Genomic DNA, 57,671 nt, shown 5'->3' with positions numbered 1-57,671 from the left:
CCACAGAGGCAGTCATGCCAGCGAGTTTGAAGAAGCGACCACGTCGGGAGGTTACCGGTTTCTTTGCCATAAACAGATGTACGCCTTTGACCGGATTTGGGTTTAGCCGGGCCTGCACGTTAAACCACTTTGGTCTCCACGAACAGCAGGTCTTCCAACTCAAGTGAAAGCGTCTGGCCGGAGCTCAGTGGACCAACACCTTTGGGCGTGCCGGTCAGAACGACATCGCCCGGCAGAAGAGTGAACTGGCTGCTGATGTGAGCGATCAGGGGCACGATCGGGTTTAGCATGTCAGCGGTATCGCCTGTTTGTTGGCGGCTGCCGTCAATGTCCAGCGTGAAGTGGATGGGACCCCCGGAAAACTTATCGACTGAGACGAACGGTGACAGGGGGCAGGCGCCATCGAACCCCTTGGCGCGCTCCCAGGGCTGACCTTTCTCCTTTAGCTCCGTTTGGAGGTCCCTCAAGGTGAGGTCCAGAGCCAGGCCGTAGCCGAGGATGGCGGTTTTGGCCTCACTGGCCGAGGCGTCAGTCAGAGGGCGGCCAATCAGAACAGCCAGTTCGGTCTCGAAGTGAACCGCACCCTGGTTTCTCGGGAAATCCAGGGGGCGGGTGATATGCACGGCCGAGGTTGCGGGCTTGATGAACAACAGGGGTTCATCCGGCACCGGGTTGTTGAGCTCCCGGGCATGCTCGGCGTAATTGCGACCAATACAGACAATCTTTCCCAACGGCAGATGCACGGGAGTGCCGTCTTTCCAGTGGTGTTGGTAATCCGGCATGGTCGCCTCCTGATTGCTGTTGGTTATTCCCCTTCAAACGAGCAGACAGTATAAACCCGGAGGCCCTCGTCCTGCAGCTTGCGGGAGCCGCCGAGATCGGGAAGGTCGATCATCGCCGCCACTTCCACAATCTCTGCGCCGATCCGGCGGATCAGGCGGGTGGCGGCAAGCATGGTGCCACCGGTAGCAATCAGGTCGTCCACCAGAACCACGTTATCGCCCGGCTTGAAGGCATCCTTGTGCAGCTCAACGGAAGCGGTACCGTATTCGAGCTCGTAGTCTTCCACCAGGGTATCGAACGGCAACTTGCCCTTCTTGCGGACCAGCACCAGCGATGCGTTCAGCTCGTAGGCCAGTGCCGAGCCGATAATAAATCCCCGTGCATCAACGGCTGCCACGGCATCAATCTTGTGGCCGTGATACCGGTGTACGAAGGCATCAATCAGCTTCCGGAAGGCGGTCTTGTCCTGCAGTACCGTGGTGATATCACGAAAGGCCACGCCGGGCTTTGGCCAGTCCGGGACCGTGCGAATGGCCTTTTTGATGCTTTCAGAGAAATAGTCCATAAACGTTCCGGTGATTGTTCTGGATGCGGATCAGGCCGCATCCAGGAAAATGAATTTCAGAACAAAGACAACGGCAATGATAACAACGCTGGCGTTCAGATCCGCCCAGCGGCCGCTGAGTGCTTTCAGGATGGCGTAGGTGATGAAGCCGAGCGCGATGCCGTTCGCAATGGAGAAGGTCAAGGGCATCATCAGGGCTGTCACTACAGCAGGAGCAGCATCCGTAACATCGTCCCAATCAACGAGTTTGAGGCCGCTGGCCATCAGAACGGCTACGTAAAGCAGGGCCGGCGCGGTGGCGTAAGCAGGAATGATGCTGGCAATGGGCGATAGCAGCAGGCACGCCAGGAACAACGCGGCAACAACCACAGCAGTCAGGCCGGTACGGCCGCCGGCGGAAATGCCTGCGGTGGATTCAATGTAACTGGTGGTGGTTGACGTACCCAGGGCGGCACCGGACATGGTGGCGACAGAATCTGACATCAGGGCCCGGCCAAGACGCGGCAGCTTGCCGTCCTTGTCCAGCAGACCGCCGCGCTGGGCGGCGCCAATCAGAGTGCCGGACGTATCAAACAGATCGACAAACAGGAAGGCAAAAATCACGCTGATCATGCCAACGTTCAGGGCGCCGGCCAGGTCCAGCTGCATAAAGGTCGGTGCCAGGCTGGGTGGGGCGGAAACAAAGCCCTCGTACTCCACCATGCCAAGCGCCATGGCTGCGCCGGTAACGGCAATGATGCCAATCATCACGGCGCCGGTTACCTGGCGGAAAGACAGTGCGCAGATCAATACAAAGCCGCCGAAGAACAGCAGGCTCTCGGCAACCTTCACTTCGCCCAGGCCGACGAGTGTGGCCGGGTGATCCACCACAATGCCCGCATTCTTGAGCGCGATCAGGGCCAGGAAGAACCCAATGCCGGCTGAAATGCCGAAGCGAAGGGACATGGGGATGCTGTTAATAATCCACTCGCGGACCTTGAAAATGCTCAACAGGAAGAACAGGAAACCGGAAATGAACACTGCTCCCAGCGCCACCTCCCAGCTGTAGCCCATGCTGCCAACGACGGTGAAGGAGAAAAAGGCGTTCAGTCCCATGCCCGGCGCCAGGGCAATCGGGTAGTTTGCCCACAGCCCCATGATCAGGGTGCCGATGACGGCTGCAAGGCAGGTAGCAACGAAAACAGCTCCGAAATCCATGCCGGTGGAAGACAGGATGCTCGGGTTGACCACGATGATGTACGCCATGGTCAGGAAGGTGGTAATGCCCGCAACCACTTCTTTACGAACAGTGGTGCCGTGGGCCTGGAGTTGGAACAGTCGTTCAAGCATGACGGGTGTCTGCCTCACAGGATGCTGAAAGTTGGTGTTTGGGAATCTGGTTTGAGCGGAAATCGTGAATTGCGTGAAAAAACGGCAATATTACCGGCTCATCAGTCTCAGGCCAAGGGATGATTGACAGTTCGTCAAACTGACAGCGACGCTAGTTGCTCTGTGGATCCCGCTGCAGCCGAATATCAAACCGGACTGCCAGCATCCGGACGATCACGATGAACAGTAGGCCAATGGTCAGAGGCAGTGCTTCGTTATCGAGGAACCACTGACACACGAAATACAGCCAGCACCCCGCAAAGGAGATGGATGCATAGATCTGGTCCTTGCGGAAAATGTATGGGACTTCGTTGCACAGGGTATCTCGCAAGGCGCCTCCGAAAGTCCCGGTCATAACCCCGAGCAGGGATGCGATAAACCACGAATGGCCCATGTCCAGGGCCAGTTGGGCGCCGAGAATGGAAAAGACACCCAGGCCAATGGCATCAGGGAACACGATTCTGGACTCCCGGAGCCGCTCTGCCCGCTTCCAGTAGCTGAAAACAATCGCCATGGCCAGAATCAGCATGGGTTGTTCCTGATGCTTGATCCAGTAGAGCGGATGATTGTCCATGATCAGGTCCCGCAGGGTGCCGCCGCCCAGAGCGGTGATAAATCCGATGGTAAACACGCCCACGGGATCCATATTCTTGGACCGGGCCACAATCATGCCGGAAATCGCGAACGCAACGATTCCAATCATTTCAAGTATGTAGATGATGTCGAGCATGATGGACCCCGAGATAGAGGTAACAAGTGATCAAGCGGCGGAATTTAAAGCGCGCAGGATAGCGGAAACCCCACCTTCTTTCATCTTCGAAGCCGGGCCGAGGGGTCCCTGGATGCCGGGAACTGTGATCCATAGCGACAGTTTCAAACGTATTTTGCATTCAACTTTCCTTTGTCCTGTTGCACGGAGTTGCTATGTCCTTAATGCGTCTGGCCTACGCCAGTGAAGCCACGTTCGAAGCCAAGCCGGTGGAGAAAGGTGTGGAACCCCACGTTGCACGAATTTTGATGACCTCCCGGAAGAACAACGCCAAGGACCAGCTGGTCGGTGGCCTGTATTACGGTAACAATCGTTTTTTCCAGTACCTGGAGGGTGATGAGGATGCGGTACGGAGGACCTACGATCGCATTTTGAAAGACGAACGCCATCAGAATATCGTGACTCTTATTGAGGAACCGCTGTCCGGTCGAACCTTCAGCAACTGGTCTATGAAGTATGTGCCGCTGTCCCGGGATGTCCGGAAGTTTCTGGACGAGCAGGGGCTGGAATCCTTTGAGCCTGCCTCTTTCACATCGGATCAGTGTGAGAAAATGATCGAACTCATACGCAACTCCAGCCAGGATCAGAATCTGGGTAGCCGTGACGATCATAAATCCGTCGGCGATGCGCCCCAGGTTTTGTCCTCCGGGATGAAAGTGGGCCTGATTGTGGCCGGCCTGGTTCTGGTAGGGGCTCTGGTGATCGGCGGGACCATGCTTTGATGGAATCGCTGTAAGAAATAAGCCCGGCTTATGCGTTTGGATAAAAGAACTTTATTTGCTTCATGATAAGACTCTGTTTAGCTTGACGGATAACAATCACAGGCGCGAGCCGCCTGGAACCCGGTCAAACAAAAATGGAGAGTTCATGAAAGCCATCCTCTGCAAGGAATATGGTCCGGCCGAGACGCTGGTCATCGAAGATGTTCCCAGTCCTGAGGTGAAAGGCCGCGGCGTAAAAGTGCGCGTAAAAGTCGCCGGCCTGAATTTCCCGGACACCCTCATTATTGAAAACAAATACCAGTTGAAGCCGAGTCTGCCTTTTTCCCCGGGTGGTGAAATGGCGGGTGAGGTTATTGAGGTTGGTGACAAGGTAACCCGTTTTAAAGTAGGCGATCGTGTCGCAGGGCTCACCGGTTATGGCGCCTTTGCAGAAGAAGTGATCGTACCGGAGCAGAACCTGCTGCCAGTTCCTGATGGCATGTCTGATGAGAAGGCCGCTGCCTTCACGATGGTTTACGGCACCTCTTATTACGCGCTCAAACAACGGGGCAACCTTCAGCCTGGCGAAACACTTCTGGTGCTTGGCGCCAGCGGTGGTGTTGGCCTGGCAACGGTTGAGCTCGGCAAGGCCATGGGCGCAAAGGTTATTGCCGCCGCCAGTTCGGCCGAAAAGCTTGCGGTTGCCAAGGAAGCCGGCGCCGATGAGCTGATCAACTACACCGAAGAACCTCTGAAAGACGCCGTCAAGAAGCTCACCCACAGCAAGGGCGTGGATGTGATCTACGATCCCGTTGGCGGTGACTTCACCGAACAGGCTCTTCGCGCCATGGCCTGGAACGGCCGTCACCTGATCATCGGCTTTGCCGCCGGTGACATCCCGAAAATCCCGGCAAATCTGACCCTTCTGAAAGGTTGTTCCGTGGTTGGTGTCTTCTGGGGCAGCTTCACCCAGCGCGAGCCGGAGGCCAGCGCCCAGAACATGATGGAGCTCATGAAGCTTTACGCTGAAGGCAAGATTGATCCGAAGATCAGTGCGGTTTACGACTTCGAGGATTACGCAAAGGCACTGGGAGCTTTGACCGAGCGCAAGGCGACCGGCAAGGTGGTTTTGAAAGTCGGCTCCTGAGTTTGGTTCTGAACAAGGCCTGCTAGCTCGGGGAGGAGGCTCCAACCGCCAACTTCTGGCTTGAGAGAGATATCGATAATATCAAAGCCTGACACCCTTGCATTTTGTAGGTCGGATTAGACGCAGTCGTAATCCGACAATGAATCTAATAGGTCGGTGTGTTTTTGTCGGATTACGGCTGCGCCTAATCCGACCTACCGGACTATATCTCTAGAGCCTGATGGTGAGGGCGGGTAGTTCCTCCCAAAAATGTAGAGGGCCAAGGACGGCCCGAAACAAGCGCACACGGATGTGCTTGTAGCGGTTTTTGGGAGGAACTACCCGCCCTTGCCATACCACTGACCCAGAAGGCTAGGGTCAAAATACCGGTCGAAGATTAAAAACTGACCTTCCCACCATCAATCTCCGAAACCAAATCCGGAGTGAGCTGGGTGTAACCCTCAGTCCGAGGCAACCAGGCGTAAACGTCGTCACTGGAGTCTCCCAGCGAATAACCCGCTTTCTGGATATCCACCTTCCGGTACTTGAAGGTCCCGGTTTTCTCGATGGCGTGGGTTACCCGTACGAATACCGGAACCGCATAGGTCGGCAGATTGTCCCGCAGATAGGCGAATAATCTGTTCACATCGAACTCTCGGCCGTTGCTGTGGGGAACCAGCGTCACCATGCCGGCCTTGCCGTTGGTTCCGGGGATCTCGACGCCGTAGACGATGGCTTCCTCCACCATTCCGGAACCGTCGATAATGTTTTCCACTTCCGTTGTTGAGACATTCTCGCCTTTCCAGCGGAAGGTATCGCCCATGCGGTCGACGAACTGCAGGTGGCCGCAGCCGATTTCCTTCAGAACATCACCGGTGTTGAACCAGGCATCGCCTTTCTTAAAGGCGTTGCGAAGGATGGATTTTTCGGTGGCGTCTTTCTGGGTGTAGCCCTCGAAGGACCACTTCTTGGTGATTTCGCCGATTAACAGCCCCGGCTGGCCTTTGGCGACTTCCCTCATGAAGCCCTTCTCGTCGCGAATCGGATCCCGAGTCCCGTCGTGGAACTTCACCAGTTTGTAAGGGGCGGTGGAGAAGCCCACGGTGTTGTCCATGTTGAAGAAGTTGCTGAAGCCGATGTTGCCCTCGCTGGAGGCGTAGAGTTCTGCCACAGTCTCTATGCCAAAACGATCCTTGAATTCTTTCCAGATGGAGGGGCGCAGGCCGTTGCCGATCATTTTGGTGAGGCTGTGGTTCCGGTCCTGCTCACTCGGTGGTTGATTCAACAGATAGCGGCAGAGTTCGCCAACGTAGCCAAAGGTGGTGGCGTGGTAGCGGCGAACATCGTCCCAGAAGGCGCTGGCGGAGAATTTGCGCCTCAGGGCAATGGCGGAGCCACCGGCCATTACGGAGCCCCAGCAGACCAGCAGGGCGGTGCCATGGTACAGGGGCAGGGTGCAGTAGAGTACGTCCTCCGGCTCCATGGCGAGAGACATCAAACCGAATCCGCCGTAAGCCTTGATAAACTTGCGGTGCGATCCCGGCGCGGCCTTGGGCAGACCGGTGGTGCCGGAGGTGAACAGGTAAATGGCGGTGTCGCCCATTTTGGGGGGGTGGCTCAGCGCCGGATTACCGCTGTTGAAGGTGCTTATCCGCTCGGCCATGTTGGTGTAGCCATCGGGGGTATCGCCAAAGGCATTCAGGGTGTTGGTGTCTGCGAGGAACTGGTACGGATGCGAATGCCGGGGCTTCAGATCGGCTTTTACCCCCTCAAAGGCCTCCACCAGTTCTTCGCCGATAACAACCATCTTCGGTTCAATCAGATTGATGCTGTGCTCGAGAACCTTGCCTTTCTGGGAGGTGTTGAGCATGGCGCAGGCGACGCCGAGTTTTGCGGCCCCGGCCACCACGGCAAGGAGCTCCGGGCGGTTTTCCAGGAATACCGCAATGGCGTCGCCTTTGGTGAGGCCCTGGTCCTGGAGGTAGTGGGCGATACGGTTGGCCCAGCCATTGAGCTCGTGCCAGGTGATGGTCCGGTCTTCGAACAGAATCGCTGGCCGGTTGCCGACGTTCCTGGCGTTGGTTTCGATGAGTGTGCCCAGGGTCAGCTCCCGGTTCTCATTCTTCAGGGAGTAGTAGTATAAACCCCGGGTAATAGCCGGCAGGCGCCGAAAGATGCCGGGCAGGCTGCGGACGATGTCCAGTGCGGATACGTTGTCTTGGCTCATGGTCTTTCCATTGTCCCTTTTATTGTGTGGACTGCGAGCCCGAAACAACGCATGCCCGGGGCTCAGTCCAGAAACAGATCCGGCATCAGGGGCTTGTCGCCCGGTGCGTACCGGTAATGCTCGAACTCTGTCATACCGTCCTGCCTTAGCAGGTCCTCGTCGATCAGGTTTTGGCCGGTCATCGTGTCGGGCGACCGGTTCAGGATGCTGATGGCGGCATCGGCCATGATGTCTGGCTTCCGGCCCTGGGCCATCAGCTGCGGGCCACCTACCTCAAACTCGATGGCCGCGGTGGCGATCAGCGTTTTCGGCCAGAGTGTGTTAACAGCAATGCCGTAACGTCTGAACTCTTCCGCCATGCCCAGGCTCAGCATGGTCATCGCGTATTTCGTGGTGGTATAAGGCCCGTACTGGGCGAACCACCGGGTATTCAGGTTCAGCGGCGGTGACAGGCTCAGGATGTGAGCCTGGTCCGATTGTTTCAGCCAGGGCAGGGCGGCCTGGCTGCAGGCCATGACTGCCCGGGCGTTGACCTGGTGCATCAGGTCGTACCGGCTCACCTTGAGATTTTCCACGCCCGTCAGCCGGATGGCACCGGCGTTGTTCACCAGGGCGTCGATACCGCCAAAATGTTCGCCGGCTTCATCAACGCGCTGGCGAATCTGCTTCTCATCCCGGACATCCAGAACCAGAGGCAGTGCCTGGCCGCCGGCCTCGCGCACTTCCTCTGCCACCGAATGAATGGTGCCGGGCAGCTTCGGATGGGGTGTGTCCGATTTTGCGGCAATCACCACGTTGGCGCCCTGGCGGGCAGAGGCGAGGGCAATAGCCCGGCCGATGCCCCGGCTCGCGCCGGTAATAAAAACGGTGCGGTTACGCAATGTGCTCATGCGTTGCTCTCCTGTTCGGCCGTTTCGTTGGCGGTAATCTCAACCAGCAACTGACTGCGCTTTACCTGGTCGCCCTTGCTGGCATAGACCTCGCCGACAACGCCGTCGCGGTCGGCTTTCACTGGATGCTCCATTTTCATGGCTTCCAGTATCACCAGCGTATCGCCCTGACGAACGCTCTGGCCAGCCTCGACCAACACATCAATGATGGCGCCATCCATGGTTGCCTGGATCCGGCCGCTGCCGGCACCACCGGCGCCCTGCACAGGCTGATGGGTCACATCCCGCACCGACCAGGAATGCCCGAACGCCTGCAAATATAGAGAATCGCCCTGGCGGTGATATTGGCAAGTCTGACGAACGCCGTTGTCGATAATGCATAAAAGGCCATCGCGCTGGCTTTCGAGAATCAGGCTATGCCGGGTTTCACCCATACTGACAGACAACCGGTTATCGCTGCGAGTGACCAGTAACTCAACGGTGGTTTCGCCGGTTTCGAGCTTGATGGGTGTCATGGTGGCCGGCGCATTGCTCCAGGCGCTCTGGCCCGATATGCCATGGTCGAGCACGCAGGCGGCGAGGGCCAGCTGGCGAATGTCCAGAGTCTGCGGCTGCAGGGACGGATCATCGCTGAAGGCCTGCTGCAGGAAGGCGGTGGTGGCCTCACCGGCTCCGAAGGTATCGTTGGCAATGATCCGGCTCAGGAAGTGGCGGTTGGTGGTAACGCCGAACACCGCGGTGTCCTCCAGGGCCCGAATCAGACGACGACGGGCTTCATCGCGGTTCTGTCCCCAGGCGATTACCTTGGCCAGCATGGGGTCGTAGTGGGGCGTGATGCTGTCCCCGGAGCGAACGCCCGTATCGTATCGAAGGCCTTCCCCCTCGGCGGTTTTAAAAGCACAGAGCGGACCAGTCTGTGGAGTGAAACCGTGGGCGGGATCTTCCGCGTAAAGCCGGACTTCGATGGCATGGCCATTCAGGCGGATGTCGTCCTGGGCCAGGGGTAACGGAAGTCCCTCGGCAACAGTGAGCTGCCAGGCCACAAGGTCCTGGCCGGTAATCAGCTCGGTGACCGGGTGTTCCACCTGCAGGCGGGTGTTCATTTCCAGGAAATAGAAATTCCGGTGTTTATCCACCAGAAACTCGACGGTGCCGGCACCTTCGTAATTGCAGGCCAGAGCGGCCTTCACCGCAGCTTCGCCCATGGCCTGGCGCAGTTCAGGCGTAACGAAAGGGGAGGGTGCTTCCTCGACTACTTTCTGGTGTCGGCGCTGAACGGAACAGTCCCGCTCACCCAGGTAAACGGCATTGCCATGGCAGTCCGCGAAGACCTGGATTTCCACATGTCGGGGCTCAATCACGGCTTTCTCGAGGATCAGCTCGTCATCACCGAAGGCCTGTTTCGACTCGGACCGGGCCCGCTTGATGTTGTCGGCCAGTTCGGATTCGCTTTCAACCAGGCGCATACCGCGTCCACCGCCGCCAGCAGAGGCTTTGATCATCAAGGGGTAGCCGATGTGTTTGGCGGCTGCGATGAGTTCGTCATCGCTGGCGTTGTTGCCCTCATAACCCGGTACCACGGGCACGCCGGCTTCCTGCATGGCGATTTTGGATCGACGCTTGCTGCCCATCAGTTCTATGGCGGATGCCGGCGGGCCAACGAAGACCAGGCCGGCGTCTTTGCAGGCATTGGCAAACGCAGCATTCTCGGAGAGGAAGCCGTAGCCCGGGTGAATACAGTCGGCGCCGGTTTGGCGGGCGGCCTCCAGGATGGCGTCACTGTTCAGGTAAGAAGCGGAGACTTGTGCCGGGCCGATGCAGACGGCTTCGTCGGCCAGTTCAACGTGCATGGCTTTGGCGTCAGCTTCGGAGTAGACGGCCACGGTGCGGTAACCCAGAGCTTTCGCGGTGCGGATAACCCGAACTGCGATTTCGCCTCGGTTGGCTATTAACAGTTTTTTTAGCATGGTGCTGGTCTCATTGTTTTGTGCCAGTCCGCGAGCGGGTGTGGGGAGGCTTTCAGGAAACCGCTACGAGCACCCCTTGCGGGGTCCGGCCAGCAATTGCAGATTGCTGTCGTTCGGCTGCGCATGAAGCTTCGCTTCATAAACGCTTGCCTCACCCATGTGCGCTTGACGTCGGCCATCCTTGGCCGCCGACATTTCCTGAAAGCCTCCCCACACCCACTCGCTCCCCCGTAACTTAGTCGTTGGATTCTGCCCAGGCGGGCTGCCGCTTTTGCATGAACGCCATGGTGCCCTCCGTGCCTTCGCTTCCACGAATAGCTTCCGCGAATTTCTCAGCCGCGCTGTCGAGCAACCCGCCCATCGGCTCATGCCCGACTCGATGGAGCAACGCCTTGGTTTCAGCGGTGGCAACCGGTGCGCAAAGGCGAACACGATCCAAGGTATTCGCCAGCATCTCTGCCACTTCATCATCCGAAGCGGCCGCCTGGTGAACGATGCCAAGACGGCATGCCTCGTTTGCATCGATTCTCAAGCCCAGCAGGGCCAGTCGCCGGGCCTGTGTGAGGCCGATTCGTTCAACCACGAACGGTGCAATCTGGGCGGGAATGACGCCGAGAGAGGTTTCCGGCATGCCGAATTTCGCCGTTGGCCCGGCGATGGCAACGTCGGAAACGCAGGCCAGGCCGAATCCACCGCCCATGACGGCGCCCTCGGTGACCGCGACAACGACTTTCGAAGATTCGTTGACCTGTTGGATCATCTGGCCGAAGGCCCGGTTCAGGCGGTAGAACGGATCGGCCTCGCCCTCGGCAGCTTTTTGGCCGCGGGCACCGGCCATGTCCTTGATATCGCCACCGGCACAGAAATGACCACCGGCGCCCCGGATCACGACGGCGCGGATGTGCAGGTCGCTCTCGATCTGCGTAAATACGGCCGAAAGCTCCGCCACCATCTCCAGGCTCATGGCGTTTCGAACGTCCGGGCGGTTAATGGTGATAAACAGGGTGGGGCCCTGTTTCTCCAGTAAAAGTGTTTCGCAATGTGGTAGCTGATCCATACATAACTCCACTGTTCAGGTTTGGAGCCAGCAGGCTTTCAGAGCCTGTCGATTCGTAGGTCGGATTAGCCAAAGGCGTAATCCGACAACCCAAGTCCGGGGCCGGCAGGCCGGTAGTTCTGTCCAGGACCGTTGAGGGCCATGGATGGCCCGATCGAGCCCTACACGGACGTACTTGCGGGCGTGTCCTGGACAGAACTACCGGTCTGACGGCCATGCACCGTATGTCAGTCGCGCTTCTTGCCCGGCAAAGTCCCCATCATCTTGCAGATAATCCCAAGCATGATTTCATCGGCACCACCGCCAATGGACACCAGCCGGACATCCCGGTGTGCCCGGGAAATGGGGTTATCCCACATGTAACCGTTACCGCCCCAGTACTGCAGGCAGCTGTCTGTCACCTCACGCCCCAGACGCCCGGCCTTGAGCTTGGCCATGGATGCGAGGCGAGTCACATCCTTGCCTTCAACGTGTAGTTCACAGGCCTGGTAGGTGAGGGCGCGCAGAGCTTCGACTTCGGTTTGCAGCTCGGCCAGACGGAAGTGGATCACCTGGTTATCGATCAGCGGCTGGCCGAAGGTCTTGCGCTCGCGGCAGTACTCGATGGTCTTGGTGATGCAGTTCTCGAGCGCCTTGATCACATTGGCCGCACCCCAGAGACGCTCCTCCTGGAACTGCAGCATCTGCATCATGAAACCGGTGCCTTCGGCGCCGATGCGGTAACGTTGAGGCACGCGCACGTCGTCAAAGAAGATCTGAGCCGTTTCCGAGGAACGCATGCCCAGTTTGTTCAGGTGCGGGCTGAAAGAAATGCCTGGTGTTTTGGTGGGAACCACGATCAGGGATTTGTTCTTGTGGGGCTTGTCGTCCGACGTGTTGGCCAGCAGGCAGATGAAATCGGATTTGGGGCTGTTGGTGATCCACATCTTGGAGCCGTTAATGATGTAGTCGTCACCGTCTTTCCTGGCGGTGGTTTTCATCCCCGCCACATCCGAACCCGCACCAACCTCGCTGACGCCGATACAGCCCACCATGTCACCGGCAATGGCCGGGGCCAGGAAGCTGCGTTTCAGTTCATCGGAACCGAACCGGGAAATGGCCGGGGTACACATATCGGTCTGAACCCCGATGGCCAGTGGCACACCACCACAATGGGCCATGCCCAGTTCTTCCGCAGCTACCAGGTTGTAGCTGTAGTCGAGCCCCATGCCGCCGTATTCTTCCGGCTTCTGGATGCCCAGGATTCCCAGGTTGCCGAGCTTTTTGAACAGCTCATGAATCGGGAATTCCCCGGCGGCCTCCCATTCGTCGCAGTGGGGATTGATTTCCTTCTCCACGAAATCGCGGACGGTTTTTCTGAGGGCTTCGTGTTCGGGTGTGAATTTCACGTTCTTGTTCTCCTGCTGGTAGAGAGTCCGTGCCTTCTTTGTTTCGGTGCACGTTCTTTAGCTTGGGTGGCAGGTGTGTGGGGCCGCTTCCAGAAAACCGCTACGAGCACCCCTTGCGGGGTCCGGCCAGCAATCACAGATTGCTGTCGTTCGGCTGCGCATGAAGCTTCGCTTCATAAACGCTTGCCTCACCCATGTGCGCTTGGCGTCGGCCATCCATGGCCGCCGACATTTTCTGAAACCGATCCCACACAGCCGCTTATGTTTGCAAACTGTTTGCTGCCTGCTGGCAGTTTTGTTGTTTTTGTAGGTCGGGTTAGCCGAAGGCGTAACCCGACAGATTGGCGGAGTGGCCTGGCATTTTTGTCGGATTACGCCTTTGGCTAATCCGACCTACGCGTTTGTTCTCTTGATCAGTGGAAAAGTTTTCTCTCTTAAAACGATAACTCGTGGTCGACCAGAACCGGGGCGGAGGGCTTCCCAAAAACGTGGAGCGCCAGGGATGGCGCGACCGAGCCCTCCGCCCCGGTTCCAGCCCCAAAGCTCGAAGGCCAAGAGGCGGGCCCCACCAAACCCAGAAATGCTACAAGCGGGCCACCCCAAACGTATTAGGCCGCAACTGCCGAGCCTCCGCCTCCCGGCAAACGTCCAGAACCAGGGCCAGAACCCGCCGCGTATCCCGCGGGTCGATCAGCCCGTCATCCCACAATCTGGCCGTGCCAAACAACGCCGTTGAGCCTTCCTCCAGTTTCTTCGCTGTGGCCTGCTCCAGAAAATCCAGTGTCTTCGGATCCGGCTCCATGCCTCCGCGGCGTTGCTTGTCCTCTGCCACAATGCGCATCACCTTGCCGGCCTGTGCCGGGCCCATAACTGCGGTTCGGCTGTTGGGCCAGGCAAAGATAAACCTTGGGTCCAGACCACGTCCGCACATGGCGTAGTTACCTGCACCATAGGAACCGCCGATGACAATTGCGACCTTTGGCACACGACAATTGGCCACCGCCTGGATCATCTTCGAGCCGTGTTTGATGATGCCGTTCTGCTCCGAATGGGTTCCCACCATGAAACCGGTGGTGTTATGCAGGAACAGCAGGGGCGTTCCGGCCTGGTCGCAGAGCTGGATGAACTGGGCGGCCTTGGCGGAGCCGGCCGGAGTGATCGGGCCGTTGTTGCCGATAATGCCGACCGAATGGCCCTCGATCCGGATGGTGCCGCAGACGGTCTGGTCGTCGAACTCGTTCTTGAAATCCATGAACTTCGAACCGTCGGCGATACGGGCCAGGATTTCGCGAACATCGTAAGGCTTCTTGGAGTCTGCCGGAATCACGCCTAGCAGTTCATCGGCCGGGTAGAGCGGCTCCTCCCATTGCAGTTCGCGCCGGGGTGGCAGTTGCTCGTTCCAGGGCAGGGCTTCGAGGATGTTTCTGGCCTGGCGGATGCCGTCGGCGTCGTCTTCGGCCAGGTACTCGGCTGTCCCTGCCACCGTGGCATGCATCTCCGCACCGCCGAGCTCTTCGTCGGTGGCAACTTCACCAGTGGCAGCCTTGAGCAGTGGTGGGCCGGCCAGGAACATCTTGGCTTGCTCGCGCACCACGATCACATAATCCGAAAGGCCTGGCTGATAGGCACCGCCTGCCGTGGCGTTGCCGTGGACCACGGTTACCTGAGGAATGCCGGCGGCGGACATGCGGGCCTGGTTGGCAAAGCCCCGGGCGCCCAGCACGAAAATGTCGGTCGCATAATTCAGGTTGGCGCCGCCACTTTCGGACATGGACACAACGGGGAGCTTGTTTTCCATGGCGATCTGTTGCAACCGCAGCGTTTTGTCCAGGCCGGCCGGGGTAATGGTGCCGCCCTTGATGGCGCTGTTGCTCGCAACCACAAGGCAGCGAATGCCGCTGACATAACCGATACCAGCGATGATCCCGCCGCCGGCCATGCTGCCGTCCTTGTCATCGTGCATCTTGTAGCCGGCGAGTGAGCACAGCTCCAGGAAGGGCGTGCCACGGTCCAGCAACCGGTTGATGCGGTCCCGGGGAAGCAGTTTGCCTCGCTTGGTGAACTTTTCCCGGGCGGCTTCCGCCAGGTCCAGAACCTTCTGTTCCACCTCCCGAAACGTCGTGATGTGGGCTTCCATGGCTTCGGCGTTGGTGCGAAAGTCTTCGGACTGGGAGCTTACGGTGGATTCAAGTACCTGCATGTTCGGCTCCTCAGTCGTCGCTAAGAACTTTCGGGGTGATGGCCCGGTGAAAGCCGTTGTAGGGCTCGTTATTCTTGGCCTTTGGCAACGGCCAGACCCGGCCCCCCTGGGACGCACCGCCGTCGATCCGCAGGCAATCGCCACTAATAAATGCCGCCCCGGGGCTCAGCAGAAAGCAGATCGCCGAGCTGACTTCGGACTCGGTACCCATCCGCTTGATGGGCACATTGTCGCCAAGGCTGCGGATCCATTGCTTCATGTGCTCGGGGTAATTGTCCATGCCACTGGAAGCAATCCAGCCCGGAGCAACCGCGTTCACCCGAACGCCGGAAGCGCCCCATTCAACCGCGGCTGTCTGGGTGAAATTCACCATCCCGGCCCTGGCGGCGCCGGAGTGACCCATGCCGGGCATGCCGCCCCACATATCGGCCACGATATTGACGATGGCGCCCCCGGTTTTCGACAATGCCTGCGTGTAGGCTTCCCGGGCCATCAGAAAGCCCCCGGTCAGATTGGTGCGCACCACCGTCTCCCAGCCCTTCTGATTAATCCCGGTCAGCGGCGCCTGAAACTGCCCGCCGGCGTTGTTCACCAGGCCGTTCAGGCCGCCATGTTCGGCAATAATCGCCTTGACGGTGGCTTTCACCGATTCCTCTTCCCGGATATCGCAGACATGAGCCGACGCAATACCGCCGTCCTCGATGATCTCCGCTTTTACGGACTCTACTTTTTCGACTTTACGGCCCACCAGGGCAACCCGCGCACCGAGGGCGGCAAGCTCGTGGGCTGTGCACCGGCCGATGCCGGAGCCGCCGCCAGTAACGATAAACACCTGGCCTTTAAAAAGGTCCGGATGAAAAACAGATTGATAGCTCATAAGTTGAAGACCTTTCCAAACGTTCGGGCGCTCTGGTTGGTGGCACGCTCCAGGACTGTGAGCAGCATGGATGCTGCGATCAAGCCTACACGGACGTATTCACGGCGTGTCCTGGAGCGTGCCACCAACCAGAGTGCATGCTCCATGGTTTATTAGTTGATGATCTTTGAAGGAACAGGCACAGGAAACTCCAATAGCTGCTGTGCAAATGCCTTCCCCTGGGGATCAATCCGCAGGCTGGCAACGCCACCGCCGCCAAGACTGTGCTCCAGCAGGAAATTGATGGCCTGCAAACCGGGCATGGCCCAGCGGGTGACCCGACCGGTATCCGGATTCAGGGTATGGGCCATCCAGTCAGCAACGGCTGCTTCCGTCAATGCTGTCTCGATAAACGGCAGAAACTCCGGTTTCCTGGCAATCACGCCGATGTTGGTGTGGTCCCCCTTGTCGCCACTCCTAGCCCAGGCAAGTTTCACCAGCGGCACGGTTGTATCCGTGGCGCCTGTCTCGTGTGTGAACGATTGGGGCTGGAGATCGCTATCGTTGAAGCCGCCGCTGGTCTCAACGTCAACGGTCTGCCGCTCGCCACCCAGATCCACGGATACCTCGACTTCTGTTTTCGGCACCAGGCACGAATACAGCCGAATCTTTGGCCACACCGTCGGCCTGCCGCCAACAATTCCGGTAATTCCCGGCGCCATGCCCGTTGCCGCCTGGGCAATTTCCCGGGAAAACAGCACCAGGGCCTCTTTCTTGGGGTGAGCCGTACTGATCTTGACCACCACTTCACGGCAGTTGTCGGCCCGACCGTGGCGGCCGTATGTGGTCTCGGTGCCCAGAATCTCAACGCTGGTTTCACTGTAATCGGGCAGGCCGCGATCACTGAACATCCGTGAGGTCTTGGCCAGAATGGCCTGGGCCACAGTCTGCGCCTTGGCCTTGGCATTCATGCCGGCCAGGAGGAATGTGACCGTGCACTTGAAGCCATCCGGCCAGGTGCCTGAGACCTTGTAGCTGTCCGTGGGTGGAAGTCCCCGCGCGCCACGAACCTGAACCTGGTTTTTACCGGTTTCCTCCAACTCCACGCCCGTGAAATCGCAGGTAACATCCGGCAGAAGGTAAGCCCGGGGGTCGCCAATTTCATAGACCAGCTGTTCCGCCACCGTGCCGCGGCTGACCAGGCCCCCGGTGTCTTCAGGCTTGGTGATAAAAAAGCGGCCGTCAGCACTCACTTCGGCTATCGGGAAGCCCATATTGGCGAAGCCACCGGCGACCTCTTCCCAGTCGGTAAAATTGCCGCCGGTGGACTGGGCGCCGCATTCAAGCAGATGCCCGGCCAGGCTGCCCTGGGCCAGTTTGTCGTAGTCTTCCCAGCCCCACCCGAATTCGTGCACCAGAGGTGCCAACACCAGAGCGCTGTCGGCAACCCGGCCGGTAATCACAATGTCGGCGCCCTGTTCCAGCGCCGCCACCAAGCCAGGCGCACCCAGGTAAGCGTTCAGACTGACCATCATGGGTGGCATTGGCTGGCCGGAACTCATCTCCGAGATGCCCATATCGGCTAGCTTTTTCTTCTTCATCAGCAGATCGTCGCCCAGCACCAGGGCAATCTTCATGTCCACGCCTACCTTTTCACAAAGCGCCTGAAGGGCATCCCGGCAGGCGACGGGATTCACGCCGCCGGCGTTGGCCAGAACGCGGATGCCTTTTTCCTTGATGTCTCCCAGCAGGGGGGCCATAACCGTCTGGACGAAATCCCGCGCGTATCCCTGGGTCGGATCCTTCATTTTCTGACCAGCCATGATCGACATGGTGATCTCTGCCAGATAATCAGCCACCAGATAGTCAATGTCGCCCTGGTAAACCAGTTGCGCGGCAGCGGTTTCCGTGTCGCCCCAGAAAGCGGCGGAGCATCCGATGCGAACGGTTTTTGGGGAGTCAGCCATGTTCCTGTGCCCTGTTCAGGTTTCCGTTGCGATGCCTTCGGCGATCGCGGTGTTGTTACATGATGGAACTGACAATACCAAGCAAGCGCTTGGTTTGTAAACAGGCAAGTTTAAGGTAGAATTAAAGGCCTCATATGCCAACCGGGTAGTTTTAGTGAGCCAGAACCAGATCCTTCAGTCCCTGATAGCCGAAAACCTTGTGTCAGACCCCGGCGGTGCCCGCGGCCGCCTGCTCACTGAGGCGGCCCGATTGTTCCGGGAAAAAGGCTACGAGCGGACCACGGTTCGTGATCTTGCGGCCGCCGTCGGTATTCAGTCCGGCAGCCTGTTCCATCACTTCCGGACCAAGGAAGAAATTCTCAAAGCAGTCATGGTTGAAACCATCCGACTGAACACGGCGCTCATGCAGGCGGCTCTGGAAGCTGCCGATACCAACAGACAGAAACTGCGGGGACTTATCCGGGCCGAGCTTGAGTCGATCAATGGCCAGACCGGTGAAGCCATGGCTGTGCTTGTGTTCGAGTGGCGAAGCCTCTCTGCAGGGTCGCAGGTGGAAGTGCTGGAGCTTCGCGACATCTACGAAAGGCTCTGGCTGGATGTTCTGGAATCGCTGAAACGCGAGGGCGCCATGGAGGCCGATCCGTTTGTAGTTCGCCGGATGTTGACCGGTGCGCTGAGTTGGACGGTGACCTGGTACAAGCCGGAGCGGGGAGGTCTGACTCTGGATGGCCTGACTGATCAGGTCATGGCGATGATGGCTCTTTAGCGGGCTGGTGCTTCGAAAGTCCTTGTTTTAAATCAATAAAAACTCAGTAGCTCCCTTTCCTTCCGGGCCATTGGCCCGATCGGCATAACAAAATCGGCATTCGAGCCATTTTTGTAGGACAGTTTTCACCGCATTCTTGCAGCCGTTGACAAAAACCGAGATTCAGATCGGGCATACAAAAACAACGTGACGCAGGGTGAAATATGATCTCCTCTCTGGCAAGGCTCGGACAGCGCCTTCTTGCTGCACGCCTCAAGGCTTTCTCACTGGCGGCAGTAGCCTTACTCGCAGGGTGTTCGGCAAATCCCATCTATACCACCACCGGTGTTGTACTCTCCAATTATTCCGAAGGGGAGGCCACGCCCTATGTGCTTCAGATGTCTGATCCCCAGATGGCCTGCGCGTTGGGTGAGGGCGTTGATCCATTGCTCTACTCATTCTCGCGGGTGACACAGGCGCCCGACAGCACTGGTTCCTTGCTGATGCTCCTGGCCGGTAACTGTGCGGAGTATGAGGCCTGGGAGGCCCAGCTTGCCTACCTCCGGGCTGATTATGAGGGGAATGTAGAAGCAGCAAAGGATGCCAGAGAAGTGGCCAAACGGATGAATGCGCTAACCGCGAAACGCCGTTATGCCTCCTTCCTGCGCGCCATGGCTGCCTATGAGTTCGATCCGTCGGCCGAGCCTCTGGAATGCCCTTTCCTGTTCAACGAGCAGGATGAAATTACCTTCCTGCTCGGTCTGCTGACCGGGATGCAGGCCATTGTGAACGATGCTAACTCCGGCGCCATGGCCGGGGTACCCAAAAGCATCGCCCCTCAGGCCGAGCGTGCTGCAACCTGTCTGGATAACGAAAAGTGGGGCGGTACGCCCAACGCTATCCGTGCCCTCGTATGGCTGCTGCTTCCGGATACGCGTCCGGCTCTGTCACCGGACCCATGGCAGGTACTTGAGCACAGCAGAGAACTCGCCGTTGAAAAAGGCATCCGTGTGCCGCACGCCCTCCAGGCGGTGGCCGCGGAAACATTTGGCCGACCGGACAAACTGGAAGAAGCCATTGCCAGTTTCGTTGAGGCCAACGCCACGGTTGATGTCTGGGACGATTACCGCCTGGTGGACGAAGTGGCCGCCGGTGTTGTCCGGTTCTCGTCGGACAAGCACTGGACCGCCAGCTACGGTCATCGCACACCGCAAACGTTCTTCGGGAAGATGAGCCCGGATCGGGGCACCGAAAACGTTGAGACCATGAATCTGGATGACCTGCTCTGAAACAGGTTGCCAACTCCTCTGAACAACCGACAAACACAAGAATGACCCGGAGGTCGTAATGATCCGCAAATCCCTTGCCGCCCTGACCCTGGCTGCTGCCGCCCCCCTTGCATCCGCACAGACTGTATCGATGTGTGTATTCGACGTTATCGGTGCAAATGGTGACTTTTACAATTTCGTCAAGGATTACGCCCTGGAAATGAAGGGGCAGGGTGTGGACTTCAAGCTGAAACCCTACACCGACGAAGGTGTCGCCATTGGTGACTTCAATGCAGGCCAGTGTGATGCGGTGGCCGCTACCGACATCCGGATTCGACCGTTCAACAAATTTACCGGCAGTATCAGTGCGGTGGGAGCCATTCCAACCTACGACAACCTGAAGACGCTGCTTGCGACCCTGGCCCAGCCCAAGGCTGCGTCGTTGATGAAGTCTGACGGTTACGAGGTGCTGGGCATTATTCCGGTAGGGGCCGGCTATCTGTTCGTGAACGACCGTGGCATCGACACAGCTGGTGAACTGGCCGGAAAGCGTATGGCAACGTTGGATTACCAGAAAGACGCTATCCATATGGTGAATTTTGTCAAAGCCACGGTCGTGCCATCCGATATCACCAATTTTGCTGGCAAGTTCAATAACGGATCCGTCGATACCGCCTACGCGCCTGCCTTCGCCTATGAAGCCCTGGAGCTATACAAGGGCATCGGTGATGACGGTGGCATCGTGGACTATCCACTGGCACAGCTGACGCTTCAAATCATCGCGCGGGATGAAGTGCTGGACGACGAAACCGCCCAGAAAGCCCGGGAAGTCGCCTGGAATATGTTTCCGCAGGCCATGGGGCTGATTGAAGGACAGGAAGCCGCCATCCCCGACGAGAAATGGGTGCGAATTCCTGAAAAAGACATTCGGGGCTACCAGGAGATGTTCCGGGAGAACCGGATCGAGATGCGCGACGGCCTGAATGGTGCCCCGGATGTGTATCACCCGAAGATGATGGGCCTGCTCAGCAAGATCCGTTGCGCAAGCAACCCGTCTTCTGCCGAGTGCACCGCGGGCAACCAGGAATAAAAGGGCGGGATCATCATGAACTGGCGAGCACTCACCGCCCCGGCTGCAAGAACTCTCTACCCGATGCATCGGATGTATGGAGCGGTTCTTCTGCTTCTGCTGTTGTTCACTTTGCTGCTGGGAATGGGAAACTCTCTGCATTCCCGTCTGCTGTGGGTGGGTGAACAGACATGGCCAAATTATTACCTGCTGAACCCGGATGCTACGGAGCCATCATGTCAATTGGACATGGATATCGACTCGGAAGTCACGCGGCGCGTGGAGGCCTACAAGCCGGATCCGGACGATCTGTTCAGTTCGCCCCCCAACCCGGAGGCCATTCGTCAGTCCCTTGAGAGCAATCTTGAACTTTGCCAGGAACGATATGCCGCCTATGAGCAGAATCTTGAGCACGCCACGCCAGCTCTGGGGATGTTCAAGGCGGTAGAACAGGGGGTTGCTCACTTCCTCCTCGATAACATCGAACTGACCAAGTATCTGTTTATTGCCATGTTTGCCATGGCAGCCGCCATTGCTGCCCTGGATACCGACCACATCGCTTTGCGTCTGCCCCGCAACCGGTCCGAATGGCGGCTGAGCCAGGGGGTGCAGTTTGTGGTGAACGGGCTGATGGTGCTGTCGCTGAATGCCTACCTGGGGAGGCTGGCCACCTCGCCAGGATCGGAAGACACTATAAGTCTGCAATACGCCTGGGCGGGGGTCTTCGGCCTGTTCATGGCGATCAACGCCGTCCGGTTCCTGAACGTTCCGGGACGGGTTAAGCCGGGCGGGCTCTCTCTTTCCTCCGGCCTGGTGATTCCGCTCTATTGCATCATGGGGCTGATCGCCATGAGCTATTTTTTCCTGGTGGATGGATATGCTTCTGGTTTGGCCATCTACTTCGGGATGATGTCGAATCTCTCGTCAATGTTCATCAACATAGGTCTCTATGTGTTGGTGGGCATGATGCTGAAACAGACCCGTATTCCCGAGCTTCTGCTGAACCTCATCAAGCCCTTCAATCTGCCGGCGCCAATGCTGGCATCGGTGATCATATTCGCAACGGCCTTCCCGACGGCGTTTACCGGTGCGTCCGGGATCTTCATCCTGGCGGTTGGCGGTGTTGTTTACGATGAGCTCCGCCGTGCCGGCGCCGGCCGTCAGCTGTCCCTTGCAACCACCGCCATGTCCGGCAGCCTCGGTGTTGTGCTGAACCCGTGTCTGCTGATCGTTGTGATCGCCGCCCTGAACAAGGAAGTCACCACCACCGAAATGTACGGCTGGGGCTTTTGGGTCTTTATCCTGTCTGCCAGCCTGTTCTCGCTGATCGTTTGCAAGACCCAGGGAAACTGGAAGCCTCGTCCGGCGCCGGGAGCCTTCCGCGCTGCCCTGGCTGAAAGTCGGGCATTGCTGCCTTACGTGATTGTGGCCGCCCTGGTCATCGTGTCGATCTGGATTGTTCTGGGGCTGAAATTCAATGAGTACAGCGCCCCGTTGATATTGCCACTGGTTATGCTGGCCCTGGTGGCTCTGGATTCCGGCAGCGACAGCCGTGAAGCGGGCCAGAACCGTTCCCAGGCCTTCTGGAACCGGAGCTCTGCGGCGGCCAGTGACTCTGCCGTGCATATCGGTGCGCTGCTGGCGCTGATTGGCTTTTCGATTTGTCTTGGGGGTATCCTCGAGCGCTCCGACATTGTTCATACACTCTTCCCCGAGGATCTCACCAGTCCCTGGGTTGCCATGCTGGTGATCGTTGTGATGCTCACGGTCATCGGGATGGTCATGGACCCGTTCGGTGCGGTCATTCTGGTATCGGCAACTGTTGCCCAGCCCGCCATTCAGTTGGGCATCGATCCGCTGCATTTCTGGATCGTCTGTCTGGTGGCGTTTGAGCTCGGTTACCTGAGTCCGCCGGTGGCACTGAACCATCTGCTCACCCGGCAGGTGGTGGGCGAGACCGAAGTGCTGGCGGCAGAGCGCACTGGCTCCTTCTGGCACCGCTACGAGAGACTGCTGTTGCCTCTGGCCGTTATGGGCCCCACGCTTCTTTTCGTGGCCTTTGTGCCGATGTTGTTCTACGCACTGTAATCTTCGGATGGGATAAAGAAGGCCGCCTGGGGGAAACTTCAGGCGGCCTTTTGCATCTGGAATACAAGAGAAAACGTACTTTGTACGAAACCGAACAACCGCAGGAAATGTGTTTGTTATACCCTAGGAAATAAAATCGATCTGCAGCCAGTGGCCTGACCCATGACTTCTGATACACCATCAAAATTGGTCCCGGTTTTTTCAACATTGTTTCTCCTTGCGGGTTGCGGGGGAGGTGGCGGAGGCGACGGCCTGGAGTCGCCGGAGCCCGGACTGAGCGGCACCATCACAATCGAAAGCGGAACGCGGGTCGATTCGGACACGGCTGATGACAGTCGCCTCAGTGAAGCGATCTCTAACAATTCCTCCAGCTCCGCTCAATTGGTGCCTTCAACAGGCATTCTGGGCGGTTATTTGAGCGATACCAATGGTATCCACCCCGGTACCGGTGAATTCGTATTCCAGTATTGGGCTGATGAGCAGGACATTTTTCGCGCCGATCTTGCAGCGGGCAGTACCGTTGCCGTGCAGGTTTTCAGGGACTCGGGTTTTCTGGCCCCGGACATTACCCTGTCGGTTGAGCAGGGCGGTGGCGTTGTGTCTGATTCCGGGACCGGCGATAGGCCCTTGATGGTAAGCGTGCCCGAGGATGGGGCCGCAGAGATAAGCATCAGCACGACCAGTGGTGGTCCTTTCCGGTACGTGCTTTCCATCACCGCCGCCGGTGCCACGAGTATCCAGAATGCCCGATACAGCCAGCCGGAGTTTGTGCCAGATGAAGCCATTGTGCTGATGTCCCCGGAAAAGCAGGGGAGTATGAGTCCGCAGGGCGTTGCCGGAACCTTGTCGGCCTCCTCGGCGACATCACTGGGGCAGGGAGCCTGGTTGGTTCGACGAAATCGCTTTGGTTCCGTGGCTTCAAAATCGTCCGCTTCTTCCGTTGGCCCGCGGGCTGAGACGCTTCGTTGGGTCGCGGGGCTGCGGTCGGAGCCCGGCGTTCAGGTTGCAGAGCCGAATTATATCTACCGGGCTCAATTTGACCGGGATCTCTCTTCCTTGCAGTGGAACCTGCCTCTTATCAGCCTGCCTATTGCCTGGCAGGCTGCCCCTGAACTGGGTAATGATGTTGGCGTTGCTGTCATGGATACCGGATTGTTCACAGCAACGCCTTCTTCCTATGGAGACTGGCATCTCGATCTCAATGCCAATGTGGTTCCGGAGGCAAACCTAATTCTCGATTATGTCTCTGGCGAACTGGATATTGATGATGAACCCGGTCGTGATTCGAATCCTGCCGATCCCGGGGACGGCAAACCTCAGAGCAGTAACTTCCATGGGACCCACGTTGCCGGCATTGTGGCCGCACTACGGAATTCTGCCGGCGTGGACGGGGTTGCCCCGGACGTTACGCTTTGGCCTGTCAGGGTGCTTGGGCGTGATGGGTCGGGCACTCTGGATGATCTTGTTGCCGCAATAAACTGGGCCTCCGGTGAATCCGGCATTAATGTGATCAACCTGAGTCTGGGGGGCGTCGGGCCCAGTCTTGTGCTTGAGGGAGCGATTAACCGTGCGGATGACAATGGCAAGCTTGTTGTCGCTGCCGCTGGGAATCAGGGAACCGACGAACCCACCTACCCTGCGGCTTTCCAACGGGTGATAGGCGTGGGTGCCGTAGACGCTGGCAAGGTTCGGGCGGGTTACTCAAATTTCGGCGAATCCGTAGATTTAGTCGCGCCTGGTGGCGATGCGACCAGAGATGCAAACCAGGATGGCAATGCCGACCTGATCATCAGCACCTGGGGAACGGATGAGGGTGGCGAGTTCATTCGCTCCTATGCCGGCCTGCAAGGTACGTCCATGGCGGCCCCCCATGTTGCCGGGGTTTATGCCCTGATGAAAGGCGCCAACGCTGAATCCGTGACTCCCGAAAATTTCCGGGCCTGGTTGGCTGATGGATCGTTAACGGAAGTTGTGGGCAATACCAATGAGTACGGGGCCGGACTGATTAATGCGCTGAAAGCTGTCGATACAGCGCTCGAGGGCACTGTGAGCTCGGTCTTGCTTTCCTCGCCATCGGTTCTCAACTTTGACCTGGCCTTGCTGGACGCGGATCTCGAATTCACCGTGTATCCAGAGGGTTCGGATATTCAAGTCAGCGATATTCGGTTCGATCAGGATCTCCTTGCGCTCGACCCCGAATTGACGCCAGGTAACGAGCTGCCCGAAACGGTCTCGGTTTCTGTTAACCGGGGCAGCGTATCCGAAGGGCAGGTCTATAAGACGCGTATTGAAATTGACTACAACACCGGGAGTGAGGTGCGCACCCTCGACGTACCGGTATCCATAGATTTGACCGAGTTGCCCGATGAGCGGGATGCAGGCCGACATTATGTGTTGCTGGTAAGTACTGACGAAAGCCGCGAAACCATAGAACAGCGCGTGGTAACGGCCCGTGACGGGAGCTATGGCTTCTCGTTCGATGATATAGAGCCCGGAGAGTACTTCCTGGTGGCAGGAACCGACATGGATAATAACGGCTTTATCTGTGAAAGCGGTGAGGCTTGCGCGGAATATCCGGTAAACGGGCTGCCCGAGAAGATTGTTATTGGTGAGGAACGGATTACCGGCGTTACTCTCAGCACCAGCTTCCGGCGCCCGACCATTTCGTCCATGGGTTTGCCGCGCATCGGCTTTGAGGGTTATCGTCTGAAAAACCGCGGAAGCACCACCGCTGAACCCGTGAGAACCCTGGAGACCAATCGTTGATGGCTACACACGTTCGCGCCTGTTGCCTGCTGGTAGCCCTGTTTCTTGCTTCCGGATGTGCGAGCAGTCGCTCGGAAACCGCTGACGGTGCGCCTCTGGCCCGACAGATCAGCCAGTCTGCGCATTGCGGTCTCACAGCTCCGGGCCATGTTCACCTGACAAGTGTTGAAGACGTCGAGAAACTGGATGCTCTGCCAGGGCGCAACCTTTCCCTTGAGTCTTTGAAAAACATCGATTTTGAGAGAGAGCATGTCGTTCTGGCGGCCATTGGCCAGAAGCCTACCGGGGGCTACAGCGTAACGCTGGACTCCTCAGAGATCCGTCGCGGAACCCTGGAACTGGTGGTTAGCGTGACCGAACCCGCCCCCGGAACCATGGTCACGCAGGCCCTGACCACCCCCTGCGCAGTTATCGCAGTAACCGCGGACGGCTGGGATGATATCCAGATCACCCGGGCCGAAAACAACCGTTGATCTTTCTTCACGAATCCCTAAGCTATGGCTCAGCTTTTCCTATCAAACGCGGAGTCAGTTCCTGCCCATGAGCCAGCAACAATATAACGCCGATGCTATTGAAGTACTGAGTGGCCTGGATCCGGTGCGCAAGCGTCCGGGGATGTATACAGACACCAGTCGGCCTAATCACCTGGCGCAGGAAGTCATTGATAACAGTGTAGATGAGGCGCTGGCGGGCCACGCAAAGCGGATCGATGTGGTGTTATACAGTGACGGTTCCCTGAGCGTTGAGGATGACGGCCGAGGCATGCCGGTGGACCTTCACAAGGAAGAAGGCCTGCCTGGTGTTGAACTGATCCTGACCCGTCTCCACGCTGGCGGCAAGTTTTCCCAGGGCAACTACAACTTCTCCGGTGGTCTTCACGGTGTTGGTGTTTCCGTTGTCAACGCTCTCTCTACTCACCTGGAAGTGACCATCAAGCGTGATGGCCAGTTGCACCGGATGACGTTTGCCAATGGTGAAAAGGCTTCAGAGCTTGAAGTGATCGACACCGTTGGCAAGCGCAACACGGGTACCCGCCTCAAGTTCACGCCCGACGTGAGCTACTTTGACAGTCCCAACTTTTCTGTCAGCCGGCTCCGCCACAACCTGAGGGCAAAAGCCGTTCTGTGTCCGGGGCTTACGGTGACGTTCCTCCAGGAAAAGACCGGCGAGAAGGACGAGTGGTTCTACGAAGATGGTTTGCGGGATTATCTGCGTACCGCGCTGGCGGATATTGAAGTGGTGCCACTGGAGCCGTTCACCGGCAGCTTCTCCGGTAACAAGGAAGCCGTGGACTGGGCCATCCAGTGGTTACCCGAGGGCGGCGAAGCGATCATGGAGAGCTACGTGAACCTGATTCCCACGGCCCAGGGCGGGACTCATGTGAACGGGTTGCGCACCGGCCTGCTGGAAGCCATGCGCGAGTTCTGTGAGTTCCGCAACCTGCTGCCCCGTGGCGTCAAGCTCTCGCCCGAAGATATCTGGGAGCGGGCCGCCTATGTTCTGTCTTTCAAGATGCAGGAGCCGCAGTTCTCCGGACAGACCAAGGAGCGGCTGTCTTCACGGGAGGCGGCGGCCTTCATCTCCGGCGTGGTGAAGGACGCCTTCAGCCTCTGGCTCAACCAGCATACGGATGTCGCCGAGGCACTGGCCGAGCTGTTCATCAGTAATGCCCAGCGTCGTCTGCGGGCGAGTAAAAAGGTGGCGCGCAAGAAGGTAACATCGGGTCCGGCGCTGCCTGGAAAACTGGCGGACTGTTCCGGTGGCGATACCGCCCGTTCGGAGCTGTTCCTGGTTGAGGGTGATTCGGCCGGTGGTTCTGCCAAACAGGCCAGGGACCGTGAGTTCCAGGCGGTCATGCCGCTGCGGGGCAAGATCCTCAACACCTGGGAGGTGGATTCCGGCGAGATCCTGGCCTCCCAGGAAGTTCATGATATTGCGGTTGCCATTGGCGTTGACCCGGGCTCTGACCAGTTGGAAGGCCTTCGCTACAACAAGGTCTGTATCCTTGCGGATGCGGACTCTGATGGCCTTCACATCGCCACGCTGCTGTGCGCACTGTTCGTCAAACACTTCCGCCCTGTGGTTGCCGCCGGCCATGTGTTCGTGGCCATGCCGCCGCTGTACCGGGTGGATCTGGGGAAGGAAACCTTTTATGCCCTGGATGAGCATGAAAAGCAGGGCATTATCGACCGTATTGCGGCCGAGAAGCGTAAAGGCAAAATTTCGGTTACCCGCTTCAAAGGGCTGGGTGAGATGAACCCGCTGCAGCTGCGCGAAACCACCATGGCACCGGACACCCGTCGCCTGGTGATGTTGACCATCGAGGACGGCGACGACACCGACAGCCGGATGGACATGTTGCTCGGCAAGAAGCGCGCATCCGACCGGAGAGCATGGTTGGAGGCCTACGGTAATATGGCCGATATCGAGGTTTGATATTCCCTGTGGTGCTATAAAAAGCATCCTTTATTCTTTCTCTGTCTTGCGCAAACTCGTTATCCTGCCAGTTTTCTGATCGGGAAGAACCGTTGATGGACTGGCAAGGCTGGTTTGCGCTGGGCCTGGCAGGCACCGCGCTGTTACTGATGAGTGCAGGACGATTCGCGCCCCATCTGGTCATGATGGGTGTGCTCGTGGTGCTCAGTGCCAGCGGAATTGTCTCGGCCGATCAGGCCCTTGCCGGATTCAGCAACAGCGGGCTGATTACCGTCGTCGCCATGTTTGTGGTGGCAGCGGGTATTCACCACTCCGGCGGTGTCGATCTGCTGGTGCATCATCTGCTTCGCAACCCCAGGACCGTTCGATCTGCCCAGGCCCGGATCGCGCTTCCGGTCTCTTTGCTGAGCGGTTTTCTCAATAATACCCCGGTTGTGGCGACCATGATTCCGGCAGTTCACGCCTGGTCCCGCAAGATCGGTATCTCGCCTTCCAAGCTGATGATTCCCCTGAGTTACTCGGCAATTCTCGGAGGAACTCTTACGCTGATCGGCACCAGCACCAATCTGGTCATCAATGGTCAGTACCAGCAACTGACCGGTGAATCGGGCTTCTCCATTTTTTCCATCACGGCCGTCGGGCTGCCGGTTGCAATTATCGGTGTGGCGGCCTTGCTGCTGGTCATGCCCAGGATGCTGCCGGACCGAAAGGATCAGCAGAAATTCGGTTCCATGAGGGAATTTACCCTGGAAGTGGCGGTGTCGTTCGATGGCCCCCTGGTCGGGAAAACCGTGGGTGAGGCGGGGCTTCGGGAGTTAGAGCGGCTGTATCTGGTGGAGATCGAACGGGATGGCAGCGTAGTCACTGCGGTACCCTCTGAAGAGCGCCTTCGGGGTGGCGACCGGCTGGTGTTTGCCGGTGACACCCAGGCGATTTCAGACCTCCTGCGCATCAATGGCATCGTCCCCTCGGTCCATGAAGATGAGCCGAGTCTCAGCAAGGACCGCGCCGAACGGCGCCTGGTAGAGGCGGCATTGTCGCCCCAGTCTGATGTGCTGGGCCTGACCATCCGGGATGCACGCTTCAGGGACCGTTACGGCGCCGTTGTACTGGCCGTTGCCCGGGGCGGGGAGCGGGTCTCCGGCAACCTTGGTAACATCAGGCTAAAGCCCGGCGACGTATTGCTTCTGGAAGCGCGGCCGGCGTTTGTCAGCCGTCAGCGCTACAACAAGGATTTCCTGCTGATCAATGATCTGGAAACCGAAACGCCCCGCCATGACCGGGCCTGGCTGTCGTGGGGCATTTTGCTGGTGCTTGTGGGGCTGGCGGCCTGTGGCACTCTGAGTATGCTCAACGCGGCCTTGCTGGGTGCGGCGGGAATGATTCTGTCTGGTTGCTGTTCCGTCGGTCAGGCCCAGAAGTCGGTGGATGTGCCGGTCATTCTCACGATTGCCGCTTCGTTTGCCATGGGTGCGGCGCTGGAGCAGACCGGTGCGGCGGGCTTTATCGCTGAAGGCATCCTGGAATTCAGCCAGGGCAATGTGTTGCTGACCATCATGCTGGTCTATCTGACGGTGTCAGTGCTGACAGAAGTGATCACCAACAATGCCGCGGCTGTTCTGGTTGTGCCCATCGTACTCTCAATGACCACAAGCATGGGGGTTCCAGCGGAGCCATTTGTGATTGCCGTTATGATGGCGGCTTCGGCGAGTTTTGCCACCCCCCTGGGTTACCAGACCAACATGATGGTTTTCGGGCCCGGTGGCTACCGGTTCAGTGATTTTGTGCGGGTTGGCCTGCCGATGAATGTGTTTGTTGGCGCGGTGACGGTTGTCGTCATTGCCATGGTTTACGACATCAGCCCCGGACTATGAAGGTTGTTCAGCCGGATTGGCGAGAATATCGCAGCACAGGACCTGGAGTTTTCCATTCTGATAGTAGCCCAGTGAGAGGGTGACGCACATATAGGCGCCGGTGACGCAAAGGTAGGGCGCTGTAACGTGCAGGCTTTCTGGCTGTGCCAGGGCCTGGCGAAGATACTGCTGGCGGTACCAGTCAGCGCTGCTGGTGCTCTCAAGTGGCCTGAACCGGGGGTCCATGCTTCGGGTGCCTGTGTCGGACACCAGAGTGTCATCAATCTGGACGCCCTTATCGTCGACCAGGTAGCAGCGGGATACGGCGGGGTGGTTCAAGAGCTCCAGGCAGGACTGTTGCATGCTGAGTCCGGCGCGCAGTTTCGTGATGGCGTGGTCGAAAAAGCCACTGAAGAAATCGACCAGCTGCCGTGTCGGGTCCAGGGTCACCTGGTTGCGGGTCTTGTATTCCTGCAGCAGATGGTCGAAATCCGCCGGCGCGTGGGCCAACTGATCGAGGTCGGTGCTCGGCCGGCGGAAATAAAAGCCCTGAACGAAGTCAACGCCGGCATCGATGGCGATCATCGCCTGGTCCCGGGTTTCCACTCCCTCCAGAAGCACCAGACACCCGGACTGGTGCAGCAGTGACACGATCCCGTTCAAAATCTGTCGGGCCTTGTGATCATCCGTGGCGCGAGTCAACAGTTTCCGGTCGAGCTTTACAATATCCGGCGACAGATTCCATATCCGCTCGAAATTGGAATGCCCCGCACCGAAGTCGTCAATGGCCGTGAGGCAGCCCAGTTTTTTATAGTAGGCGACTGTCTCACGAAGCCTTTCTGCATCGTCTGTTGGCTGCTCAACAATCTCCATCACAATGCGGTGCGGAGGGAGGCCGGTTTTGGCAAGCAACTGCCCGAAAAATGAATCCGCCTGACTGCCGCTGGTAACCACTTGCGGCGATACGTTCAGGAAGAGCCAGTTCAACTGATCCCGAATGCCACTGTAATTGCGTATGTGAAGGTAGCGGCAGAGGCGATCCAGAAGCAGGTTCTCGGCGTCAGAGGCGGGTAGCTGGAACAGGTGGAGCGGGAGTACTGCGGAGTTGTCGGTATCAAAAGCCCGGATCAGCGCTTCGTATCCGACAATACGCTTGTGCGAGATACTGTAGATGGGCTGAAGCGCCGTCCTGAGCGTAAGCCCGCGAAAATCGGCAGTCCATGTGTCGCCTTCCCTGTTCAGCATGGGGGATAACAGTTCCACTTCCGGAGCCGTCAGCTTTTCAGGGAGGCGTTTTGACATAGAGGATTCTGGTTGATTTAACGAACGCATCAGCCGCCCCAGTCTGGCGTCTGAACTGTCTTCTATCAGTACAGATAGTGCGTGAAAAAGCGCGAAGTTACTGATAGTTGGAGGGAAGATTGCCAAAAAAACGCGTTTATTACCACTGTTTCATGTAGAAACTGGAAACGGTTTGTATCTTTCACTGTCTGGAACAGCAGGGGAGGGGGCCCAGCGGTCCGGGCGGACCGCCAGAGAATCAGTTATTGCTGGGTACAACCACGCTTTCGTCGAATTCGAGTTCCATGTCCTGTCCTCTCGGTCAATGAGGCCCCAGACGGGGCATTCAAGTATGGGCAAAGTGTATCGTTGCTATAATTTTGATCAATCCGTAGAACCCGTATACGACCAAAGGCAAAAGCCTGTGCGGATAGTCAGAATTTCTGATGTACGGCAGCAAAAGATTTTGATTTTCTTCACGGGGCTGACTTTCTAGACTGGTCGCCACTGTTTGAACCAGGGAATGGGGTAACTTCTCACCATGAAAATCAGGAACACTCCAAGCGGCTACGGTCTTGTGGCGATGATTATCCACTGGCTTGTTGCGGCAGCTGTTTTCGGGCTTTTCGGGCTTGGCTACTGGATGGTGGACCTGTCCTACTACGACGACTGGTATCGCAGGGCTCCGGACATTCATCGCAGTATCGGTATTCTTCTTTTTGTGGTGATGGTTTTCCGGGTGGCCTGGCGAGGTGTGAATGTTTCGCCCGCGCCGCTATCGAATCATAAACGATGGGAAGTTCGCAGCGCTCACCTGGCGCACTTTCTTCTGTATGTGCTGATTTTCGTGGCCATGGTGAGCGGTTACCTGATATCGACTGCGGATGGCTCTTCAATCAGCGTTTTCGGCTGGTTTGAGGTGCCATCGGTGACCGGCCGGATAAAGGGGATGGAGGATACTGCCGGAGTGGTTCACTACTGGTCGACCTGGGCCATCGTTGGTCTCGCTGTGATTCATGCGGCGGGCGCCTTCAAGCACCACTTGCTTGATCGCGACAGGACATTGTGGCGTATGTTAGGCAAATAATGCGTCTGCCGTTTGTTTGCAATTCGTGTAACGCCCGGGAGTCGGGCATTCGTTAAATAAGGGAGATAACCATGAAAAAAGTTCTGCTCGCCTCTGCCATGTCGATGGCAATCGCCGGTGTAGCTCATGCCAACGAGCACAGTGGTACCTACGCGTTTGATACCAAGGGCGCTCACCAGTTTGTTACTTTCAAGATCTCACACCTTGGTTACAGCTGGCTGTACGGGCGTTTCAACGATTTTGACGGTGAGTTCGTCTACGACGCGGAAAACCCGGAAAACAGTACGGTTAACGTGACAATTGATACCAGCAGCGTGGACTCCAATCACGCTGAGCGTGACAAGCACCTGCGCAGCGAAGACTTTCTTTATGTCGACGAGTTTTCGCAGGCAACCTTCAAAAGCAAGCGAGTGGTTGTGGACGAAGAGGGTGAGGCCGACATCATTGGTGATCTTACTCTCAGGGGAGTAACCAAAGAAGTCACGCTCGACGCCGAGATGCTGGGACACGGCGAGGACCCCTGGGGTGGCTACCGGATGGGCTTTGAGGCCGAGACCGAGCTTCGCCTGAAAGACTTTGGCATCCCGATGGACCTCGGAAAGGCCTCTGAGACTGTCGAAATCATTATCTCTGTCGAGGGTATCCGGCAGTAAAACTGGCTGACCCTGCCACTGTCAGATTCCGGGGCTAGACCCGGAATCTGCCTGTCTGACGTTCCAGCTCCCGTGCGTAGCCCTCAAGGGACTCACTGATCCCGTCAATATCCCTGGACCGATTGGCGCTTTCGGTGGCCAGATCATTGATCTCGGTGATGCTCCGGTTGATCTCGTCCACTACCTGGGTCTGTTCTTCAGTGGCTGAGGCAACGCTGGTGTTCACATCTGCGATGTTTGCCATGGCCTCCAGAATGGCTTTGAGCTCCAACTCTGCGTCAGTGGCCAGCTTTTCGGTTTCAGTTGCCTCTTTGCTGCCCGTTTCCATCACCGAGACAATGTCGGCAACGCCAGTCTGCAACGTCGTTATCATGGTCTGAATATCTTCTGTCGATTGCCCTGTCCGTTGCGCCAGGGTTCTGACTTCATCGGCTACAACCGCAAAACCCCGTCCCTGTTCGCCGGCGCGCGCCGCTTCGATAGCTGCATTCAGTGCCAGCAGGTTGGTTTGCTCTGCGATGCCCCTTATCACATCCAGAACGGATGCGATGTTGTCGGAATCGTCAGACAGCTTGCGGATCACTTCCACTGCTTTGGATATCTGGGCTGCCAGCCGGTGCACCTGCTCAGAGGAGCTGCGGATGATGCGGGCGCCATTCTTGCCTTTTTCTTCGGCCTCCCTGGTGATCTCGGCAGCTCTCGACGCATTGCCGGCCACTTCCTCAATTGCGCTCTGCATTTCGTTGATCGCGGTGGCGACCATGGAGATGGAATCGGTCTGGCGTGTCACTCCGTCGTTGTTATCCTTGGCGGCACGGGCAAGATCGTTGGCGCCTGTTCCCAGCTCCCGGGTCAGCTGTTGGATAGAGCCAATCATTGACTGGAGGTTTTCCAGCACCCGATTAAAACTCTTGGCCAGTTTGCCAAGATCATCATCCAGATCTATCGGGATTCGCTGGGTCAGGTCGCCTTCTCCCTGGGCGATATTGTCCAGTTGATCCCTGAGCGCCTTGACCGAACCGATGATCATCTTCAGGAACACTGCGAACAGCAGGACGCTGATCAGGATAGCGACGGCCGTTATCAGTAGGATCGTGATCGAACTGCTCTGGCCTTCGGACGACGCCTCGCCGGCACGAACCTGAGCCTGGGCATCGGCGTGGGCACCGACCTCGTCAAAGTAATTTCTCAGATTGTCGAAAAGGCTGTTGGTTTCACGGGCTGCCAGCGACCGCGCCTGCTCCGGATTGCCAGCCTCGGCCAGCGCCAGTACCTGCCGGGCGGAGCTTAGCCAGCGCTCAAAGGCTGAGTTGAAACCCCGGGCAACCTCAGACACCCCGGTACCCTGGAGTCTCTCAACGGCCTGCGTGAAGCGGTCCCGGGCCTGTTCGGCATTTTCGTCGAAGCTGGCCAGGTAGCCCTCAACGTCTTCGTTGTTGGATCTGGCATCGACATAGGCCATCTGGGCTACCATGGCCTGATAGAGGTCCCGGTCGCCATTGAGAATTTCGCTGACCGATGGCAGGTAGGTGTCGGCAATGTTGTCGGTATCGGAGACCAGATTGCGGACGGTGCTGACAGCGAACAGGCCGATAACGATCAAAGCGACGGCCGTGATGATAAAAGGCAGAGCGATCTTTACCCGAAGTCCCAGGCGCTTACCAAGGTCCATGCGTCTCTCCCGTGTTGCACAGTTGGCTTACTGGCAAGCATAGCAGCAGGACGAGGATTGTTTTGAGAAACAGTAGAGCAATTGCTCCCGGTCAAATAAGCGGTCTGCATACCGGGAGCCGGGCGGGTTATCGGGAGGGATCGGGTGATTGCCGGGGAGACTCGCAGGACTTGCAAAGGTGCCGTTGGCGCCAGAACTGTCCAGCGAATATGACCAGCCAGATCAGCAAGCCCGCCCAGAGGTAGGGCTTGGGAACCTGGAAGCTGCCGCTGATTGCAAACTCCACGAGGAGCATCAGTGCCACTGCCAGAACCGCGTTTACCATAGCCGTGACCATGGCTTGCCCGCAGGCTTTGATGTTGGGTTTCATAGTGTTCCGCTTGTCAGAGAATTAAAACGGTCTTCTATTCACTGCGGTGGAGCATACGGATCACCTTACAGACTCTCCATGCGGGAATTCCGCTATTGGAATCAGGTATCTGTGGGTCAAGTGGCCGGATTTGGCCAATAAATCCGCAGGTTGTTGGTGTATCGGCGCCGTGCTCCATATAATGTGCGCTCCTGTTAACCGGTGATTAATCCGGGCGCAGGGAGTAGGATCACCGACATTATTTCAATCAGGCAACACAGGCAATCAAAGAGGCATCCATGCCAGAGTTTCAGACAACGGACGAAGGCTTCGAGCGGGTTTCGCTCCGGGATTACACGGAAAAGGCCTATCTCGATTATTCCATGTACGTCATTCTTGACCGGGCGCTTCCCAATGTCGGCGATGGCCTGAAACCGGTTCAGCGGCGGATCGTCTATGCCATGTCCGAGCTGGGGCTGAAATCCACTTCCAAGTACAAGAAATCTGCCCGTACCGTGGGTGACGTCCTTGGTAAGTTCCATCCCCATGGCGACAGTGCCTGTTATGAAGCCATGGTCCTGATGGCGCAGCCTTTTTCCTACCGCTACCCGCTGGTTGACGGGCAGGGTAACTGGGGCTCGCCGGACGATCCCAAATCCTTCGCTGCCATGCGGTACACCGAATCGCGCCTGGCGCCTTTTGCGGAAGTGCTTCTGGGTGAACTTGGCCAGGGCACGGTGGAATGGGTGCCCAACTTCGATGGCACCATGGAAGAGCCTTCGGTGCTGCCTGCCAGGCTGCCTCATGTGCTCCTGAACGGCACAACCGGTATTGCCGTTGGTATGGCCACGGACATCCCGCCGCACAACGTCCGTGAAGTTACCGCCGCCTGCATCCGGTTGCTCGACCACCCGGAGTCAACCGTTGACGAGCTCTGTGAACATATCAAAGGCCCCGATTTCCCTACCGAGGCAGAGATTATTACTCCCCGGAAGGATATTCGGCAGATGTATGAAACCGGCCGAGGATCGCTGCGGATGCGGGCCCGCTGGATCCGGGAGAGCGGTGAGATTGTGGTAACGGATCTACCGCACCAGGTGTCAGGAAACCGGGTCCTGGAGCAGATTGCCCATCAGATGCAGACCAAGAAATTGCCCATGGTGGCTGACCTTCGTGACGAATCCGATCACGAAAACCCCACCCGCCTGGTGATCGTGCCGCGCTCCAACCGTGTGGATCTTGATGGCCTGATGGCGCACCTGTTCGCCAGTACGGATCTTGAGAAGACCTATCGGGTCAATATCAATGTGATCGGCAATGACGGCCGGCCCGGCGTCAAGGGTTTGCACCAGATACTCACGGAATGGCTGACCTTCCGGCGTACGACTGTTATTCGCAGGCTCCAGCATCGCCTGGACAAGGTTCTTGCCCGCCTGCACATCCTTGAAGGTCTCCTGATTGCCTATCTCAATATCGATGAAGTCATCGAAATCATCCGTACCGAGGACAAGCCCAAGGCCGAGCTGATGGCCCGCTTTGGATTGTCCGCAGACCAGGCCGAAGCCATCCTCGAATTGAAACTGCGCCACCTGGCGAAACTCGAGGAAATGAAAATTCGTGGCGAACAGGATGAACTGTCGGCCGAGCGTGATGAACTGCAGTCCATTCTGGGGTCCGAAGATCGCCTGCGGGAGCTGATCAAGAGCGAGTTGCAAGCGGATGCCGAAACCTTTGGCGATGACCGCCGTTCCCCGATTGTCGAACGTGAGGAGGCCCGCGCATTCAGCGAGGTGGACCTGGTCTCCAATGATCCTGTTACCGTTGTGCTGTCTGAAAAGGGCTGGGTGCGCGCGGCCAAGGGCCACGACATTGAGCCGGAAGGCCTGAGCTATAAAGCCGGCGACCGATTCTCCCTGGCGGCCCGGGGGCGCAATAACCAACAGGCCATTTTCCTGGATTCCACCGGCCGCGCCTATTCTCTGATGTCCCACAGTCTGCCATCTGCCAGAGGTCAGGGTGAGCCGCTGACCGGGCGGATCAACCCGCCCTCCGGTGCGAGTTTCTCGGGCCTTTTGATGGGCGATCCGTCCCGCAAGGCGCTGCTGGTTACCGACGGCGGCTACGGGTTCGTTACATCGCTGAATGACATGATCAGCAAGAACCGAAACGGCAAGGCGGTGGTCAGTGTTCCCAGGGGGGCGAAAATCATGGCACCGGTGGTCATACCGACCACAGAGAAAACGCTGTATCTGGGGGCGGTGTCCAACGAGGGTCGGATGCTGGTGTTCCCGCTGAGCGAATTGCCCGAACTGGCGAAGGGTAAGGGGAACAAGATCATCAGCATTCCCTCTGCCCGCGTCCAGAACCGTGAGGAGTATGTGGTGGCAGTGGCTGTATTTGCCGAGGACGACCAACTGGAGATCCGGGCTGGCAAGCGCAAGATGGGGCTGCAGTTCAGTGACCTCGAGCACTACCTGGGGGAGCGGGGTCGTCGTGGCCACAAGCTGCCCAGGGGGCTGCAACGGGTTGATGGCATAGACGTGATTCCTTCCGCTGCCCGGGCGCAGGAAGAGGCGGGCTCTGAGAGTGAGGGTTCCGACAGTGAGTGAACTGGTATTGATTAATGTCTCCGGACGAGACAAGCCTGGCCTGACGTCGGAAATCACCGGCATCATGGGGCGCTACGATGTGCGGATTCTGGATATTGGCCAGGCGGTTATACACGACCATCTCACCTGGGGCATCCTGATCGAGATTCCGGACGAATCCAAATCCTCACCGGTGATCCGGGATCTCCTGTTCCGGCTTCATGCCCTGGATCTGCAGGTCCGTTTTGCGCCGATCACCGTGGAGGAATATCAGTCATGGGCTGCGGCAAGGAATCGGGCCTGTTACATCGTGACCCTACTGGCCCGTGATATAAAAGCCGAGCAGATTGCCCGGGTTTCCGCCATCACGGCCCGCCACGGACTGAACATCGATAACATTTCCCGGCTGTCTGCCAGGCCCTCGTTGAACGCTTCCGACAACCGGATCGCCTGTGTCGAGTTTTCGGTGCGGGGCACACCTTCAGATCTTGAGCAACTGCGTGCGGATTTCCTTCACATTGCCGGCGAAATGAATGTGGATATCGCTTTCCAGGAGGATTCCATTTTCCGTCGCAATCGGCGGCTGGTGGTTTTTGATATGGACTCCACCCTGATTGAAGCCGAAGTGATCGATGAGTTGGCGACGGAAGCCGGAGTGGGAGCGCAGGTAGCGGAAATCACCGAAAGGGCCATGCAGGGCGAGCTGGATTTCAGTCAGAGTTTTGCGGAGCGTCTGGCGCTTTTGAAAGGCCTGGACGAGAGCGTGCTCGAGAGTATCGCCTCCCGGCTGCGAATGACCGAAGGGGCGGAACACCTGATTCGCAGCCTCAAGGCCCTGGGCTACCGCACGGCCATTCTCTCGGGTGGCTTTACCTACTTTGCGCGCCATTTGCAGAGCAAACTTGGCATCGATTACATCTACGCCAACGAGCTCGAAATTGAGAATGGTAAGGTGACCGGCCGGGTATCCGGGCAGATTGTCGATGGCCAGCGGAAAGCGGAGTTGCTGCTGGAAATTGCTGAAAAAGAGCACATCTCGCGGGAACAGGTGATTGCAGTAGGCGACGGTGCCAATGACCTTCCTATGCTGAGCCAGGCGGGGCTGGGTGTGGCGTTCCGTGCCAAGCCGCTGGTCAAGGAGTCAGCGAGGCATGCGATTTCCACGCTCGGGCTGGATGCGATCCTTTACCTGATTGGCTTCCGGGAGAGCGAAACCAATCAGAGCCTCGAAAACGCCGACTTCTGAGCCGTTCAGGCTCAGTTGTCGCCGAAGTCGTAGTTCATTTCGGGTACCGGAGCTTGCAGATAGTAGCCCTGGATATAGTTCACGCCGGCCTGCCACAGAGTGGCAAGAACCCCGGCGTTCTCCACCAGCGGAATGATGGTTAGCTTGCCGTTGGACTGCAGGCTCTTGACCATTTCCTTTACCTGTTCCTTGGCCTCGTCACTCTTCTGGATTTCCTCCGTGAAGGAGCCATCAATCTTCACATAGTCCGTATCGATGTGCTTGAGGGTATTGAACGGGTTAAGGGCGCAGCCAAACTGGGCTATCGATACCTTGCAGTGCAGCTCATGGACGGCCTTGGTAAATTCTTTGGCCTGCTTCATGTAGTTGTTCGCATCGCCTTCCCGAATCTGGAAAATGAGCGAATCGCCCGGCAGACGCGCGGCTTTCAGGGCAACGCTCAGCCAGGGTGTAAATGTTTTGTCCTGCAGGGTTTCCGCTGTCACGTTAAGGAACAGGCGTGTGTCATGACCCCGTGACCGATGGCTGGAGAGCTGCTTGATGGTCTGCAGGATGACCCAGCGGTCGATCTTGATCGCGGTATCGCTCGGACCCGTTGGTGGCAGGAAGTCATAGGGCGATACTTCCGTGTCGTCTTTGTCGAGCATGCGCACGAAGGCTTCGTAGTGTTCCTCTCCTTCACCGCGCAGATTGATGATGGGCTGGAACAGAAGCCGGAAGCGGTTTTCTTCCAGGGCTTTCTGAATCGCTTCCACCGAATTGCTTTCATCCAGTGCTTCAAAGTCTGCCGGGTTATAAACCACCACGCCGTTGCCCTGGGCATGGCCTTCGAGCTTTCGGACTTCCGCGGAGGCGGTATGAGCCCGTGCCATCAGTTCTTCCGCCTTGGGCGAATTCTCGGTAATCGCTGCAACGCCAATGCTCACAGTCAGTTGGACGGTGCGGCCATTGATATCAAACAGATGGTCTTCAACCGCCTTCCGTATGCGCTCGGCGTGCTCCGCCATGGTTGTTTCATCACAGGGCTGGCAGAGAAGACTGAATGCATCGTCGCTCAGCCTTGCCAGGGTTAGGTCCTCACCAGCCAGCTCTTTGAGCAGGTTGGCGAGATCGCCCAGCAGCAGATCCGCACCGGAAATGCCCACCTGGCCCTTCATGCTCATGAAGTTGTCGAGCGCGATGTAGGCAAGGGCGCCGGTTTCATTGTTTTTGCCCGCATGGGCGATGGCTTCGGCCAGTGCGTCCATCAGATACTGGCGGTTGTACAGGCCAGTGAGAAGATCCTGGCTGCTGATCTGGCGAAGCTTCTCTTCCAGTTCCGCATCGCTGTGTTCCGGTTGCAGCACAATCTGCGTGCAGGACTCGCCATCGTAGGTTGCTGCTGACACCGACATGGTGACATTCAGTTCATGGTCGTCACTGCGTCGGGCGGTGCAGTTCATGGTCATTCCGTCTTCGCCTTTTTCGGCAAAGGACTTCATGAACTCCTTGTACTTGTCCTGGCTTTCAGGGGTCAGCGTGTCCAGTACCGGAATGCAGATGAGATCGTCGATATCCTCGTACCCGAGGAATTCCATGTAAGACTGGTTGGCATAGATATGCATGCCATCATTGATGTAGGCGATCGCGTCTTTGGAGCTCTCAAGGAGAAGTTGGCAGCGCTGCTCTGCCTCACGAAGGTGGGACTCCAGGACGCGGCGCCGGCGCCGCTCGTCAAGGGCTGCCAGTTCCCGATTGACCGTCAGAACAATCAGGTCCGTGTACTCGAAAGGTACCGTTCCCTGTGCGCCAGCCTTCATCATTCCCACTGTACGTTCCCGGCTTTCCTGCTCTGTCAGCAGGATGAACGGAATGTCCTTGTCCATCCGGCGGATCATGGCCAGGGCATCATCGGCCGAGAATTCCTGATCCAGATCGCGGGCCAGAAGCAGATCCCAGTTGCCCGCTTTCAGGGTTTCTTCCAGATCTTCTTCGGAGGTGATTCTATGGGCTCGGGTGGCCTTGCCGGAGTTACGCAGCAGGCTGACCAGTGATTCGGCATCATTCTGGGATGGGTCAAGAATCAGCAGGTGTACGGTCGCGTTCTTTTTCTGCATTCGAAGGGTGTCTCGTGATACACGGTTCATTCATTAACGCTGAATGATGCAGGGGTTGCGGATCAATAACAACCCTCCACCGGCTTCCGGTGTCTCAGTTTGGCGAGCCTACAGTGATGGCCACAGCGAGTCGAATTCATCCTCGCTGGCTCCTGATGAAGCCGGAGGCGTGCCGGTATTCAGTGTCGCTGCGTTCTGCAGCTTGAGCTCGAACTGGCTTATGCTGCCAGTTGAAGACACCTTGCGGGACAGCTGACCTTGGTCCTCCCGGCCATCATGTAGCAGAGAGATCCGGCTTCCGGACTGGAACGGCAGGCGCGGGGTTATGAGGGTGGCGGATTGGTTCACCACGCTGATTTCCGGTAACAGCAACCCGCGCAGGTACTCACTGCTGTTGCCTACTTTCTGGATCAGGCGAACGCCACAAGGTGAAGCGCTGGGCGCCAACAGTTCAATGCCAACCTGGGTGCCCTGATTCTTGATCTGGCGAATCCATCTGACCACCGCCACACTCCAGGGGTGCGAGCTTTGCTCACGCACGCCCAGTACCTCGCCGGCCTGCAGTGAGGGGGGGACATTGCTCTCCCAGGCGACGCAGTAACCGCCGGGGCTGGTGTTGATCAACAGGGAGTGATGGGATCTCGGCCGATTCCTGTCCGTCGAGGGCGCCTGCGAGTTGCCATAGGAACCCTTGAAGTTGATTGGCGTATCGGCAGCGTGGAGTCTTTCGTCGCTGGGGCCTGCATCGTGGGCGCCCGACCAGGCATCCTGTTTCTGGCGGGAGGAGCGTACGAACAGGTTCTCTTCCTCGTGATGGCCGTTATCGTTGCCGTTCACAAACTCTGTGAAGGTTTTCTCGCCGGCAATGAAGTAGTGGGCTGCGGTCAGACCGACGCAGACTTCCAGAGAACCCTGACTGGCGATGCGGTTGAAGTTCCGTTTGGCAAGAATGCCCAGGGCCTGACTGAGATGGGTAAGCAGGGTATCGCTCACCTTTGCCGGCACCCTTAGTTCATGGCCGGTTTCTCTGTGTTCACGACGGGCGTGAAGCGTGTCAGAGAGCATCGCCGACAGTTCCCGGGTGTCGAAGCCAAAGCTTTCATCCCCGGGCTTTTGCTCGAGCAGGCTCCGGTAGAACGGAGGGTTGTCCCGCTCCATGTTGACCACAAACAGACTGTCGTCTTCGATGTCTGGTCCGCACCGGGTGTGGTCGGTCCAGGACTCGAACAGTTCATAAACCTGCAGGAGTTCAGCCTGACGGAGTTGATTGGGGCGTGCACAGCCGAGCAGCAGTATGCGCTTGTAGCTGTCACCAACCGAGCTGGAGCGACGATGCTGCAGTGTGTCGTCGTCCACCTGAACGATCGAGAGCTTGTTGCGGTGGGCAAACCGGAACAACCGGTGACATTCCAGCCAGCTTTGCGCCGGGCTGGGGCAGTAGAGCTGATGTGATCTGAGGATAGTCGCTGACAGCTCGGAAATGGCCCGATGCACCGCAGTGGCGATCTGCCTCCGGTTTTTGTCGAGGCCACCGTTATCAATAAACTCCAGAACGCACAGCTTGTAACCACCGGCCAGGTGTAACTGGAGTGCCTGGGACAGGTTGGCGATTTTCCGTTGCTTTTCGGGGAGCGCCACGGCCAGCCCCAGATAGTGCCGGGAGAGTTCGTTGCAAACAAAATGAATTTTTTCCCGGATAAGCTCCAGGAACTGCATGCGCTGCTGGGGTGCCAGGAAAAGGTGGTTCAGTTCGATAATGGCATGGTAGAGCTGCCGCGATACCTCACCAATATTGGCCATCGGAAGCTGGTCTATCCAGGCCCGGAAGGCCTTGGGCGTTGTGTCACAGAACGACAGACTGGCCGTTTTCTGTTCGGGCACGCGGAGATCAGGTTTCAGGGTCTTGCCTTCCATGAATTCATGCCAATATCTGGATCACAGGTGGTATTCCGGGGTTGGCCCTGCCTGGCTGGCGGTTATTGGATGCCCGCTGGCTGGTCAGGAAAACGCCGTAAATACATGTTTTTATCTTTAAACGTTACTGGACTTTAAAGTAGCAAACCAGTCTCAAAAAGCGAGAAGATCATGAGTTGACAATCTTTGACAAGTGATTCTGGGCCCTTTTTTGAGAAGCCGGTCACGGGAACAGGTTGATCGGGGTCTTGCCATCTCTGCCTGGTTCCTCTCTCACCAGCTTTGGAACAAGGAACCCGGGCACTCTCGCCAGCAACTCGCGGACCAGGTTCCTTGCCTCTTCATCAGGCACGTTGTAGTGGTGGGCGCCTGCCACCGGATCAAAGGCGTGCAGATAGTAGGGCAGAACGCCCGCGTCGAACAGGCTCTCGCTCAACGCTTCAAGTACCGACGCCTGATCGTTTACTCCCCGCAGGATGACGCTCTGGTTAAGCAGGGTTGCGCCTGTCGCCCGAAGATACCCGAGGGCACGGCGAGTGGCCGTGTCTATTTCTGCCGGATGATTGATGTGCAGCACGATAACCACCTGAAGTGGCGTCGTTGAAAGCCATTTCAGCAGTTCATTACAAACTCTCTGCGGAATGACGACGGGCAGGCGGGTATGCAGGCGCAGGCGGCGCATGTGTGGAATACCGCTGATTGCCGTTGCCCATTGGGCCAGGAGTCGGTCATTGACCGCCAATGGGTCGCCGCCGCTGAAAATGACTTCGTTGATTTCCGGGCTGGCCAACAGGGTGTCGATGACGCGTTGTCGGTCGTCACGGTTCAGGCGTTGTTCGTCGTAGGGAAAGTGCCTGCGGAAGCAGTAGCGGCAGTTTATTGCACATTGGCCCGTCACCATAAGCAGGGCGCGGCTACGGTATTTGCGAATAAGGCCGGTGGTGGCAATAGCGCCGGACTCCTCCAATGGGTCGCTGACAAAGCCCGGCACGTGGCCATCTTCATCCGCCAGGGGTAGCACCTGCCTTAGCAGCGGGTCGTCCGGGTTGCCCTTCTCCATGCGCGCAAGGAAGGGTTCCGGAACCCGAATCGGAAACAGGTGGTGGCCTTGCTGTGCCCCGGACAGCCAGGGTTCCTCGGGCAGGTCCAGCCTTCGGAGCAGCTCTGCCGGCGATGTCACCGACTCGGACAGCAGTTGCTGCCAGCTGCGATGCTCATGGTCGGAAAGGTGGGCTTCTATACGGGCGGGGGTTCGCTGTATCATAACGCCCTTCGAATTTTAAACAGCATTTTGTCAGGTGGACATTTCATGGCTTCATATTCTACCAACGAATTTCGCGGCGGTCTTAAGGTTTTGCTGGATGGCGACCCCTGCATCATTCTCGAGAATGAATTTGTTAAACCCGGGAAGGGCCAGGCGTTTAACCGTGTAAAGCTGCGTAACCTCATGACCAACCGGGTCTGGGAGCGCACGTTCAAGTCCGGCGAATCCCTGGAAGCCGCGGATGTCATCGATCAGGACATGGAATACCTCTACACCGACGGCGAGTTCTGGCATTTCATGCTGACTGACGGCTCCTTCGAGCAGTACCCGGCCGATGCGAAGGCCGTGGGCGATGCCCTGAAGTGGCTGAAAGAGCAGGATGTCTACACAGTCACGCTCTACAACGGTTCGCCTCTGTCGGTAACACCGCCCAATTTCGTCGAACTCGAAGTGGTTGATACCGATCCTGGCATGAAGGGCGACACCGCCCAGGGTGGCTCCAAGCCCGCAACGCTTTCAACCGGTGCGGTGGTTAACGTGCCGTTGTTCATCACCATCGGTGAAGTGCTCAAGGTTGACACCCGTTCCGGAGAATATGTCAGCCGGGTCAAGAGCAGTTGATCCTGTCATGACTCGCGAACCTGTCTGGCAGCCCGCTGCCTCGCAGGCTGCCCTGAAAAGCCGTGCACAGCAATTGGCGTATGTGCGCGGCTTTTTTGCGCAAAGGGGGGTGCTCGAGGTGGAGACGCCGGTTCTCGGTCGGTGCGGCGTCACGGACGTCAACCTTGATGGCATCTACGCCCAGGTCACTGCCGGCGCACGTACAGGGGGGTGGCTCCAGACGTCCCCGGAATACCACATGAAGCGCTTGCTGGCGGCGGGCTCGGGATCCGTCTACCAGGTTTCCCGGGTGTTCCGGAATGGCGAGCGGGGTCGCCGCCACAATCCTGAATTCTCCATGCTGGAATGGTATCGGACAGGGTTTGATGACCTGGCGCTCATGGCCGAAGTGTCGGATCTCGTCTGTGGCTGGCTGGGGTGTGACCGGCCAGCCATCATCGGTTATCGTGAGGCGGTTCAGCAGTGGGCGGGTATTGATCCCTTTTCCGCGACCAACCATGAGTTGATGCGGCGCTGCGAGCAATGGCTGGAGCCGGAGCAGTTGGCGGATCTTGGGCGGGATGGCTGTCTGGATTTGCTGATGAGTTTTGCCGTAGAGCCAAATCTTGGCGGAGAAAGACCCGTGTTCATAACCGGGTATCCGGCGTCGCAGGCGTCCCTGGCGCGGGTTTCCCGGTCAGGCGGCTATGAAACAGCCCATCGTTTCGAGCTCTATGTTGATGGTCTGGAGTTGTGTAACGGGTATTGGGAGCTGACCGATCCTCGGGAACAACGGCGGCGATTCGAGGCGGATAATGAGCTGCGCAAACGTTCCGGCAAGCCCGAGATGGCCCTGGATGAATGGTTTCTGGCAGCGCTTGATACGGGATTGCCCGAGTGCTCCGGTGTCGCGCTCGGGCTGGACCGCTTGCTGATGCTCAAGCTCGGGGTTCAGGATATCAGCCAGGTGTTGGCGTTTCCGTTTGAGCGGGCGTGATCAGGCAAGGGTGCCGAATGCTTCGCCCATGCGAACGGTCTTCCCTGCCACCTGTTCGCTGTTCCAGGTGACAGCCCCGCGGGGCATGACCATGATCACGGTGGAGCCGAGCCGGAACCGGCCCATTTCTTCGCCTTTTGCGAAGCTGATTGCCTGCTCGTCTTCATAGCGGGTTGCAGTAATCTGCCTGCTGCCAGGCACAACGATGCCTGCCCAGCGCGTTTCTACACTGCCTACGATCATGGCGCCTACCAATACCAGGGCCATGGGGCCGGAATCGGTGTCGAAGATGCACACGACCCGCTCATTGCGGGCAAACAGGTTCGGTACATTCTCGGCAGTCACCGGATTAACCGAGAAGAGCTTGCCCGGCACGTGGATCATTTCCCTGAGAGTGCCAGCCAGGGGCATGTGAATGCGGTGATAGTCTTTTGGCGAGAGGTAGATAGTCGAGAACTCACCGCCAGCAAAAGACGCTGTAGTTGCTTCATTTCCACCAAGCAATTCGTTCAGGCTGAAGGACTGGCCCTTTGCCTGGAAGACGCGGTCGCCGGTCACCTGACCGAGCTGGCTGATGGCGCCATCAACGGGGCTGATCATGGTCTTTTCACCCTCCGCCAGGGGGCGAATGCCTGGTTTGAGGGCACGGGTAAAGAACGCGTTGAAGGTGGGATATGCCTCAGGGTCTGGCTCGGCGGCTTCACTCATGTCTACGCCGTAGCGGCCGATAAACCATTTGATGACCCGGTTCTTGAGCGCAGGGGAGCGGTCATTGTCGGCCAGACGGCCGGCCAGGTTGGAAACCCCCAGTTGCGGCGTGATGTACTGGCTCAGAACAAAAAGCTTGTCGAACATTAAATGTGATCCTTTGCACTCAAAGGCGCGAAGTTTATCAAAGACTGCCGCCTGTATAGAAATTGTTTCACGGCTTAGCTGTTCTGGCGGGGTCTTGCTATTATCAGTTCACATTTTGCGAGACTGCTTCTCCGGCTTCCGCCGATAACCAAGAAAACAAGGCGTATGTAGGTTCTATGTTACTGATCGTCGGTTCGATAATTGTTTTAGCCAGTGTGCTCACCGGCTATGTACTCCACGGTGGCAATCTGGCGGTGCTCTGGCAGCCCACAGAGGTGTTGATCATCTTCGGGGCTGCTTTGGGTTCCTTCATCATTGCGAATCCTGTGCATACAGTGAAGGAAACACTTGGCAGGGGAATGCAGCTGATTACGGGGTCGCCCTATAACAAATCGTTTTACATGGATCTTCTCAGTCTTCTTTACGAGATTTTTGACAAGTCCCGCAAACAGGGGGTCATGGCGATAGAAGAGGATATTGATAATCCTGAATCAAGCCAGATCTTCAGCCGATACCCGGCGATTATGAAATCGAAGGAATTATTGGCGTTCATTACCGACTATCTTCGCATCATCAGCTCCGGCAACATGGCAACCCACGAGCTGGAGGGCATGATGGAAAACGAGATCGACAGCCGGCAGCACGAGATTGAAGAGCCCGCCCACGCCGTCAACAAGATTGCCGACGCCCTGCCAGGCCTCGGGATCGTAGCTGCCGTGTTGGGTATCGTGATCACCATGAACTTTCTGACTGAGGGGCCAGAGAAGATTGGTCTGAGTGTCGCTGCGGCCCTGGTGGGCACCTTTCTCGGGATCTTTATGGGGTACGGTTTCGTCGGCCCTGCCTCCATCGCCATGGAGCACTCTGCAAAGTATGAGCTCAAGGCCTATGAGTGCGTCAAATCGGCGATCGTGGCAACGGTCTCCGGCCAGGCGCCCCAGATGGCCATTGAGTTCGGTCGGAAGGCACTGCCCACCGACAAACGACCCGGTTTCCAGGAACTGAACGATCACGTTCGCTCCAAGTAATACCGCCAGCACCTGACCCCGGAGCCGATTCGTGGAAGAACAGCCGATCATCATCAAACGCAAGAAGAAAATTGTCGGGGGCCATCACGGTGGCTCCTGGAAAGTCGCGTTTGCCGATTTTGCCACCGCCATGATGGCGTTCTTTCTGGTGCTCTGGTTGACCGCGACGGCATCGCCTGAGCAGAAGCGGGCTGTTGAGGGGTACTTCAAGGACCCGGTTGGCTTCACCGAGGGCGGCTCCCCGAACCCTGTGGACCTTGAGGGCAGTGCCTCGGTGGTCAACGAGGCGAGTCCGGATATCGAGTCCAGCCAGATCCAGATCGAAGATGACGTGGTGGACGAGCTCTCGGAAACTCTTGAACAGCGGCGTATGCAGGAACTGTTTCAGGAGCTGAAGGAGCGCATCAAACAGGATCAGACCCTTCAGGAATTCAAAGACCAGCTGCTGATTGATATCACCGACGAGGGATTGCGTATCCAGATCGTCGACCGGTCGGGGCGACCCATGTTCGACAGTGGTCGTGCCGAGCTCAAGTACTACTCCCAGGATATTCTGTTCGAGCTCGCGAAAACGCTGGGCTCGGTGAATAACAAGCTCAGTATCACCGGGCACACCGACTCCACGCCGTTCGGTGGCCGGCCCGGCTACACCAACTGGGAATTGTCAGCGGACCGGGCCAATACCGCCCGCCGAGCCCTGGTCGCCGGTGGGGTCCGTCAGCAGCAGATTGCCCGGGTTGTGGGGCTGAGTGATTCGGTGTTGTTTGACAAGGAAGATCCGAATGCGCCGGTGAATCGACGCATCTCCATTATTGTCCTGAACAAGAAAACCGTCGACAACATCCAGAGCAGTGCCGGCCAGTCGGATGAGCCCCTGATCGATCTGACCCAGCCGACAGAGGAAGAGCAGGAGGCCGCCCGTGAACGCCTGGATAGCGGTGAATGGTTGCAGGAGCGGGAGGAACCTGCGCCCGGTGAACTGAACTGGTGAGGCCGGACAGTCAGTCCAGTTTCAGCCCGCGGGCCTGCTGCTCGGTCATATCCTGAAGAATCCGATGAAAGCTCTTCAGCCGCTCCGGGCTGATGGTTCCCTCCTCAGCGGCCCTGTCAATGGCACAACCGGGGTCGCCCATATGGCGACAATTGCGGAACTTGCAGGTGCCAATTACCTCCCGGATCTCCCGGAAGCCATACTCGATCTCCTGCGAGGTCATATGCCAGAGCCCGAATTCACGGATCCCGGGAGAGTCGATCAGCTCACCTCCCAAGGGAAGATGAAAAAGCTTGGCCGTGGTTGTGGTGTGAATGCCCTTGCCGGTGCTCTCTGATACTGCCCCGACGCGAATGGCCTCATCGGGCATCAGCGTCTGGATGATTGACGACTTGCCCACCCCGGACTGACCAACGAACACGCTGGTCTGATCCTTCACCAGGGCTTCAACCTCCGGTGAGGGTTTATCCCCCGATTCGGCCGCAGAGGTCCGCACCACCTGATAGCCCAGGGCCTCATACCGCGCCAGAAGGGCGTCAATACTCCCCCGGTTGCGGTCAGTGATCAGGTCTGTCTTGTTCAGCAGAATCACCGCCGGAATATCCGTAATCTCTGACGCCACCAGATACCGGTCAATCAGGTTGTCATGGGGCTCCGGCTCCGGTGCGATCACAAGAATAATGTGATCGATATTGGCAGCGACCGGCTTCAGGGCACCAAAATTATCCGGCCGCTGCAGCAGGTTGCGGCGCTCACTCCGGGCAACAATAACCCCGGTTTCGTTCTTCCCCGGCCGCCAGACAACCTTGTCACCGGTCACCAGGCTGTCAATATTGGCGCGAACAAAGCACCGCACAACGTCACCGGCTTGCTCTCCCTCCAGCGCCTCGACATCCAGCTGCTGCCCATAATGGGCGATAACCAGCCCTTCCTGCTCCGGGCCAAGCTCCCCGGCATCCGCCTGCTCCTGAACCTTCTTCTCCTTGCGCGCCGCCCGGGCCGCCCGCTCTTCCTGGACTTTCTTGATGCGGAATTGCTGCTGTTTGTTCAGTCGCCGTTTTGCCATGTAGTTCGCTGGTGCCAAATTTGGTATGCGTGAGGTGTTACATCATACGTTAATCGTCCACAATACAAAGACAAATCAAACCGGCGCAATCCCGATAGTGTTTGCCGGAAGCGGCGCCTATTTTGTATATCTCCCAATTTGCACGCGGGCGTGGGGATGTCATTCCGGGAATGTCGGCGGCCATGGATGGCCGACGCCAAGCGCACAGGGATGTGCTCGTAGCGTTTCCCGGAATGGCATCCCCACGGCCGTGAACTCAACTCTAGAAGGCTAGGAAAACAATGGCAGAGAGCAATAATCGCCTCGTATGGATCGATCTGGAAATGACAGGCCTGGATCCGGAAAAAGAACGGATCATTGAAATGGCAACCATCATCACCGATTCAGAGCTCAACATTGTCGCAGAAGGACCGGTTATCGCCGTCCATCAGCCGCAATCCTTTCTGGATTCCATGGACGAATGGTGCACCAGAACCCACGGTGAAAGTGGCCTCACCAAACGGGTTCAGGAAAGCGATATCTCCGAGTCTGATGCCGAGCAGCAGACCCTCGAATTTTTGAAAAAACACCTAGAAAAGGGCCAGTCACCCCTGTGCGGCAACAGCATCGGCCAGGACCGCCGGTTTCTCGTCAAGTACATGCCCGAACTGGAAGACTTCTTCCACTATCGCAACCTCGATGTATCCACGGTCAAAGAACTCGCCCGCCGCTGGCGCCCGGATGTGCTGGCCGGCGTTAAAAAGAAGGGCAGCCATCTGGCCCTGGACGACATCCGCGATTCCATCAACGAACTTCGCCACTACCGGGAACAGTTCTTCAAGCTATAGGCCGTGTTGCCTGAGCGCCCACTGAACATGCTCGCGGACCATCTCAGAAGGGTGGTCTGCGCGTTTTTTCAGGGCTTCCATGACCGGAATGGTTGAGGGTGCGTTGCCCAGGCCCACGGCCAGGTTGCGAAGCCAGCCTTCATAGCCGGTTCGTCGAATGGCAGAGCCTTCGGTGCGCGTCAGGAACTGCTCCTCCGTCCAAAGAAACAACTCAGCCAATGAGCTATTGTCCAGCCCGTGTCTGGGCTGAAAATCTTTCTCCCCGGTCGGCTTGCTGAATTTCTGCCAGGGGCACACCAGCTGGCAGTCGTCGCAGCCGAAGACCCGGTTGCCCATCAATGGTCGTAGCTCCTCTGGAATGCTTCCCTTGAGTTCAATGGTCAGGTAGCTGATACAGCGTCGGGCATCGAGCTTGTGAGGGCCGACAAAGGCATCCGTGGGGCAGAGGTCCAGGCAGGCGGAACAACTGCCGCAATGGTCCGTTTCAAAGGGCTCATCGATGGGCAGGGGCGCGCTGGTGAAGATCTCCCCGAGGAAAAAGAAAGAGCCCGCTTTCGGGTGAATCAGCATGTTGTTCTTGCCAATCCAGCCCAGGCCGGCCCTCTGTGCCAGGGCACGTTCCAGCACCGGAGCGCTGTCCACGAAAGCCCGATAGTCATACCCGCTGACTGCTTCATCAATCTTCGCTGCCAACTGCGCGAGACGCTTGCGAATCAGCTTGTGGTAATCCCGTCCTAGAGCATATCGCGTAATGTAGGCGCCCTCCCGGTTAGTAAGTGCTTCTTTCGGGCTGTCGGGAAAGTTCAGATAGTCCATCCGGACAGAAATGACCCGTGCTGTGCCTGGCACCAGGGAGGTCGGTGTGTAGCGCTTGTCCCCATGCTGAGCCATGTAGTCCATTTCACCCTGATAGCCAGCCGCCAGCCAGTCCTGCAAGTGATCTGCATGTTTGCCGGTATCCGGGGTGGTAATGCCGAGGTCGGCGAACCCGAACTCAGCAGCCCACTGGCGGATAAGTCCAGGCAAATCAGCGAGTTCCTTGTGTATTGTGGTGCCGGGCGATGTGGTGCTCATAGTCACTGCCGATGGTGAGGTTCGCTCGGGAACCCGGGTTCGGATATTTAATCTGATTAAGTTATGACCTTTCCTGCTGTTTTGCTATGCTTTACAGGTATCTGGCCAATTTTCTTAAACCGGTTTCTGTAACGGGAGCAAAGGTTCATGCCGCCGTCCGCTGGGCACAGTTTACCAGACGCGCTGTTTTCCGCCGATGCGGTCAGGCAGATTGATCGCTATGTAATTGATCAGCAAGGCGTAGACGGTTTTGAACTGATGCAGTCTGCCGCCCACGCGGCCTTTCGCTGCCTGGTTCGGCACTGGCCCAATTGTGGCTCGGTGCTGGTGCTTTGCGGAGCGGGCAATAACGGGGGCGATGGCTACCTGGTGGCGGCCAGCGCGCGCAGGCATGGCCTGGATGTCCGCTGCGTTGCCGTTGCGCCAACCGGAAAGTTGTCCGGGGATGCCCGGAAAGCATGGCAAAAGGCCCTTTCCGATCGCGTGGAAGTGCTTGAGCTTGATTCCCTGGGCGAATCTGCCCTGGACGATCTGTTTGCCAGCGCTGGCCTGATTGTTGACGCGATGCTGGGAACCGGCGTGTCAGGGGCTCCTCGCGAACCTTTCGCGGCGTTGATAGGCCGGTGTAACAGTGCCTCAGCACCCGTCCTCGCGGTGGACCTGCCCTCTGGGCTTAATGCCACCACCGGCGCTGCCGAAGGGGATGTGGTCAATGCGGCGATGACGGTCACCTTTATCGGGCTGAAGGCCGGTCTGTTTACCGGGCAGGGCGCTGCGGTATGCGGTGAGGTGGTTTTTGAATCTCTGGATACCGCAGATGGTGTCGCAGGCAGTGGCCAGAGGCCGCTAGCCTGCCGTCGTGACTGGCGGTCGGTCATGTCCTGGTTGCCTCACCGCCCCGCCAATGCCCACAAGGGGCGTTTCGGGCATGTTCTGGTTGTTGCTGGTGATCGGGGATTCGGTGGTGCCGGACTACTCGCTGCCGAGGCCGCTGCCCGCTCCGGGGCTGGCCTGGTCTCTCTGGCTACCCGTCCCGAGCATGTGACCGCTGCGCTCGCCAGATGTCCTTCGGTGATGGTTCATGGTCTGATTCATGGTTCGGAGTTGCCGTCGCTTCTGGACGCCGCCTCGGTTGTTGTGTGCGGCCCGGGCATCGGGCGAAGCGCCTGGGGCCAGCAGATGCTGGAGCAGGTGATTGCCAGTGGCAAGCCAAGGGTTCTGGATGCAGATGCTCTGAATCTGTTATCCGGTCGGGTTGCCGTGCCTGCGGATAATCATATCCTGACACCTCACCCCGGCGAGGCAGCAAGGCTGCTGAATTGCCTGGTTCCGGAAGTAGAGGCTGACAGAATGGCTGTCGCCAGGAAATTACAGGCACTCTATGGCGGTACGGTTCTCCTGAAAGGGGCGGGGACGGTCGTTGCGTCCGATGGCGGTTCGCTGGATATTGTCAGTGGCAGCAATCCGGGTATGGCCACCGGTGGAATGGGAGACGTACTCTCGGGCATTATCGGGGCTGTTCTGGGCCAGATTGGTGATGGCCAGCAAGCGGCGGTTCTCGGTGCATCGGTACATCTGGCTGCCGCTGACAGGGCTGCAGAAACCAGAGGGTTTGTCGGGCTGATACCAACCGACGTCATTGACATGCTGCCCCTGGTTTTTCGGGAATCTGAAAAGACCCCGGAGGCGGGAGATCTATGAGCATAATGGGTAACGAACGCCGTCTTTTTCTGGAAGGCGAGGCCGAAACGGAACATCTTGGACAAGAGTTGGCAAGACTGGTTGCCGGTTCAGGCCATGGCCTGGTGATTTATCTGGACGGTGAGCTTGGTGTGGGCAAAACCACTATCAGTCGTGGTGTGATGCGCGGGCTTGGGCATGAAGGTGCTGTCAAAAGCCCCACGTACACATTGGTGGAGCCCTATGAGGACCTGGATCCACCCGCGTATCATTTTGATCTTTACCGGCTGGGCGACGCGGAAGAACTGGAATATATGGGTATCCGGGATTACTTCTCCGGCGCAAACCTGTGTCTGATTGAGTGGCCAGAGCGTGGAAAAGGGATATTGCCCGAGCCCGATCTGGAGATTCACCTGGAGACGGAGGGCGAGGGGCGCTCCGTGGTGATCAGGGCGCGTTCTGAACAGGGCGCCCATGTGCTCAATGAATTGGAATTGATTGGTCCGGGGCACTAGCGAGTTGCTCCGGGACCTGAAAAGAAACCGGCAGGTAAGCTTTATGACAAGCGCAAAGCTGAGTACAAAGTGGTTGTGGCCGATTGCGATAGTGCTTGCGGTTCTGGTATTCCCGGCGGCAGCCGGAACCAGGGTCGAAGGGGCACGGATATGGCCTGCACCGGATCATACCCGGCTGGTGTTGGATACAGGCGGGCAGCTTGAGCACAATGTTTTTTCTCTGAGCAGCCCCGCGCGGCTTGTCATTGATCTCAAAAACGCCAGTCTGAAAGCGGATCTTGCCAATCTGGATCTCTCCGGCAGTCCGATCAAACGTATTCGGAGCGCCCCCAGGAACGGTAACGATCTCAGGGTGGTTCTGGATCTGAAGTCCGACATCAAGCCCCGAAGTTTTCAGTTGGAACCGAACCAGCAGTATGGTCACCGGCTTGTTGTTGATCTGATTGATGAAGGTGGTACCCGTCTGGAAAAGGCGGCAAAACCGACGGTCACCCAGGATTCGGCTGGCAAGCGGGATGTTATCGTTGTTATTGATGCCGGGCATGGCGGAGAAGACCCCGGAGCCATCGGGCCCAAGGGAACCCGTGAGAAGGATGTGGTTCTGGATATGGCCAGAACCCTTGCCAACCTGATCAACAAGCAACCGGGATATACCGCCAAACTGACCAGGACCGGCGACTACTACATCGGGCTGCGCAACCGCACACTGCTGGCCAGGAAATACAATGCCGATCTTTTCGTTTCGGTGCACGCCGATGCCTTCCGGACGCCGCAGCCCAAAGGGGCTTCGGTCTTCGCGCTTTCCCAGAGAGGCGCCACCAGTGAAACGGCCCGGTGGCTGGCCAACAGTGAAAACCGCTCTGATCTGATCGGTGGTGCTGGCGGGTTGTCGCTGGACGGTCGGGACGACATGCTTGCGGGTGTTCTGCTGGATCTCTCCATGACGGCCAGTATCAATGCCAGCCTTGGTGTGGGTAGCTCGATCCTCGGAAAGCTTGGGGGGGTGGCCAAATTGCACAAGCCCGGAGTCGAGCAGGCCGCTTTTGCGGTGCTGAAATCACCGGATATCCCTTCCATCCTGGTGGAAGCCGGTTTCATCTCCAATCCCCAGGAAGAGAAAAACCTGGCCACAGAGTGGTACCGCAACAAGCTGGCGGGCGCCATCATGAAAGGGATTAATGACTACTTTCAGAAATCGCCGCCCCCCGGAACACTCCTGGCCTGGCAGAAGCAGAATCGCCAGGGCGGAGACAGTATCAGTCATTACCGCATACAGCGAGGCGATACGCTCTCTGGCGTGGCCCGGAAAAACCAGACCACCGTCAGTGAGCTGATGCAGTTTAACGACCTTCGGGACGACCGTGTTATGGTAGGGCAAACCATTCGTATTCCTGCGTCCTGATCAAGAGGTTTTTCCGTAACATGCCCCCCATCCGATTGCTGTCACCACGGCTCGCGAACCAGATTGCCGCGGGCGAAGTGGTGGAGCGACCCGCGTCTGTCGTCAAGGAACTGGTCGAGAATGCCCTGGATGCCGGTGCCAACCGGGTCGACGTTGAAGTGGAGCAGGGCGGCGTAAAGTTGATCCGTGTTCGGGACGATGGCAGTGGTATTGCGGAAGATGACCTGCCCCTGGCACTGAGTCGCCACGCCACCAGCAAGATTGCCAGCCTCGATGATCTGGAAGCCGTCGCATCCCTGGGCTTCCGCGGTGAGGCCCTCGCCAGTATCAGCTCTGTGTCGCGCCTGACGCTTACTTCAAGGACAGAGTCTCAGGAAGCCGCTTCCCGGGTTGAAGTCGAAGGTCGGGAAATGGACGCGAGAATTTCGCCGGCCGCTCACCCGGTCGGGACGACGGTTGAAGTGCGGGACCTGTTTTTCAACACCCCGGCGCGGCGAAAGTTCCTGAGAACCGAGAAGACCGAATTCAACCATGTTGAGGAGTGCGTACGCCGGCAGGCCCTGAGCCGTTTCGATGCCGGTTTTACCCTGCGCCACAACCAGCGTGTTGTGCAGAGCCTGAGGCCGGCTGATTCGCCACTTGACCGTGAACGGCGAATTGGTGCCCTGTGCGGCCAGCAGTTTATCGACAACACGGTGGTCATCGATGCCGAAGCCACCGGGCTGAGGCTCTGGGGCTGGGTAGCCTTGCCAACGTTCTCTCGCAGTCAGGCGGACCTGCAGTATTTCTTTGTCAACGGTCGGGTCATCCGCGACCGTTTGGTGGCCCATGCGGTCCGCCAGGCCTATCGTGATGTTCTTTACAACAATCGGCATCCGGCGTTTGTACTCTATCTGGAGGTGGACCCGGCCACCGTGGATGTGAATGTGCACCCAACCAAGCACGAGGTCCGGTTCCGTGATGGGCGGCTCGTGCACGATTTTATTTTCAGGACGTTACACAAAGCGCTGGCCGACGTGCGACCGGATGATCATTTGCGCGGTGCAGTGGCCCAGTCCTTCGGTCGCGAAGCTGCGGCTCATGGGAACCCTGAGCCGGCAACAGGCGCCCCCACAGGCGCTTCCTGGAACGGCCAACCGCAGGTGCCAAACTATAGCCATCCGGGCGGATCGGGTGCTGGATTCGGCGGGCAGTCCCAGCCGCAACAGGAATGGCGCGCCAGTGACCAGATGGCGTTTTACCAGTCCCTTAATGCGGGCGGAGGTAGCGAAAGCCCGCAGTCGATGCCTGTCAGCGATGCCGTTGCGACACCTGTGCCCACGCCGCCCGTTGACAGCGACCAGGAGCCGCCGCTGGGGTATGCGATTGCTCAGCTCCACGGCATCTATATTCTCGCCCAGGGCCGGGCAGGGCTGATCGTGGTCGATATGCACGCCGCCCACGAGCGCATCACCTACGAACGCATGAAAAGGGCGCTCGCCGAGCAGGATCTCAAAAGCCAGCCATTGCTGGTTCCGCTGTCACTGGCGGTCAGCCAGAAAGAGGCAGCCCTGACCGAAAGCCATGGTGAAGAGTTGCAGAAACTCGGTCTTCAGATTGAGCGCATCGGTCCGGAAACCCTGGCTGTCCGGCAGGTGCCCGCGCTCCTTCGTGGCGCTGATACCGAGCAACTGGTTCGTGATGTTCTGGCCGACCTGATTGAGCACGGCCAGAGTGACCGGGTTGAAGCAGTGACGCACGAATTGCTGGGCACCATGGCGTGCCATGGTTCCGTTCGTGCCAACCGGCAGCTGACTATTCCTGAAATGAATTCGCTGCTCAGGGATATGGAGGCAACCGAGCGGAGCGGTCAGTGCAATCACGGCCGGCCAACATGGACCCTGGTGACCATGTCCGAACTGGACAAGCTGTTTCTCCGGGGGCGATAAGGTGTCTCTGCCACCCGCCATCTTCCTCATGGGGCCAACGGCCTCGGGTAAAACCGACCTGGCCATGGCGCTTTGCGACCATCTGCCTTGCGACATCATCAGCGTGGACTCCGCGATGATCTATCGGGGGATGGATATCGGAACGGCCAAGCCGACCCCCGAGGAGCTTGAGCGGGCGCCCCATCGGCTGATCGACATCTGTGATCCGGCTGAAACCTATTCCGCGGCGGATTTCCGGAGGGACGCCCTGGCGGCGATGGCGGAAATAACCGCTGCAGGCCGGGTTCCTCTGCTCGTGGGCGGCACCATGATGTATTTCAAGGCGTTGCTCCACGGCATGCCCGGTCTGCCTTCGGCAAGCCCGCGCATACGCCGCGAGCTGGAAGAGGAGGCGGAAGAACGTGGGTGGGACGCTCTTCACCGGGAACTTCGGCGTCAGGATCCGGTCGCAGCGGAACGAATTCATCCG

46 protein-coding genes (2 of these 46 running past the window's edge) are annotated in these 57,671 nt (G+C 58.0%); 24 read left to right on the top strand and 22 right to left on the bottom strand.

Annotated elements, in window-relative coordinates:
• The 5 genes from ACESMK_RS06145 to ACESMK_RS06125 form a co-directional block, all read right to left on the bottom strand.
• A protein-coding gene (locus ACESMK_RS06145) for an ABC1 kinase family protein (protein WP_372996315.1) crosses the window boundary here: on the bottom strand, positions 1-70 show its 5' portion. Its footprint begins 1,259 nt before the window's first position; only the first 70 of its 1,329 coding nucleotides appear in the window; the start codon lies at positions 68-70; its stop codon lies off the left edge, out of view.
• Between the two features lie 49 nt (positions 71-119).
• Positions 120-782, bottom strand: a complete 663-nt coding sequence (locus ACESMK_RS06140) for a fumarylacetoacetate hydrolase family protein (protein WP_372996313.1) — start codon at positions 780-782, stop codon at positions 120-122.
• A 23-nt stretch (positions 783-805) separates the two neighbouring features.
• Positions 806-1,348 (bottom strand): adenine phosphoribosyltransferase, encoded by a 543-nt coding sequence (locus ACESMK_RS06135; RefSeq protein ID WP_372996311.1) that lies wholly within the window; start codon positions 1,346-1,348, stop codon positions 806-808.
• Positions 1,349-1,378: 30 nt separating this feature from the next.
• On the bottom strand, positions 1,379-2,677 hold the full coding sequence (locus ACESMK_RS06130) for an NCS2 family permease (RefSeq protein WP_372996309.1): 1,299 nt from the start codon (positions 2,675-2,677) through the stop codon (positions 1,379-1,381).
• Positions 2,678-2,828: 151 nt separating this feature from the next.
• A complete protein-coding gene (locus tag ACESMK_RS06125; protein ID WP_372996307.1) occupies positions 2,829-3,446 on the bottom strand; it encodes a trimeric intracellular cation channel family protein in 618 nt (205 codons plus the stop codon).
• Positions 3,447-3,640: 194 nt separating this feature from the next.
• Here ACESMK_RS06125 and ACESMK_RS06120 point away from each other — a divergent pair, with 194 nt between their 5' ends.
• A complete protein-coding gene (locus ACESMK_RS06120) occupies positions 3,641-4,207 on the top strand; it encodes a BLUF domain-containing protein (RefSeq protein WP_372996305.1) in 567 nt (188 codons plus the stop codon).
• Positions 4,208-4,352: 145 nt separating this feature from the next.
• The gene (locus ACESMK_RS06115; protein WP_372996303.1) at positions 4,353-5,333 is read left to right on the top strand and encodes an NADPH:quinone oxidoreductase family protein; all 981 of its coding nucleotides are present in this window, start codon (positions 4,353-4,355) and stop codon (positions 5,331-5,333) included.
• Between the two features lie 376 nt (positions 5,334-5,709).
• Here ACESMK_RS06115 and ACESMK_RS06110 read toward each other — a convergent pair whose 3' ends face one another.
• The 8 genes from ACESMK_RS06110 to ACESMK_RS06075 all read right to left on the bottom strand — a co-directional run bounded on the left by ACESMK_RS06110 (position 5,710) and on the right by ACESMK_RS06075 (position 17,864).
• A complete protein-coding gene (locus tag ACESMK_RS06110; RefSeq protein WP_372996301.1) occupies positions 5,710-7,539 on the bottom strand; it encodes a long-chain-acyl-CoA synthetase in 1,830 nt (609 codons plus the stop codon).
• A gap of 62 nt (positions 7,540-7,601) precedes the next feature.
• The gene (locus tag ACESMK_RS06105; RefSeq protein WP_372996299.1) at positions 7,602-8,429 is read right to left on the bottom strand and encodes an SDR family oxidoreductase; all 828 of its coding nucleotides are present in this window, start codon (positions 8,427-8,429) and stop codon (positions 7,602-7,604) included.
• Positions 8,426-10,396, bottom strand: a complete 1,971-nt coding sequence (locus tag ACESMK_RS06100) for an acetyl/propionyl/methylcrotonyl-CoA carboxylase subunit alpha (RefSeq protein ID WP_372996297.1) — start codon at positions 10,394-10,396, stop codon at positions 8,426-8,428. The genes ACESMK_RS06105 and ACESMK_RS06100 overlap by 4 nt, the downstream gene beginning before the upstream one ends.
• 235 nt (positions 10,397-10,631) lie before the next feature.
• On the bottom strand, positions 10,632-11,453 hold the full coding sequence (locus ACESMK_RS06095) for an enoyl-CoA hydratase/isomerase family protein (RefSeq protein WP_372996295.1): 822 nt from the start codon (positions 11,451-11,453) through the stop codon (positions 10,632-10,634).
• A gap of 227 nt (positions 11,454-11,680) precedes the next feature.
• Positions 11,681-12,841: a citronellyl-CoA dehydrogenase gene (atuD, locus tag ACESMK_RS06090; RefSeq protein ID WP_372996293.1), complete on the bottom strand. Its 1,161-nt coding sequence runs from the start codon at positions 12,839-12,841 to the stop codon at positions 11,681-11,683.
• 583 nt (positions 12,842-13,424) lie between these two features.
• Complete coding sequence (locus ACESMK_RS06085; RefSeq protein WP_372996291.1) at positions 13,425-15,041, bottom strand: acyl-CoA carboxylase subunit beta; 1,617 nt, start codon at positions 15,039-15,041, stop codon at positions 13,425-13,427.
• Positions 15,042-15,051: 10 nt separating this feature from the next.
• Complete coding sequence (locus ACESMK_RS06080; protein WP_372996289.1) at positions 15,052-15,918, bottom strand: SDR family oxidoreductase; 867 nt, start codon at positions 15,916-15,918, stop codon at positions 15,052-15,054.
• Between the two features lie 152 nt (positions 15,919-16,070).
• Positions 16,071-17,864 carry an acyclic terpene utilization AtuA family protein gene (locus ACESMK_RS06075; protein WP_372996287.1) on the bottom strand — a complete coding sequence of 598 codons (1,794 nt, stop codon included), beginning with the start codon at positions 17,862-17,864 and terminating at the stop codon, positions 16,071-16,073.
• A 154-nt stretch (positions 17,865-18,018) separates the two neighbouring features.
• Here ACESMK_RS06075 and ACESMK_RS06070 point away from each other — a divergent pair, with 154 nt between their 5' ends.
• The 8 genes from ACESMK_RS06070 to ACESMK_RS06035 all read left to right on the top strand — a co-directional run bounded on the left by ACESMK_RS06070 (position 18,019) and on the right by ACESMK_RS06035 (position 30,110).
• The gene (locus tag ACESMK_RS06070) at positions 18,019-18,630 is read left to right on the top strand and encodes a TetR/AcrR family transcriptional regulator (protein WP_372996286.1); all 612 of its coding nucleotides are present in this window, start codon (positions 18,019-18,021) and stop codon (positions 18,628-18,630) included.
• A gap of 203 nt (positions 18,631-18,833) precedes the next feature.
• Entirely contained in the window at positions 18,834-19,898 is a 1,065-nt protein-coding gene (locus tag ACESMK_RS06065; protein ID WP_372996284.1) for a hypothetical protein, read from the top strand.
• 58 nt (positions 19,899-19,956) lie between these two features.
• Positions 19,957-20,967, top strand: coding sequence for a putative solute-binding protein (locus ACESMK_RS06060; RefSeq protein WP_372996282.1), 1,011 nt, complete (start codon positions 19,957-19,959; stop codon positions 20,965-20,967).
• Between the two features lie 15 nt (positions 20,968-20,982).
• Complete coding sequence (locus ACESMK_RS06055; protein ID WP_372996280.1) at positions 20,983-23,034, top strand: TRAP transporter large permease subunit; 2,052 nt, start codon at positions 20,983-20,985, stop codon at positions 23,032-23,034.
• 414 nt (positions 23,035-23,448) lie between these two features.
• Positions 23,449-25,800: a S8 family serine peptidase gene (locus ACESMK_RS06050; protein WP_372996278.1), complete on the top strand. Its 2,352-nt coding sequence runs from the start codon at positions 23,449-23,451 to the stop codon at positions 25,798-25,800.
• Entirely contained in the window at positions 25,800-26,273 is a 474-nt protein-coding gene (locus tag ACESMK_RS06045; protein WP_372996276.1) for a protease complex subunit PrcB family protein, read from the top strand. Before ACESMK_RS06050 ends, ACESMK_RS06045 begins: the two co-directional genes overlap by 1 nt.
• 67 nt (positions 26,274-26,340) lie before the next feature.
• Positions 26,341-28,236 (top strand): DNA topoisomerase IV subunit B, encoded by a 1,896-nt coding sequence (gene parE / locus ACESMK_RS06040; RefSeq protein ID WP_372996274.1) that lies wholly within the window; start codon positions 26,341-26,343, stop codon positions 28,234-28,236.
• A 95-nt stretch (positions 28,237-28,331) separates the two neighbouring features.
• On the top strand, positions 28,332-30,110 hold the full coding sequence (locus tag ACESMK_RS06035) for an SLC13 family permease (RefSeq protein WP_372996272.1): 1,779 nt from the start codon (positions 28,332-28,334) through the stop codon (positions 30,108-30,110).
• On the opposite strand, the gene ACESMK_RS06030 is transcribed toward ACESMK_RS06035, so the two are convergent.
• Positions 30,105-31,391, bottom strand: coding sequence for an EAL domain-containing protein (locus ACESMK_RS06030; RefSeq protein ID WP_372996270.1), 1,287 nt, complete (start codon positions 31,389-31,391; stop codon positions 30,105-30,107). The genes ACESMK_RS06035 and ACESMK_RS06030 overlap by 6 nt on opposite strands.
• 520 nt (positions 31,392-31,911) lie before the next feature.
• On the opposite strand from ACESMK_RS06030, the gene ACESMK_RS06025 reads away from it, so the two are divergent.
• Positions 31,912-32,457: a cytochrome b gene (locus tag ACESMK_RS06025; RefSeq protein WP_372996268.1), complete on the top strand. Its 546-nt coding sequence runs from the start codon at positions 31,912-31,914 to the stop codon at positions 32,455-32,457.
• A gap of 71 nt (positions 32,458-32,528) precedes the next feature.
• Positions 32,529-33,110 carry a YceI family protein gene (locus tag ACESMK_RS06020; protein ID WP_372996266.1) on the top strand — a complete coding sequence of 194 codons (582 nt, stop codon included), beginning with the start codon at positions 32,529-32,531 and terminating at the stop codon, positions 33,108-33,110.
• A gap of 34 nt (positions 33,111-33,144) precedes the next feature.
• Here ACESMK_RS06020 and ACESMK_RS06015 read toward each other — a convergent pair whose 3' ends face one another.
• Complete coding sequence (locus tag ACESMK_RS06015) at positions 33,145-34,782, bottom strand: methyl-accepting chemotaxis protein (protein WP_372996264.1); 1,638 nt, start codon at positions 34,780-34,782, stop codon at positions 33,145-33,147.
• 127 nt (positions 34,783-34,909) lie between these two features.
• Positions 34,910-35,152, bottom strand: a complete 243-nt coding sequence (locus ACESMK_RS06010; RefSeq protein WP_372996262.1) for a hypothetical protein — start codon at positions 35,150-35,152, stop codon at positions 34,910-34,912.
• A gap of 278 nt (positions 35,153-35,430) precedes the next feature.
• Here ACESMK_RS06010 and parC point away from each other — a divergent pair, with 278 nt between their 5' ends.
• Together parC and serB are read left to right on the top strand one after the other, a co-directional pair.
• Positions 35,431-37,740 (top strand): DNA topoisomerase IV subunit A, encoded by a 2,310-nt coding sequence (gene parC / locus ACESMK_RS06005; RefSeq protein ID WP_372996260.1) that lies wholly within the window; start codon positions 35,431-35,433, stop codon positions 37,738-37,740.
• Positions 37,733-38,965 carry a phosphoserine phosphatase SerB gene (gene serB / locus ACESMK_RS06000; RefSeq protein WP_372996258.1) on the top strand — a complete coding sequence of 411 codons (1,233 nt, stop codon included), beginning with the start codon at positions 37,733-37,735 and terminating at the stop codon, positions 38,963-38,965. Before parC ends, serB begins: the two co-directional genes overlap by 8 nt.
• An 11-nt stretch (positions 38,966-38,976) precedes the next feature.
• Here serB and ACESMK_RS05995 read toward each other — a convergent pair whose 3' ends face one another.
• The 3 genes from ACESMK_RS05995 to epmB form a co-directional block, all read right to left on the bottom strand.
• On the bottom strand, positions 38,977-41,061 hold the full coding sequence (locus tag ACESMK_RS05995) for an EAL domain-containing protein (protein WP_372996256.1): 2,085 nt from the start codon (positions 41,059-41,061) through the stop codon (positions 38,977-38,979).
• A 108-nt stretch (positions 41,062-41,169) separates the two neighbouring features.
• Positions 41,170-42,975, bottom strand: coding sequence for a GTPase (locus ACESMK_RS05990; RefSeq protein WP_372996254.1), 1,806 nt, complete (start codon positions 42,973-42,975; stop codon positions 41,170-41,172).
• Positions 42,976-43,198: 223 nt separating this feature from the next.
• Positions 43,199-44,239, bottom strand: a complete 1,041-nt coding sequence (gene epmB, locus ACESMK_RS05985; RefSeq protein ID WP_372996252.1) for an EF-P beta-lysylation protein EpmB — start codon at positions 44,237-44,239, stop codon at positions 43,199-43,201.
• Positions 44,240-44,284: 45 nt separating this feature from the next.
• Between epmB and efp the strand changes: the two genes are divergently transcribed.
• Positions 44,285-44,860, top strand: coding sequence for an elongation factor P (efp, locus tag ACESMK_RS05980; protein WP_041645387.1), 576 nt, complete (start codon positions 44,285-44,287; stop codon positions 44,858-44,860).
• 7 nt (positions 44,861-44,867) lie between these two features.
• Positions 44,868-45,836: an EF-P lysine aminoacylase EpmA gene (gene epmA / locus ACESMK_RS05975; protein WP_372996250.1), complete on the top strand. Its 969-nt coding sequence runs from the start codon at positions 44,868-44,870 to the stop codon at positions 45,834-45,836.
• Here the strand turns inward: epmA and asd are convergent, their stop codons facing one another.
• On the bottom strand, positions 45,837-46,691 hold the full coding sequence (asd, locus tag ACESMK_RS05970; protein ID WP_372996248.1) for an archaetidylserine decarboxylase: 855 nt from the start codon (positions 46,689-46,691) through the stop codon (positions 45,837-45,839).
• 176 nt (positions 46,692-46,867) lie between these two features.
• Here asd and motA point away from each other — a divergent pair, with 176 nt between their 5' ends.
• A complete protein-coding gene (gene motA / locus ACESMK_RS05965; RefSeq protein ID WP_372996246.1) occupies positions 46,868-47,719 on the top strand; it encodes a flagellar motor stator protein MotA in 852 nt (283 codons plus the stop codon).
• 31 nt (positions 47,720-47,750) lie between these two features.
• On the top strand, positions 47,751-48,710 hold the full coding sequence (gene motB, locus ACESMK_RS05960; RefSeq protein WP_372996244.1) for a flagellar motor protein MotB: 960 nt from the start codon (positions 47,751-47,753) through the stop codon (positions 48,708-48,710).
• A gap of 10 nt (positions 48,711-48,720) precedes the next feature.
• Here the strand turns inward: motB and rsgA are convergent, their stop codons facing one another.
• Positions 48,721-49,776: a small ribosomal subunit biogenesis GTPase RsgA gene (gene rsgA, locus ACESMK_RS05955; protein ID WP_372996242.1), complete on the bottom strand. Its 1,056-nt coding sequence runs from the start codon at positions 49,774-49,776 to the stop codon at positions 48,721-48,723.
• A gap of 281 nt (positions 49,777-50,057) precedes the next feature.
• Between rsgA and orn the strand changes: the two genes are divergently transcribed.
• Complete coding sequence (orn, locus tag ACESMK_RS05950; RefSeq protein WP_372996240.1) at positions 50,058-50,603, top strand: oligoribonuclease; 546 nt, start codon at positions 50,058-50,060, stop codon at positions 50,601-50,603.
• Here the strand turns inward: orn and queG are convergent.
• Positions 50,598-51,677: a tRNA epoxyqueuosine(34) reductase QueG gene (gene queG, locus ACESMK_RS05945; protein ID WP_372996238.1), complete on the bottom strand. Its 1,080-nt coding sequence runs from the start codon at positions 51,675-51,677 to the stop codon at positions 50,598-50,600. The two genes, orn and queG, sit on opposite strands and share 6 nt — an antisense overlap.
• A gap of 147 nt (positions 51,678-51,824) precedes the next feature.
• Between queG and ACESMK_RS05940 the strand changes: the two genes are divergently transcribed.
• The 5 genes in view from ACESMK_RS05940 to miaA are tightly spaced (at most 43 nt apart) and all read left to right on the top strand, a layout consistent with a single transcriptional unit that may run on beyond the window.
• Positions 51,825-53,378 carry an NAD(P)H-hydrate dehydratase gene (locus ACESMK_RS05940; protein WP_372996236.1) on the top strand — a complete coding sequence of 518 codons (1,554 nt, stop codon included), beginning with the start codon at positions 51,825-51,827 and terminating at the stop codon, positions 53,376-53,378.
• Positions 53,375-53,872 (top strand): tRNA (adenosine(37)-N6)-threonylcarbamoyltransferase complex ATPase subunit type 1 TsaE, encoded by a 498-nt coding sequence (gene tsaE, locus ACESMK_RS05935; protein ID WP_372996234.1) that lies wholly within the window; start codon positions 53,375-53,377, stop codon positions 53,870-53,872. The genes ACESMK_RS05940 and tsaE overlap by 4 nt, the downstream gene beginning before the upstream one ends.
• Positions 53,873-53,915: 43 nt before the next feature.
• A complete protein-coding gene (locus ACESMK_RS05930) occupies positions 53,916-55,274 on the top strand; it encodes an N-acetylmuramoyl-L-alanine amidase (RefSeq protein WP_372996232.1) in 1,359 nt (452 codons plus the stop codon).
• A 20-nt stretch (positions 55,275-55,294) separates the two neighbouring features.
• A complete protein-coding gene (gene mutL, locus ACESMK_RS05925; RefSeq protein ID WP_372996230.1) occupies positions 55,295-57,202 on the top strand; it encodes a DNA mismatch repair endonuclease MutL in 1,908 nt (635 codons plus the stop codon).
• A gap of 28 nt (positions 57,203-57,230) precedes the next feature.
• Positions 57,231-57,671: the start of a tRNA (adenosine(37)-N6)-dimethylallyltransferase MiaA gene (gene miaA / locus ACESMK_RS05920; RefSeq protein WP_372996707.1), read on the top strand. Its footprint extends 567 nt past the window's final position; 441 of the gene's 1,008 nt are visible here — the first part of the coding sequence; its start codon is at positions 57,231-57,233; the stop codon falls past the right edge of the window.

Source organism: Marinobacter sp. (genome assembly GCF_041687235.1).
In the GTDB taxonomy this organism is placed as follows: Bacteria; Pseudomonadota; Gammaproteobacteria; order Pseudomonadales; family Oleiphilaceae; genus Marinobacter.
This window is presented reverse-complemented; position numbering and strand designations above follow the sequence as displayed.

Coding starts and splice junctions, on each gene's coding strand:
- ACESMK_RS06115 (WP_372996303.1), top strand. CDS start 4,353: ATGAAAGCCATCCTCTGCAAGGAATATGGTCCGGCCGAGACGCTGGTC.
- motA (WP_372996246.1), top strand. CDS start 46,868: ATGTTACTGATCGTCGGTTCGATAATTGTTTTAGCCAGTGTGCTCACC.
- ACESMK_RS06075 (WP_372996287.1), bottom strand. CDS start 17,864: ATGGCTGACTCCCCAAAAACCGTTCGCATCGGATGCTCCGCCGCTTTC.
- epmB (WP_372996252.1), bottom strand. CDS start 44,239: ATGATACAGCGAACCCCCGCCCGTATAGAAGCCCACCTTTCCGACCAT.
- ACESMK_RS05930 (WP_372996232.1), top strand. CDS start 53,916: ATGACAAGCGCAAAGCTGAGTACAAAGTGGTTGTGGCCGATTGCGATA.
- parE (WP_372996274.1), top strand. CDS start 26,341: ATGAGCCAGCAACAATATAACGCCGATGCTATTGAAGTACTGAGTGGC.
- ACESMK_RS06110 (WP_372996301.1), bottom strand. CDS start 7,539: ATGAGCCAAGACAACGTATCCGCACTGGACATCGTCCGCAGCCTGCCC.
- parC (WP_372996260.1), top strand. CDS start 35,431: ATGCCAGAGTTTCAGACAACGGACGAAGGCTTCGAGCGGGTTTCGCTC.
- ACESMK_RS06105 (WP_372996299.1), bottom strand. CDS start 8,429: ATGAGCACATTGCGTAACCGCACCGTTTTTATTACCGGCGCGAGCCGG.
- mutL (WP_372996230.1), top strand. CDS start 55,295: ATGCCCCCCATCCGATTGCTGTCACCACGGCTCGCGAACCAGATTGCC.
- queG (WP_372996238.1), bottom strand. CDS start 51,677: ATGAGCACCACATCGCCCGGCACCACAATACACAAGGAACTCGCTGAT.
- ACESMK_RS06085 (WP_372996291.1), bottom strand. CDS start 15,041: ATGCAGGTACTTGAATCCACCGTAAGCTCCCAGTCCGAAGACTTTCGC.
- ACESMK_RS06010 (WP_372996262.1), bottom strand. CDS start 35,152: ATGAAACCCAACATCAAAGCCTGCGGGCAAGCCATGGTCACGGCTATG.
- ACESMK_RS06035 (WP_372996272.1), top strand. CDS start 28,332: ATGGACTGGCAAGGCTGGTTTGCGCTGGGCCTGGCAGGCACCGCGCTG.
- rsgA (WP_372996242.1), bottom strand. CDS start 49,776: ATGGCAAAACGGCGACTGAACAAACAGCAGCAATTCCGCATCAAGAAA.
- ACESMK_RS06065 (WP_372996284.1), top strand. CDS start 18,834: ATGATCTCCTCTCTGGCAAGGCTCGGACAGCGCCTTCTTGCTGCACGC.
- ACESMK_RS06060 (WP_372996282.1), top strand. CDS start 19,957: ATGATCCGCAAATCCCTTGCCGCCCTGACCCTGGCTGCTGCCGCCCCC.
- ACESMK_RS06130 (WP_372996309.1), bottom strand. CDS start 2,677: ATGCTTGAACGACTGTTCCAACTCCAGGCCCACGGCACCACTGTTCGT.
- ACESMK_RS06025 (WP_372996268.1), top strand. CDS start 31,912: ATGAAAATCAGGAACACTCCAAGCGGCTACGGTCTTGTGGCGATGATT.
- ACESMK_RS05990 (WP_372996254.1), bottom strand. CDS start 42,975: ATGGAAGGCAAGACCCTGAAACCTGATCTCCGCGTGCCCGAACAGAAA.
- ACESMK_RS06095 (WP_372996295.1), bottom strand. CDS start 11,453: ATGGATCAGCTACCACATTGCGAAACACTTTTACTGGAGAAACAGGGC.
- epmA (WP_372996250.1), top strand. CDS start 44,868: ATGACTCGCGAACCTGTCTGGCAGCCCGCTGCCTCGCAGGCTGCCCTG.
- asd (WP_372996248.1), bottom strand. CDS start 46,691: ATGTTCGACAAGCTTTTTGTTCTGAGCCAGTACATCACGCCGCAACTG.
- ACESMK_RS06015 (WP_372996264.1), bottom strand. CDS start 34,782: ATGGACCTTGGTAAGCGCCTGGGACTTCGGGTAAAGATCGCTCTGCCT.
- ACESMK_RS06100 (WP_372996297.1), bottom strand. CDS start 10,396: ATGCTAAAAAAACTGTTAATAGCCAACCGAGGCGAAATCGCAGTTCGG.
- ACESMK_RS06045 (WP_372996276.1), top strand. CDS start 25,800: ATGGCTACACACGTTCGCGCCTGTTGCCTGCTGGTAGCCCTGTTTCTT.
- ACESMK_RS06055 (WP_372996280.1), top strand. CDS start 20,983: ATGAACTGGCGAGCACTCACCGCCCCGGCTGCAAGAACTCTCTACCCG.
- tsaE (WP_372996234.1), top strand. CDS start 53,375: ATGAGCATAATGGGTAACGAACGCCGTCTTTTTCTGGAAGGCGAGGCC.
- ACESMK_RS05995 (WP_372996256.1), bottom strand. CDS start 41,061: ATGCAGAAAAAGAACGCGACCGTACACCTGCTGATTCTTGACCCATCC.
- ACESMK_RS06140 (WP_372996313.1), bottom strand. CDS start 782: ATGCCGGATTACCAACACCACTGGAAAGACGGCACTCCCGTGCATCTG.
- orn (WP_372996240.1), top strand. CDS start 50,058: ATGGCAGAGAGCAATAATCGCCTCGTATGGATCGATCTGGAAATGACA.
- ACESMK_RS06020 (WP_372996266.1), top strand. CDS start 32,529: ATGAAAAAAGTTCTGCTCGCCTCTGCCATGTCGATGGCAATCGCCGGT.
- ACESMK_RS06120 (WP_372996305.1), top strand. CDS start 3,641: ATGTCCTTAATGCGTCTGGCCTACGCCAGTGAAGCCACGTTCGAAGCC.
- ACESMK_RS06135 (WP_372996311.1), bottom strand. CDS start 1,348: ATGGACTATTTCTCTGAAAGCATCAAAAAGGCCATTCGCACGGTCCCG.
- ACESMK_RS06080 (WP_372996289.1), bottom strand. CDS start 15,918: ATGAGCTATCAATCTGTTTTTCATCCGGACCTTTTTAAAGGCCAGGTG.
- ACESMK_RS06030 (WP_372996270.1), bottom strand. CDS start 31,391: ATGTCAAAACGCCTCCCTGAAAAGCTGACGGCTCCGGAAGTGGAACTG.
- ACESMK_RS05940 (WP_372996236.1), top strand. CDS start 51,825: ATGCCGCCGTCCGCTGGGCACAGTTTACCAGACGCGCTGTTTTCCGCC.
- efp (WP_041645387.1), top strand. CDS start 44,285: ATGGCTTCATATTCTACCAACGAATTTCGCGGCGGTCTTAAGGTTTTG.
- ACESMK_RS06125 (WP_372996307.1), bottom strand. CDS start 3,446: ATGCTCGACATCATCTACATACTTGAAATGATTGGAATCGTTGCGTTC.